53 protein-coding genes, 1 rRNA gene and 1 pseudogene (1 of these 55 only partly in view) are annotated in these 56,775 nt (G+C 62.2%); 32 read left to right on the top strand and 23 right to left on the bottom strand.

Going from position 1 to position 56,775, the window contains the following annotated elements; genetic code table 11:
• From uvrY to ACIQUF_RS00265, 3 genes are all read right to left on the bottom strand, one after another.
• On the bottom strand, positions 1-65 hold the beginning of the coding sequence (gene uvrY, locus ACIQUF_RS00275; protein ID WP_403126667.1) for a UvrY/SirA/GacA family response regulator transcription factor. Its footprint begins 574 nt before the window's first position; only the first 65 of its 639 coding nucleotides appear in the window; its start codon is at positions 63-65; its stop codon lies off the left edge, out of view.
• Positions 66-128: 63 nt separating this feature from the next.
• On the bottom strand, positions 129-518 hold the full coding sequence (locus ACIQUF_RS00270; protein ID WP_403126664.1) for a helix-turn-helix domain-containing protein: 390 nt from the start codon (positions 516-518) through the stop codon (positions 129-131).
• A 122-nt stretch (positions 519-640) separates the two neighbouring features.
• A complete protein-coding gene (locus tag ACIQUF_RS00265; protein ID WP_403126661.1) occupies positions 641-1,075 on the bottom strand; it encodes a GNAT family N-acetyltransferase in 435 nt (144 codons plus the stop codon).
• Between the two features lie 155 nt (positions 1,076-1,230).
• On the opposite strand from ACIQUF_RS00265, the gene ACIQUF_RS00260 reads away from it, so the two are divergent.
• On the top strand, positions 1,231-2,847 hold the full coding sequence (locus ACIQUF_RS00260) for an inorganic phosphate transporter (protein ID WP_403126660.1): 1,617 nt from the start codon (positions 1,231-1,233) through the stop codon (positions 2,845-2,847).
• A 116-nt stretch (positions 2,848-2,963) separates the two neighbouring features.
• Here the strand turns inward: ACIQUF_RS00260 and ACIQUF_RS00255 are convergent, their stop codons facing one another.
• From ACIQUF_RS00255 to ACIQUF_RS00235, 5 genes are all read right to left on the bottom strand, one after another.
• Positions 2,964-3,659 carry a glutathione S-transferase N-terminal domain-containing protein gene (locus ACIQUF_RS00255; RefSeq protein WP_403126657.1) on the bottom strand — a complete coding sequence of 232 codons (696 nt, stop codon included), beginning with the start codon at positions 3,657-3,659 and terminating at the stop codon, positions 2,964-2,966.
• A 94-nt stretch (positions 3,660-3,753) separates the two neighbouring features.
• Positions 3,754-4,533 (bottom strand): OmpA family protein, encoded by a 780-nt coding sequence (locus tag ACIQUF_RS00250; protein WP_403126654.1) that lies wholly within the window; start codon positions 4,531-4,533, stop codon positions 3,754-3,756.
• 11 nt (positions 4,534-4,544) lie between these two features.
• Positions 4,545-4,940, bottom strand: a complete 396-nt coding sequence (locus ACIQUF_RS00245) for a DUF4398 domain-containing protein (protein WP_403126651.1) — start codon at positions 4,938-4,940, stop codon at positions 4,545-4,547.
• A gap of 283 nt (positions 4,941-5,223) precedes the next feature.
• Positions 5,224-5,721: a PaaI family thioesterase gene (locus ACIQUF_RS00240; protein ID WP_403126648.1), complete on the bottom strand. Its 498-nt coding sequence runs from the start codon at positions 5,719-5,721 to the stop codon at positions 5,224-5,226.
• A gap of 46 nt (positions 5,722-5,767) precedes the next feature.
• Positions 5,768-7,150, bottom strand: a complete 1,383-nt coding sequence (locus tag ACIQUF_RS00235) for an amino acid permease (protein WP_403126645.1) — start codon at positions 7,148-7,150, stop codon at positions 5,768-5,770.
• A 385-nt stretch (positions 7,151-7,535) separates the two neighbouring features.
• Between ACIQUF_RS00235 and ACIQUF_RS00230 the strand changes: the two genes are divergently transcribed.
• Positions 7,536-8,780: an aspartate aminotransferase family protein gene (locus tag ACIQUF_RS00230; RefSeq protein WP_403126642.1), complete on the top strand. Its 1,245-nt coding sequence runs from the start codon at positions 7,536-7,538 to the stop codon at positions 8,778-8,780.
• Between the two features lie 3 nt (positions 8,781-8,783).
• Here the strand turns inward: ACIQUF_RS00230 and ACIQUF_RS00225 are convergent, their stop codons facing one another.
• The gene (locus ACIQUF_RS00225) at positions 8,784-9,086 is read right to left on the bottom strand and encodes a hypothetical protein (RefSeq protein ID WP_403126640.1); all 303 of its coding nucleotides are present in this window, start codon (positions 9,084-9,086) and stop codon (positions 8,784-8,786) included.
• A 159-nt stretch (positions 9,087-9,245) separates the two neighbouring features.
• Between ACIQUF_RS00225 and ACIQUF_RS00220 the strand changes: the two genes are divergently transcribed.
• Together ACIQUF_RS00220 and fusA are read left to right on the top strand one after the other, a co-directional pair.
• A complete protein-coding gene (locus ACIQUF_RS00220) occupies positions 9,246-9,671 on the top strand; it encodes a hypothetical protein (RefSeq protein WP_403126635.1) in 426 nt (141 codons plus the stop codon).
• Positions 9,672-9,744: 73 nt separating this feature from the next.
• A complete protein-coding gene (gene fusA, locus ACIQUF_RS00215) occupies positions 9,745-11,856 on the top strand; it encodes an elongation factor G (RefSeq protein ID WP_403126630.1) in 2,112 nt (703 codons plus the stop codon).
• Positions 11,857-11,968: 112 nt separating this feature from the next.
• On the opposite strand, the gene ACIQUF_RS00210 is transcribed toward fusA, so the two are convergent.
• On the bottom strand, positions 11,969-13,411 hold the full coding sequence (locus tag ACIQUF_RS00210; RefSeq protein WP_403126627.1) for a SulP family inorganic anion transporter: 1,443 nt from the start codon (positions 13,409-13,411) through the stop codon (positions 11,969-11,971).
• 243 nt (positions 13,412-13,654) lie between these two features.
• Between ACIQUF_RS00210 and ACIQUF_RS00205 the strand changes: the two genes are divergently transcribed.
• The 19 genes from ACIQUF_RS00205 (at position 13,655) to ACIQUF_RS00115 (ending at position 36,459) form a co-directional block, all read left to right on the top strand.
• Positions 13,655-14,419, top strand: a complete 765-nt coding sequence (locus ACIQUF_RS00205; RefSeq protein ID WP_403126624.1) for a secretin N-terminal domain-containing protein — start codon at positions 13,655-13,657, stop codon at positions 14,417-14,419.
• A gap of 493 nt (positions 14,420-14,912) precedes the next feature.
• Positions 14,913-16,238 carry an isocitrate lyase gene (aceA, locus tag ACIQUF_RS00200; RefSeq protein ID WP_012315229.1) on the top strand — a complete coding sequence of 442 codons (1,326 nt, stop codon included), beginning with the start codon at positions 14,913-14,915 and terminating at the stop codon, positions 16,236-16,238.
• Positions 16,239-16,881: 643 nt separating this feature from the next.
• The gene (locus tag ACIQUF_RS00195) at positions 16,882-17,295 is read left to right on the top strand and encodes an NADH-quinone oxidoreductase subunit A (protein WP_003251427.1); all 414 of its coding nucleotides are present in this window, start codon (positions 16,882-16,884) and stop codon (positions 17,293-17,295) included.
• 10 nt (positions 17,296-17,305) lie between these two features.
• Complete coding sequence (locus tag ACIQUF_RS00190) at positions 17,306-17,983, top strand: NADH-quinone oxidoreductase subunit B family protein (protein ID WP_029614113.1); 678 nt, start codon at positions 17,306-17,308, stop codon at positions 17,981-17,983.
• A 79-nt stretch (positions 17,984-18,062) separates the two neighbouring features.
• Positions 18,063-19,844, top strand: coding sequence for an NADH-quinone oxidoreductase subunit C/D (nuoC, locus tag ACIQUF_RS00185; protein ID WP_403126619.1), 1,782 nt, complete (start codon positions 18,063-18,065; stop codon positions 19,842-19,844).
• Between the two features lie 2 nt (positions 19,845-19,846).
• Complete coding sequence (nuoE, locus tag ACIQUF_RS00180) at positions 19,847-20,344, top strand: NADH-quinone oxidoreductase subunit NuoE (protein ID WP_003251433.1); 498 nt, start codon at positions 19,847-19,849, stop codon at positions 20,342-20,344.
• Positions 20,341-21,705 (top strand): NADH-quinone oxidoreductase subunit NuoF, encoded by a 1,365-nt coding sequence (gene nuoF / locus ACIQUF_RS00175; protein WP_125464789.1) that lies wholly within the window; start codon positions 20,341-20,343, stop codon positions 21,703-21,705. Before nuoE ends, nuoF begins: the two co-directional genes overlap by 4 nt.
• A 133-nt stretch (positions 21,706-21,838) precedes the next feature.
• Positions 21,839-24,553 carry an NADH-quinone oxidoreductase subunit NuoG gene (gene nuoG, locus ACIQUF_RS00170; RefSeq protein ID WP_403126616.1) on the top strand — a complete coding sequence of 905 codons (2,715 nt, stop codon included), beginning with the start codon at positions 21,839-21,841 and terminating at the stop codon, positions 24,551-24,553.
• A complete protein-coding gene (gene nuoH, locus ACIQUF_RS00165; RefSeq protein ID WP_403126614.1) occupies positions 24,550-25,557 on the top strand; it encodes an NADH-quinone oxidoreductase subunit NuoH in 1,008 nt (335 codons plus the stop codon). Before nuoG ends, nuoH begins: the two co-directional genes overlap by 4 nt.
• A gap of 11 nt (positions 25,558-25,568) precedes the next feature.
• Positions 25,569-26,117, top strand: coding sequence for an NADH-quinone oxidoreductase subunit NuoI (nuoI, locus tag ACIQUF_RS00160; RefSeq protein ID WP_003251442.1), 549 nt, complete (start codon positions 25,569-25,571; stop codon positions 26,115-26,117).
• A 10-nt stretch (positions 26,118-26,127) separates the two neighbouring features.
• Positions 26,128-26,628 carry an NADH-quinone oxidoreductase subunit J gene (nuoJ, locus tag ACIQUF_RS00155; RefSeq protein ID WP_403126610.1) on the top strand — a complete coding sequence of 167 codons (501 nt, stop codon included), beginning with the start codon at positions 26,128-26,130 and terminating at the stop codon, positions 26,626-26,628.
• Positions 26,629-26,631: 3 nt separating this feature from the next.
• Positions 26,632-26,940 carry an NADH-quinone oxidoreductase subunit NuoK gene (nuoK, locus tag ACIQUF_RS00150; RefSeq protein WP_003251446.1) on the top strand — a complete coding sequence of 103 codons (309 nt, stop codon included), beginning with the start codon at positions 26,632-26,634 and terminating at the stop codon, positions 26,938-26,940.
• Positions 26,937-28,790, top strand: a complete 1,854-nt coding sequence (nuoL, locus tag ACIQUF_RS00145) for an NADH-quinone oxidoreductase subunit L (RefSeq protein WP_403126606.1) — start codon at positions 26,937-26,939, stop codon at positions 28,788-28,790. Before nuoK ends, nuoL begins: the two co-directional genes overlap by 4 nt.
• Positions 28,791-28,830: 40 nt before the next feature.
• Positions 28,831-30,363: an NADH-quinone oxidoreductase subunit M gene (gene nuoM / locus ACIQUF_RS00140; protein ID WP_403126602.1), complete on the top strand. Its 1,533-nt coding sequence runs from the start codon at positions 28,831-28,833 to the stop codon at positions 30,361-30,363.
• Between the two features lie 7 nt (positions 30,364-30,370).
• A complete protein-coding gene (gene nuoN, locus ACIQUF_RS00135) occupies positions 30,371-31,840 on the top strand; it encodes an NADH-quinone oxidoreductase subunit NuoN (protein ID WP_403126598.1) in 1,470 nt (489 codons plus the stop codon).
• A gap of 126 nt (positions 31,841-31,966) precedes the next feature.
• Complete coding sequence (locus ACIQUF_RS00130; protein ID WP_403126595.1) at positions 31,967-34,018, top strand: TonB-dependent receptor family protein; 2,052 nt, start codon at positions 31,967-31,969, stop codon at positions 34,016-34,018.
• A 96-nt stretch (positions 34,019-34,114) separates the two neighbouring features.
• Positions 34,115-34,258: a hypothetical protein gene (locus tag ACIQUF_RS00125; protein ID WP_403126591.1), complete on the top strand. Its 144-nt coding sequence runs from the start codon at positions 34,115-34,117 to the stop codon at positions 34,256-34,258.
• Between the two features lie 102 nt (positions 34,259-34,360).
• Complete coding sequence (locus ACIQUF_RS00120; RefSeq protein WP_403126588.1) at positions 34,361-35,215, top strand: class I SAM-dependent methyltransferase; 855 nt, start codon at positions 34,361-34,363, stop codon at positions 35,213-35,215.
• A gap of 14 nt (positions 35,216-35,229) precedes the next feature.
• The gene (locus ACIQUF_RS00115; protein WP_403126585.1) at positions 35,230-36,459 is read left to right on the top strand and encodes a YcaO-like family protein; all 1,230 of its coding nucleotides are present in this window, start codon (positions 35,230-35,232) and stop codon (positions 36,457-36,459) included.
• 3 nt (positions 36,460-36,462) lie between these two features.
• Here the strand turns inward: ACIQUF_RS00115 and ACIQUF_RS00110 are convergent, their stop codons facing one another.
• Positions 36,463-37,524, bottom strand: a complete 1,062-nt coding sequence (locus ACIQUF_RS00110) for an AI-2E family transporter (RefSeq protein WP_403126583.1) — start codon at positions 37,522-37,524, stop codon at positions 36,463-36,465.
• 130 nt (positions 37,525-37,654) lie between these two features.
• On the opposite strand from ACIQUF_RS00110, the gene yegQ reads away from it, so the two are divergent.
• The 5 genes from yegQ to ACIQUF_RS00085 all read left to right on the top strand — a co-directional run bounded on the left by yegQ (position 37,655) and on the right by ACIQUF_RS00085 (position 43,077).
• The gene (gene yegQ, locus ACIQUF_RS00105) at positions 37,655-38,983 is read left to right on the top strand and encodes a tRNA 5-hydroxyuridine modification protein YegQ (RefSeq protein WP_403126579.1); all 1,329 of its coding nucleotides are present in this window, start codon (positions 37,655-37,657) and stop codon (positions 38,981-38,983) included.
• An 81-nt stretch (positions 38,984-39,064) separates the two neighbouring features.
• The gene (locus ACIQUF_RS00100; RefSeq protein WP_403128848.1) at positions 39,065-40,777 is read left to right on the top strand and encodes a copper resistance system multicopper oxidase; all 1,713 of its coding nucleotides are present in this window, start codon (positions 39,065-39,067) and stop codon (positions 40,775-40,777) included.
• Positions 40,770-41,510, top strand: a complete 741-nt coding sequence (locus tag ACIQUF_RS00095) for a copper resistance protein B (RefSeq protein WP_403126577.1) — start codon at positions 40,770-40,772, stop codon at positions 41,508-41,510. The genes ACIQUF_RS00100 and ACIQUF_RS00095 overlap by 8 nt, the downstream gene beginning before the upstream one ends.
• Positions 41,511-41,525: 15 nt before the next feature.
• Positions 41,526-41,954, top strand: a complete 429-nt coding sequence (locus ACIQUF_RS00090) for a DUF411 domain-containing protein (RefSeq protein WP_403126574.1) — start codon at positions 41,526-41,528, stop codon at positions 41,952-41,954.
• Between the two features lie 124 nt (positions 41,955-42,078).
• On the top strand, positions 42,079-43,077 hold the full coding sequence (locus ACIQUF_RS00085; protein ID WP_403126570.1) for an alpha/beta fold hydrolase: 999 nt from the start codon (positions 42,079-42,081) through the stop codon (positions 43,075-43,077).
• Positions 43,078-43,186: 109 nt separating this feature from the next.
• Here ACIQUF_RS00085 and ACIQUF_RS00080 read toward each other — a convergent pair whose 3' ends face one another.
• The 6 genes from ACIQUF_RS00080 to ACIQUF_RS00055 all read right to left on the bottom strand — a co-directional run bounded on the left by ACIQUF_RS00080 (position 43,187) and on the right by ACIQUF_RS00055 (position 48,621).
• Positions 43,187-43,768, bottom strand: coding sequence for a DinB family protein (locus tag ACIQUF_RS00080; RefSeq protein WP_403126567.1), 582 nt, complete (start codon positions 43,766-43,768; stop codon positions 43,187-43,189).
• Positions 43,769-43,780: 12 nt separating this feature from the next.
• Positions 43,781-44,887: a cell division protein ZapE gene (gene zapE, locus ACIQUF_RS00075; protein ID WP_403126563.1), complete on the bottom strand. Its 1,107-nt coding sequence runs from the start codon at positions 44,885-44,887 to the stop codon at positions 43,781-43,783.
• A gap of 40 nt (positions 44,888-44,927) precedes the next feature.
• Positions 44,928-46,076, bottom strand: coding sequence for a PQQ-dependent sugar dehydrogenase (locus ACIQUF_RS00070; protein WP_403126560.1), 1,149 nt, complete (start codon positions 46,074-46,076; stop codon positions 44,928-44,930).
• A 22-nt stretch (positions 46,077-46,098) separates the two neighbouring features.
• Positions 46,099-46,416 (bottom strand): hypothetical protein, encoded by a 318-nt coding sequence (locus ACIQUF_RS00065; RefSeq protein WP_403126557.1) that lies wholly within the window; start codon positions 46,414-46,416, stop codon positions 46,099-46,101.
• Positions 46,417-46,550: 134 nt separating this feature from the next.
• On the bottom strand, positions 46,551-47,516 hold the full coding sequence (gene speB / locus ACIQUF_RS00060) for an agmatinase (RefSeq protein ID WP_403126554.1): 966 nt from the start codon (positions 47,514-47,516) through the stop codon (positions 46,551-46,553).
• A gap of 25 nt (positions 47,517-47,541) precedes the next feature.
• Positions 47,542-48,621 (bottom strand): polyamine ABC transporter substrate-binding protein, encoded by a 1,080-nt coding sequence (locus tag ACIQUF_RS00055; RefSeq protein ID WP_403126551.1) that lies wholly within the window; start codon positions 48,619-48,621, stop codon positions 47,542-47,544.
• A 102-nt stretch (positions 48,622-48,723) separates the two neighbouring features.
• Here ACIQUF_RS00055 and ACIQUF_RS00050 point away from each other — a divergent pair, with 102 nt between their 5' ends.
• Entirely contained in the window at positions 48,724-49,614 is an 891-nt protein-coding gene (locus ACIQUF_RS00050) for a LysR family transcriptional regulator (protein WP_403126547.1), read from the top strand.
• Between the two features lie 47 nt (positions 49,615-49,661).
• Here the strand turns inward: ACIQUF_RS00050 and ACIQUF_RS00045 are convergent, their stop codons facing one another.
• The 3 genes and pseudogenes from ACIQUF_RS00045 to ACIQUF_RS00035 form a co-directional block, all read right to left on the bottom strand.
• Positions 49,662-52,088, bottom strand: a complete 2,427-nt coding sequence (locus tag ACIQUF_RS00045; RefSeq protein WP_403126544.1) for a TonB-dependent siderophore receptor — start codon at positions 52,086-52,088, stop codon at positions 49,662-49,664.
• Between the two features lie 128 nt (positions 52,089-52,216).
• Positions 52,217-53,089, bottom strand: coding sequence for a FecR family protein (locus ACIQUF_RS00040; RefSeq protein ID WP_403128846.1), 873 nt, complete (start codon positions 53,087-53,089; stop codon positions 52,217-52,219).
• A gap of 3 nt (positions 53,090-53,092) precedes the next feature.
• Positions 53,093-53,600 (bottom strand): annotated as a pseudogene (locus ACIQUF_RS00035) (RNA polymerase sigma factor); the annotation flags it as partial.
• 136 nt (positions 53,601-53,736) lie between these two features.
• Between ACIQUF_RS00035 and ACIQUF_RS00030 the strand changes: the two are divergent.
• Complete coding sequence (locus ACIQUF_RS00030) at positions 53,737-54,225, top strand: LEA type 2 family protein (RefSeq protein ID WP_403126540.1); 489 nt, start codon at positions 53,737-53,739, stop codon at positions 54,223-54,225.
• Positions 54,226-54,240: 15 nt separating this feature from the next.
• Here ACIQUF_RS00030 and ACIQUF_RS00025 read toward each other — a convergent pair whose 3' ends face one another.
• Positions 54,241-54,504, bottom strand: a complete 264-nt coding sequence (locus ACIQUF_RS00025) for a hypothetical protein (RefSeq protein WP_403126536.1) — start codon at positions 54,502-54,504, stop codon at positions 54,241-54,243.
• Positions 54,505-54,632: 128 nt separating this feature from the next.
• Here ACIQUF_RS00025 and ACIQUF_RS00020 point away from each other — a divergent pair, with 128 nt between their 5' ends.
• Positions 54,633-54,953, top strand: a complete 321-nt coding sequence (locus ACIQUF_RS00020; RefSeq protein WP_403126533.1) for a YqjD family protein — start codon at positions 54,633-54,635, stop codon at positions 54,951-54,953.
• A 33-nt stretch (positions 54,954-54,986) separates the two neighbouring features.
• Here the strand turns inward: ACIQUF_RS00020 and ACIQUF_RS00015 are convergent, their stop codons facing one another.
• Positions 54,987-55,604 carry a tRNA-(ms[2]io[6]A)-hydroxylase gene (locus ACIQUF_RS00015; RefSeq protein ID WP_403126529.1) on the bottom strand — a complete coding sequence of 206 codons (618 nt, stop codon included), beginning with the start codon at positions 55,602-55,604 and terminating at the stop codon, positions 54,987-54,989.
• A gap of 154 nt (positions 55,605-55,758) precedes the next feature.
• Here ACIQUF_RS00015 and ACIQUF_RS00010 point away from each other — a divergent pair, with 154 nt between their 5' ends.
• A complete protein-coding gene (locus tag ACIQUF_RS00010) occupies positions 55,759-56,631 on the top strand; it encodes a universal stress protein (RefSeq protein WP_403126525.1) in 873 nt (290 codons plus the stop codon).
• A gap of 56 nt (positions 56,632-56,687) precedes the next feature.
• On the opposite strand, the gene rrf is transcribed toward ACIQUF_RS00010, so the two are convergent.
• Positions 56,688-56,775, bottom strand: a 5S ribosomal RNA gene (gene rrf / locus ACIQUF_RS00005); the annotation flags it as partial.

Raw genomic sequence — 56,775 nt, 5'->3', positions numbered from 1 at the left:
GCGAGCATGCGTGTAATACCGGTTCGTACCAGATCGTGGTCATCGACCACTAGGACCCTAATCAAGCAGACACCTCGTCAACAGGGCGATTGGATCCCGCCACCTTAACAAAATTTTTCACGGTGGACCTAGCGTAAAACTTCCGTCAGAAACGTCTGACACTCGCGGCGCTGCGACCACGACGTTTCACGCTTGCCCCCCTCGCCCACCAGGCGCACCAACAAATGCGAAAAGGCCGCCTGGTCGGCTGCAGACAACCGCCGAAAAGCGCCAAGCACGCTGGTTTCATCGGGGGTAAGACTTGACAGCAATGCAGGCGTGCGCACCCCACTCAGTACATACAGCGCGTCCACACCTCGTGCCGCCAGCGCCGCCAGGTAATCCACCCGTGGTGTTCGCTCGCCACTTTCGTATTTACCCTGAGCATTGGGTTCGACACCGCCGATATCACCAAATACCCGCTGGGTCATGCCCAAGCGTTCTCGCTCTTCCCTGAGACGTGGACCGAGTCCATTCATGCGGCGCTGCTCCTTATTTCCTTACCGGCATCAGGCACTGCCCACGACCTTGTGGGCGATTGAAAAAAATCCACAGCCACTATGCCCCTCACCGCCCTGTGTCGCAAGCCAGCATTAAGCCATCACCGGCAGCCGCCAGTAACCCGCTGCATGCGCACAAAGCACTCATCCTCCCCCATCTCGACAAAGCCATTGCGCCGGTAAAGCTGCCGCGCCGGGTTGCTCTTGAACACCATCAGCCGCAACAACGGCAATCGCCGCTGCCCTGCCCAATCGGCCAGTTGCCCCAGCACCCAACTACCAACGCCGCGCCCACGATACTCTGGCAACAGATGCAGCTCACGGATGAACAACGCCTGGCGATCCTGGCTGAGGCTGCAAAAACCCAGCACACTTTCGCCTTCAACAATCAGCCATTGCTCCCGCCAACCCCAGGCTTGGTCGAATGCCTCTTCGATCCACAACAGGTCGAACTCGCGGTAATAGGGCAGCATTGCTCGCCGAGTGAGGTCGCGGGCGAAGGTGCGATGGTCATCAGTAGCGGGTATGAGCTTCATGTCAGCATTGTGCACCTATCAGCCAGCTCGCACTGACTGGATTTACCACTCGTCTTGAGCCTGGATAGTTCATTGACCGAGGTCACGCCCAAGTCAGGAATTGTTTCTATGCTGACAGCCTTCGGCACCTTCGCCCGACGCCCATCGGAGCCCCCATGGCAACCCCGTCACTGGCCAGCCAGCTGCCACTGGCCCAACGCGATTCCGGCCCGCAGCTGGACCACAAACCTGGACGTGCCACCCTCCTTCTGTTCTTCGGCCTGCTCATGGCCGGCATCGCCTACACCGCCTGGAGCCTGAAGCAAGACGTCAGCGCCAGCGGAACCGTGATCACCACGGTCACACCTTTCCTGCTGCTGGGCCTGGCACTGCTGATTGCCCTGGGCTTCGAGTTCGTCAATGGTTTTCACGATACCGCCAACGCCGTGGCCACAGTGATTTACACCCACGCGTTGCCGGCACCGGTGGCGGTAGTCTGGTCCGGGCTGTGCAATTTCCTCGGTGTGTTGTTTTCCAGCGGCGCGGTGGCGTTCGGCATCATCGCCTTGCTGCCGGTTGAGCTGATCCTCCAGGTGGGTTCGACAGCGGGCTTCGCCATGGTCTTCGCCCTGCTGCTGGCCGCGATCATCTGGAACCTCGGCACCTGGTGGCTGGGCCTGCCAGCATCGTCATCGCACACCTTGATCGGCTCGATCATCGGCGTCGGCGTGGCCAACGCGTTGATGCACGGGCGTGACGGCACCAGTGGAGTGGATTGGGGCCAGGCCAGCAAAGTCGGCTATGCGTTGCTGTTTTCGCCGCTGATCGGTTTCGCCTGCGCGGCCTTGTTGCTGCTTGCGCTGCGCGCGCTGGTCAAGCGCAAGGAGCTCTACCAGGCGCCAGAAGGCCAGACGCCGCCACCGTGGTGGATCCGTGGCGTGCTGATATTGACCTGCACCGGCGTTTCCTTCGCCCACGGCTCCAACGATGGGCAAAAAGGCATGGGGCTGATCATGCTTATCCTGGTCGGCACCTTGCCGATGGCCTATGCGTTGAACAAGACCATGCCCAGCGAGCAGGCGCTGCAATTTTCCGCCGTCGCCGAGGTGACCCGCCAGGCACTGGTGCGCAGTGACCCACATTCACTACCCGCTGACCCACGCCAGGTATTGACCCTGTTCATCACCGAACCCAAGGCTGATCCTCAATTGGTGCCAGCGCTTGCCGCGCTCACCGGCATGATCGGCGAAGAGGTCAAAGGCTATGGCTCGCTCAAGCGCGTACCGGCCGAAGCCATGGCCAATGTGCGCAATGACATGTACCTGACCAGCGAAGCGATCCGCCTGATCGAAAAGCACCAGCTGGTGGCCTTCGACGCCGACACCCTTAGGCATGTACAGCTGTTCAAGACCCAACTGGACGACGCCACGCGCTACATACCGCTTTGGGTAAAGGTGGCGGTGGCAATTGCCCTGGGCCTAGGGACCATGGTCGGCTGGCGACGCATCGTGGTGACGGTGGGCGAGAAAATCGGCAAGACTCACCTGAGCTACGCCCAGGGCGCATCGGCTGAAGTGGTCGCGATGTGCACCATTGGCGCGGCGGACATGTTCGGGGTACCGGTGTCGACCACCCATGTACTGAGTTCGGGCGTGGCCGGAACCATGGTCGCCAGCGGTTCGGGGATCCAGAAGCGCACGCTGATCAACCTGCTGATGGCGTGGGTGCTGACCTTGCCAGCGGCAATGCTGCTGGCGGGTAGCCTGTACTGGGTTCTGAATCAGATTTTCTAGCCTGAAATAAAGAACCCGTGGGAGCGGCTTCAGCCGCGAACCAAACGACGCGGTGGATGGCACCGGCATTGCCGGTGTTCGGGGCTGAAGCCGCTCCTACAGGTTTAATGCTGGCCTTACCCAGGAATTTTCAGCCCACGTTGAACGGCTGGCCGTTCGAGGAACTTCGCCAGCACGCGCTGCACTTCCTTGAATTCATCGAACCCAACCAGCTCGCGCGCGTTATAGCGCTCCACCAGGTTACGCACCCAGGGGAAGATAGCGATATCAGCGATGCTGTACTCATCGACCATCCACTCCCGCCCATGCAGATGCCGGTCCAGCACACCCAGCAGGCGCTTGGACTCGTTGACGTAGCGATCGCGCGGGCGCTTGTCTTCGTATTCCTTGCCCGCGAAAAAGTGGAAAAAACCGACCTGGCCGAACATTGGGCCGATGCCGCCCATCTGGAACATCAGCCACTGGAGGGTCTGGTAACGGATAGCCGGATCCTGGCTAAGCAGTTGCCCGCTCTTTTCCGCCAGGTACTGAAGAATCGCGCCCGACTCGAACAGCGGCAGCGGCTGGCCAGCGGGGCCATCGGGGTCGAGAATCGCCGGAATCTTGTTGTTGGCACTAAGCGAAATGAATTCGGGACTCAACTGGTCGTCGCTGTCGAAGCTGACCTTGTGCGGCTCGTACGCCAGGCCGATCTCTTCCAGCATGATCGACACCTTGACGCCATTGGGCGTGGGCAGCGAGTAAAGCTGCAGGCGCTCGGGGTATTGCGCCGGCCACTTGCGGGTGATGGGGAATGCGCTCAGATCGGTCATGCTCAGGCCCTGGAAGAGTGAAAGTGACCACTCTAGGGACAATGCCGCGATTTGACCATCACGACCGAAGGCACGGCTTGGCGCCGCGCCCTGGTTAAGATAAGAAGCGCGGTGTCACGGCCTCGGCGCCTTGCGAAATGATCACTTCGACTCGGCGGTTGAGCTGGCGCGACTGCGCGTCGCTGTTGCTGGCCACCGGATACTCTTTGCCGTAACCCGCGCTGGCAATGCGCTCGGCTGCTACACCCTGGCGGCGCAGGGCATTGGCCACCGAAGCGGCTCGGCGCTCGGACAGTTGCTGATTGAAGGCATCGCTGCCGGTCGAATCGGTAAAGCCTTCGACCAGTACCTTGCGCTCTGGATTGGCCCGCAGGTAGTCCGCCAGTTGCTGGATGTTACGGTGGTTTCCACCGCGCAATTCAGCGCGCCCAGTGTCGAACAGCACGTCACCGAAGGTCACCACCATGCCACGGTCTGTCTGCTTGGCCTTGAGCGATTGCAGCGCCTTGAGCTGGGCAGTACGTACGTCCAGGCGGGCCTGGGTGCGCTGCGCCTCGATGCCTTGCAGGCCCTTTTCTGCCTGGCGCAGCAGGATAGTCTGCTCGGCTGTCTCGATCTTGCGCTGGGCCAGGTAGGCCAAGTGTTCGACCTCGGCCGATTTGCGATCCTTCAGCGAGGCGCCTTCTGCCTTGCCCAGGGCGGTGTAGGCCTCCTGGGTTTCCAGGGCGGCGATGCGGGCGGATTCCGGTTTTCTTTGCAACAGCGAGTAAGACTCACGGGCTTCGAGCAGTTTGGCGTTTTCCGGCGTCGTGCTGCAGCCGGCCAACAGCAAGCCAAGCACAGATACGGTGGGCAGCAAGTAGAGTTTCGACATGTTCGGCGCCTTTATTGAGTGACGTTGGCAGGGTTGCTTTCAGGTGCTTCGAGCAGTTCCTGCCTGAGCACTTCAATGCCCTTGCGGGCGATTTCCAACTGCTCGTGATTCTTGCGCGCCAGCGCCTTGCGCTCGGCCAGGCGGGCATCGGCTTCGGCCAGTTCGGCCAGGCTGCGGGCCTGCTTCAGGTCCTTCTGGCCGAGAGCGCGGTCCATGGCGCTGAGCTTGTCCTGGGCCGCGCGCATTTCGACCGGCGCGTACTGAGTGGCATCGGCCGACACGGCACGATTGATTGCGCTGCGGGTCAGTTCGATCTGCTCGCTGGGCACGACAGCGCTTGCGCAGCCGCCGAGCAGCAACAGCAAGCCTGCGGTGGACAGGGCTTTGGTAGTGAATCTGGCACGCATGAAGGATCTCCTTGAATGCGCCTGCTACAGGCCGGGCACACCGCTACCGCCGTGTCCGGAAAGCCTTTGCAGAGGGGGTGGGATTGAACCAGGATGTTCGCGAGAATCCCGGCCGCGTCAGGGGGCCGGGAGAGGGTCAGGTTTGCTGGGAAAGATGAACATCCTGGAGCGTCTCGTAGTGAAAGCGCTGCCAGACTAGTGCGAGGGAGGTTGTGCACCTATAGGACGTTTCCCATGAGGCGCATGGGAATTATCTACAATCTTCAGCGATCAGGGCACGCAATCAGCCTTGACCATGGGCCTTGAGTTTGAGCTTCTCGGTGTCCACCCGGACGAATACCGAATCGGCGCTGACAGTGAGTACATCCCCCGCCCAGACCTCGCACAGCACGCGGGTCTTACGCCCCACCTCGCCCTCCACACGCGCCTTGAGCAACAGCTCGACGCCCATGGGGGTGGGCTTGAGATAGTTCAGGCCAAGGCTGCCGGTCACACAATCGATGCGCGGCAGACTGCCTGCTTCACGGCCTTCGGCCCGGTAGTGGTAGGCCATGGCAGTCCAGTTGGAATGGCAGTCGACCAGCATGGCCAACAGGCCGCCGTAGACCAGGCCGGGCCAGCCGGTGAAGGTGCTGTCTGGCGAATGGCGACACAGCAGGTGAATACCGTCGGCATCCCAGTGGCTTTGCACATGCAGGCCGCTGGGGTGGGCGCAGCCGCAGCCATAGCAGATGCCGTCGGCGGCGGCCAGGGCCTGCAGCGAGAGAGCTTGTTCGTTCATACGCTTCCTGTGCTTGTTGGAATGGGGCGCAATGCGCCCCCAAGGATCACGCAGTCTGCACAACCACTTTAGCGCGTCGCTGGGTCAGCGAGACCAGCAGGATGAACAGGGTCACACCGGCAGTCATCAGCGTCTCGTAGCGGTAGGCGTCGCTGAACAGCATATACCCCAGGACCATCACGATGGTGCCGATCACCAGCCAGGTCAGCCACGGGAACAGCCACATCTTCAGTTCCAGCGTCCGCCCTTCACGGTCGGCACGCGCCCGCATGCGCAGTTGCGACACGGCGATCACCAGATATACCAGCAAGGCAATGGCGCCGGTGGTCGACAACAGAAAGCCAAACACCTTGCCGGGGAACACATAGTTGACCAAGCAACCGGCAAAGCCTGCCAGGGTCGAGAAGATGACCGCCACGGTTGGCACGCCAGCACCGGAAATGCGCTTGGTCATGCTCAGCGCCTGGCCCCGTGCACCGAGGGAATACAGCATCCGCGAGGCGGTATACAAACCGGAGTTCATGCAGCTGGTGACCGCCACCAGTACCACCAGGTCGACCAGCAGCTTGGCGCCTGGCACGTTGAGCACTTCCAGCACGCGCTGGAACGAGCCCACGGCCTTGAGGCCCGGATCGTTCCAGGCCACCAGCGACACCACCAGGAAAATCGACGCCAGGTAGAAGATCGCGATGCGGTACACCACCAAGTTGGTGGCGCGGCGGATCTTGTCCTTCGGGTTGGCGGTTTCGTCGGCAGCAATGGTGACAATCTCGGCGCCGAAGAACGAGAAGATGGTGATCAACACGCCGCCCAGCACTGTGCCGAACCCATTGGGCATGAAGCCGCCGTTGTCCCACAGCCGGCTCACGCCGGACACTTCGGCGAGCGGCCAGAAGCCGAACACCGCCAGGCTGCACACCCCGATGAAGGCGATGATCGCAATCACTTTGACCAGCGCGAACCAGTACTCGAACGCACCGAAATTCTTCACGCTGACCAGGTTGGTACCCGAGAGCACGAGCATGATCAGGAAGGCGAACAACCAGGACGGCACACTTGGGAAGTATGCGTGCAGGATGTCCGCCCCGGCGATGGCCTCGACCGGAATGATGAGCACCCAAAACCACCAGTACAACCAGCCGATAGTGAAGCCTGCCCAAGGGCCGATGGCCTCGGAGGCATAAGTGGAGAACGACCCGCTGTTGGGGTTGGCGATGGCCATCTCGCCAAGCATGCGCATCACCAGCAGCACCAACAGCCCGGTCATGGCATAGGAAATCAGAATGGCCGGGCCAGCCGTGGCAATGGCGTTGGAGGAACCAATGAACAGGCCGGCGCCGATGATGCCGGCGATGGAGATCATGGACACCTGACGGGAGGTCAGGCCGTGCTGCAGGGAACGCTGTTTGTTGTTTTCTAGCGAAGCCATGGAGAACCCTCGAATGGGTCGGCCGCCGCGTGGGCGGCTGAAAAGTTGGAGCAGAATTCTTGTAGTTCGTGTCGCTCGTTTTTCTTGTTGTGACGTTGCCGGCGGTGCATTTGCCTCCTCTTCGCAGTACCGGTTGTGATCGTTGATCCGGGTCAGTATTGATCTATAGGGCGAGGCCAACAAACGACCTTTTCGAAGTACATGATTCCGATATGGAATGAACTCAGAGGAATCAGCGTGGGGATTGCACCACCGTCAACACATCGCTGATTTTGGCGCCCTGAAGATCGAGAATTTATGGAATTACAGCAATCGAATAATTCGTTTGCGCATAACCCTGGGGCGAGCTTCGATAAACACAAAATCGAACAAGGTCCGCATGCCCATGAATCTGGAAAGTGTCAGCCAATCCATTGCCATCGTTCATCCGATCACGCTTTCCCATGGCCGCAATGCCGAAGTCTGGGATACCGAGGGCAAACGTTACATCGACTTCGTCGGCGGTATCGGTGTACTCAATTTGGGCCACTGCAACCCCGCCGTGGTCGAGGCCATTCAGGCCCAGGCCACACGCCTGACCCACTACGCCTTCAACGCCGCACCGCATGGGCCATACCTGGAGTTGATGGAGCGCCTGAGCGCATTCGTCCCGGTCAGCTATGCGCTGGCCGGCATGCTCACCAACAGCGGCGCGGAAGCGGCGGAAAACGCCCTGAAAGTCGCCCGCGCCGCCACTGGCAAACGCGCCATCATCGCCTTCGATGGCGGCTTCCACGGCCGTACCCTGGCGACCCTGAACCTCAACGGCAAGGTCGCCCCCTACAAGCAACGGGTCGGTGATCTGCCGGGGCCGGTGTACCACCTGCCCTACCCCAGTGCCGACACCGGCGTCAGCTGCGAGGAGGCGTTAAAAGCCATGGACCGCCTGTTCAGCGTCGAGCTGGCAGTGGAAGACGTGGCGGCGTTCATCTTCGAGCCGGTGCAGGGCGAAGGCGGCTTCCTCGCCCTCGACCCGGCATTCGCCCAGGCCCTGCGCCGCTTCTGCGACGAGCGCGGGATCTTGATCATCATCGACGAAATCCAGTCCGGCTTCGGCCGTACCGGCCAACGCTTCGCCTTCACGCGCCTGGGGATCGAGCCGGACCTGCTGCTGCTGGGGAAAAGCATTGCGGGCGGCATGCCGCTCGGCGCCGTTGTCGGACGCAAGGAACTGATGGCGGCGCTACCCAAGGGCGGCCTGGGGGGCACGTATTCCGGCAACCCGATCGCCTGTGCCGCAGCGCTGTCGAGCCTGGCGCAGATGACCGACGAGCACCTCGCCACGTGGGGCGAACGCCAGGAGCAGGCAATCGTCAGCCGCGTTCAACGCTGGCAAGGCCAGTACCCATTCATCGGGCGCCTGACCGGGGTGGGCGCGATGCGCGGCATCGAGTTCGTCAATGCCGATGGCAATCCAGCACCGGCGCAACTGGCCAAGGTGATGGACGCGGCGCGAGCCAAAGGCCTGTTGCTGATGCCCAGCGGCAAATCGCGGCACATCATTCGCCTGCTGGCACCGCTGACCATCGAAGCCGAGGTGCTCGAGGAAGGATTGGATATCCTCGCACAGTGCCTGGCGGAGTTGAACTGAGGCTTAAAGGCCCAGCTCTTCAGGGGTGAGCATGTCGGACTCGAAAGCAATCCAGCCGCCTTCGAGTTCGGCGTGGCCGTTGACGATCGGCCCGTAGTAGGTCAGGCCGTTCTCCAGGGTCACGCAGATGTGCGTGGCAGTTTTTTCTGGCGCCGCGAGCGTACCGACGAAATGCACCTTCTTCAGGGTTTCAGTCACCGCTTCGAGGCCGACGCGCATGTTGGGGTTTTCCGAGGCTTCGGTATCGCCGCCACGGTCTTCGGCGCTGACGGTCACAGTAGCGGTGTACGGGTACTTGGTGCTCAAGCGGAGTTTCCTCGGTATAAAATGCGGGCTTGCGGGCGCGTAAGAGTACGGGAGCAAGGCGCGGATGTCTCTAGCGGCCTGACCGAATCCACATGGCCTCCCCCGCCCCGATCTGTTAGGGTGCCCGCCGATGCACGCCACACCACACGAGGACACCGAGTGAGCGCCGAAGAACCCCTGATCGCCGACCTGTTCGAGGTCGACAAACGCCTGACCCTCAAGCCCGTCGTGGACTTCAACAGCTACTTGCGCAATGCCTTCGGCGAAGGTCCATGCCGCTGCCACCGCTGCAGCGAAGGCGGCGACGAAAGTACCTACAGCCACGCGCACAGCTTCACTTTCGAAGGGCGCCAATGGCACCGCCGCTTTGCCAGCACTTCCGGTAGCGATGTGGCGCAGGTGCTGAAAAAGGCCTGGCTGTCGTACACCAAGGCCGACCTCAACCTGATCGGCGCGCTGGACCTGACTACTCTCAAGACGTTCACCGACGCTGCCCTGCACGAGCGCCTGCTGGCCCTGCTGCCGGCCAGCGGCCTGGCCCGCGAAGTCGATGGCCAATGGTTGCTGCAAGCCCTGGCCGACTGACGGCCCGGTGGTAAAGCAGGATTCCCCCGCTCTGCTACCGTGGGAGAATCCGCACAGCCACAGGTAGTCCGTCATGGCCCGCACAACACCCATCGAGCTGTACCGCAATATCGGTATCGTCGCCCACGTGGACGCCGGCAAGACCACGACCACCGAGCGCATCCTGTTCTACACCGGGGTCAACCACAAGATGGGCGAGGTGCACGATGGCGCCGCGACCATGGACTGGATGGCCCAGGAGCAGGAACGCGGCATCACCATCACTTCGGCGGCGACCACGGCGTTCTGGCAAGGCTCGACCAAGCAGTTCGCCGACAAGTACCGCTTCAATATCATCGACACCCCCGGCCACGTCGACTTCACCATTGAGGTGGAGCGCTCATTGCGCGTGCTCGATGGCGCGGTGGTGGTATTCAGCGGTGCCGATGGCGTCGAGCCGCAGTCCGAAACGGTGTGGCGCCAGGCCAACAAGTACCATGTACCGCGCCTGGCCTACATCAACAAGATGGACCGCCAGGGCGCCGACTTCCTGCGCGTGGTCAAGCAGATCGACAAGCGCCTGGGGCACCACCCGGTACCGATCCAGCTAGCCATCGGCAGCGAAGAAAACTTCATCGGCCAGATCGACCTGGTGAAGATGAAGGCCATCTACTGGAACGATGCCGACAACGGCACCAGCTACCGCGAGGAAGAGATCCCCGCCGAGCTCAAGGCGCTGGCCGACGAATGGCGCGCGCACATGATCGAGGCCGCCGCCGAGGCCAATGATGAACTGACCATGAAGTTTCTCGACGGCGAGGAACTGAGCATCGACGAAATCAAGGCAGCCCTGCGCCAGCGCACCATCGCCAACGAGATCGTGCCGACCATCCTTGGCTCATCGTTCAAGAACAAGGGCGTGCCCCTGATGCTCGATGCGGTCATCGACTACCTGCCCGCGCCGTCGGAAATCCCGGCAATCAAAGGCACCGACCCGGACGATGAAGAAAAGCACCTGGAGCGCCACGCCGACGACAAGGAACCGTTCTCGGCCCTGGCCTTCAAGATCGCCACTGACCCGTTCGTCGGCACCCTGACCTTTGCCCGCGTTTACTCCGGCGTGCTCAGCTCCGGCAATGCCGTGCTCAACTCGGTCAAGGGCAAGAAGGAACGCATCGGCCGCATGGTGCAGATGCACGCCAACCAGCGCGCCGAGATCAAAGACGTGTGTGCCGGCGACATCGCTGCACTGATCGGCATGAAGGATGTGACCACCGGCGACACCCTGTGCGATATCGACAAACCGATCATCCTGGAGCGCATGGACTTCCCCGACCCGGTGATTTCCGTGGCCGTTGAGCCGAAGACCAAGGCCGACCAGGAGAAAATGGGCATCGCACTCAGCAAGCTGGCCCAGGAAGATCCCTCGTTCCGCGTGCGAACCGACGAGGAAACCGCCCAGACCATCATCTCCGGCATGGGCGAGCTGCACCTGGACATCATCGTCGACCGCATGCGCCGCGAATTTAATGTCGAGGCCAATATCGGCAAGCCACAAGTGGCCTACCGCGAGAAGATCCGCAACACCTGCGAGATCGAGGGCCGCTTTGTTCGCCAGTCCGGCGGGCGGGGCCAATACGGCCACTGCTGGATCCGCTTTGCGCCCGGCGATGAGGGCAAGGAAGGCTTGGAATTCATCAACGAAATCGTCGGTGGCGTGGTGCCGCGCGAGTACATCCCGGCGATTCAGAAGGGCATTGAGGAACAGATGAAGAACGGCGTGCTCGCCGGCTATCCGCTGATCAACCTGAAGGCGGCCGTGTTCGACGGTTCGTACCACGACGTCGACTCCAACGAAATGGCCTACAAGATTGCCGCCTCGATGGCCACCAAGCAGTTGTCGCAGAAAGGCGGCGCGGTGTTGCTGGAACCGGTGATGAAGGTCGAGGTGGTCACGCCCGAGGAGTACCAGGGCGACATCATGGGCGACCTGAGCCGGCGCCGCGGGATGATTCAGGATGGCGACGAAACGCCCGCCGGCAAGGTAATCCGCGCTGAAGTGCCGCTGGGTGAGATGTTCGGCTATGCCACCTCGATGCGCTCGATGACCCAGGGGCGGGCCAGCTACACCATGGAGTTCACCCGCTATGCCGAGGCGCCGGCGAGCATTGCCGATGGCATTGTGAAGAAGAATCGCGGGGAGTGAATCTTTCGCCTGTCCCGGCCTCATCGCGGCTAAAGCCGCTCCTACAAGGGTTATGCGATCCCTGTAGGAGCGGCTTTAGCCGCGAAGAGGCCGGCACATTCAGCACCTCATTTCAGTGCTGCTCACCCGCCCGCTTCAACAGCTTCTTGCACCGCTCCGACAAATGCACCACGCGCAAATGCTTGCCCGCCTTGGCATACCGCTCACGCAAAGTCGTCAGCGCCGCAATCGCCGAATAATCGACAAAGCTCACATGCTGGCAATCCAGCGTAACCTTGGCCGGATCATTGGCTGGGTCGAACTGGTTGAGAAACGGCGTGACCGAAGCAAAGAACAACGTGCCATGCACCTGGTAATGCTTCACACCCTCCCCGTCCTCATGGCTATCGGCATACAGCTCTCGCGCATGCTGCCAGGCAAAGTTCACCGCCGCGATGACGATGCCGAACAGCACCGCCGTGGCCAGGTCGGTAAACACCGTGACCACGGTTACCGCGATGATCGCCAGCACATCGCTCACCGGCACTTTGTTCAGCACCCGCAGGGACGCCCAGGCGAAGGTCTGCTGGGCAACCACGAACATCACCCCGACCAGCGCCGCCAGCGGAATACGCTCGATCAGCGGCGACAGGAACAGCACGAACAGCAGGATCATCACCCCCGCCACCACGCCAGAGAGCCGCCCCCGGCCGTTGGAGCTCAGGTTGATCACGGTCTGGCCGATCATCGCGCAACCGCCCATGCCGCCACACAGGCCCGAGACCATGTTGGCAGCGCCCAAGGCCACGCATTCGCGGTCCGGATAGCCGCGGCTTTCGGTGATTTCGTCGGTGAGATTGAGGGTCAGCAGGGTTTCCAGCAGCCCGACCATGGCCATCAGCAGCGCATAGGGGGCGATGATTTTCAGGGTTTCCAGGTTCCAGGGTACATCGGGCCAGGCCAGCGTCGGCAGGCCACCGGCGATGTGCGCCATGTCGCCAAGGGTACGGGTCGGCAGATCGAGGAGATAAACCAGCAGGCCGACACCGAGAATCGCCACCAGCGCTGGCGGCACCGCACGGGTCAGCTTCGGCAACACGTAGACCACCAGCATGGTCAGCGCCACCAAGCCGATCATCAGGTACAGCGGGATGCCGCTGAGCCAGTGCTCGCCCTGCTTGAAGTGCTCCAGTTGTGCCAACGCAATGACGATCGCCAGGCCGTTGACGAAGCCAAGCATCACCGGGTACGGCACCAGCCGCACCAATTTGCCAAGGCGCAGCAGGCCGAACAGGATCATCACCACACCGCCGAGCAGCACCGTCGCCAATAGATATTGCGCGCCGTGCTGCACCACCAGGGCGACGATCACCACCGCCATCGAGCCGGCAGCACCGGAGATCATGCCCGGGCGGCCACCGAACAGCGCGGTCAGGGTACAGATGATGAAAGCGCCGTACAGGCCCATCAACGGATTGAGGTGGGCCACCAGGGCAAACGCGATGCACTCAGGCACCAGGGCGAAGGAAGTGGTCAGGCCGGCGAGCAGATCGGCGCGAATTCGGGCGGGTTTCATCGAAATCCTACAGGGACGGCAAAAATCGTGGAGCGCGATGTTACGGAATTTGTCTGACAGCGGCCACCGCCCACGCGTTTGCGATCCTGCCCTGAACACGATCTTGAGTGCACGGCACAACGGAGCGGACATGAAAATATCCCTAATTATCTCGCTGACTATAATTTGTAGCTAGCCAGATAATGCTTGGGTTAATGGCAGCCGTTGATGCGGGTCCAGCACAATCTGGACAAGTTTGTCATCATGGCAATTTCACCTGCGGAGATCATGGACATGCCGCTACGCCCCCTTTTCGCCTCGCTGCTGCTGGCCGCGAGCCTGACTGCCCAAGCTGCCACCGAAGTGTTGCCCTTGCAGTACCGCAGCAGCGCCGAACTGCTGCCCGCCGCACAGTCCTTCATCGGCAAGGACGGCAGCGTTAATGCTTTCGAGAACAAGCTGATCGTCAACGCCCCTCCCGAACGCATCGACGACCTTCGCGCACTGCTTCAACAACTGGACACCGCACCCAAGCGCCTGTTGATCAGCGTCGACAACAACGACAGCAACTATCAGGACAACCGCGGCAACGCGCACATCATCCATTACGGCACCAGCAACCGTGACGGCGGCCTGCAGCAGGTTCAGGCCAGTGAAGGCCAGCCGGCACTGATCCAGGTCGGCCAGAGCATCCCGATTACCAGTACCAGCACCGACGGCTACGGGCGCATCCAAAGCGACACCGAGTACCGCAATGTGACCCAAGGCTTCTACGTCACCCCAAGCCTGAGCGGCGAAACGGTTCGTCTGCAAATAAGCACGAATAATGACCGAATGAGCCAGGAACGTGCTGATGTAGTAAAAGTGCAAAGTACCGACACGACTGTCACCGGCAGGCTCGGTGAGTGGATCACCCTGGCAGGTTTCAATCAACAAAGTCAGGCCGAGCGCAGCCCGTCAAGTCGCACATACAGCACCCAACGGGGTGAAAACATGACTTTACGTGTCAAAGTCGACCTTCTCGACTGATCCCTGGCAATTCAAGGCCTCGACCAAAGGCCTTGAATATGACCGCCAAGTCGCATTAGACCAAAGATGTAGTAAGCAGAAAAAAGCACTACAAAACATTTGACAGGCCGTTTTTGGCAAGGGCATGATGGCCTCGCTCCCGCTAATCAGGGGCCCTGGCAAGGGCCTTCGAGGCGCACTCCTACCACCCTTGGAGGCACCTCGTGTCTATACGGCCCACAAGGCGGTTCGATGGGATTGCGACTGCAACGAAGAAGTTGTCCCGAGGGACGGAAGCGCATCACCGCAGCAATGGCAATCGCGTAGCACTGCAGCAAGGCATCCACGAGCCAACCTGCCGGAGCACCGCCTCGCCTGCCCTGCACCTCCTTCCCCTTCGAGCCTTCGCGTTCGCCGCCGCACTCCCTCGGACAGGACAGCCGCCAGGCCCCCTGATTCGCTTCGTGAGCATCAGCACAATTACCCCAAGATCGATGCGACGAGGTTTATTTCCATGGCACTGACACGCGAACAGCAAATTGCAGCCCTCGAGAAAGACTGGGCCGAAAACCCGCGCTGGAAAGGCGTGACCCGTACCTACACCGCCGCCGATGTCGTTCGCCTGCGTGGCTCCCTGCAGCCAGAGCACACCCTTGCCCGCCTGGGCGCAGAAAAACTGTGGAAGCTGGTCACCGAAGGTGCACACCCGTCCTTCCGCCCTGAAAAAGATTTCGTCAACTGCATGGGCGCCCTGACCGGTGGCCAGGCAGTGCAGCAGGTAAAGGCCGGCATCCAGGCCATCTACCTGTCTGGCTGGCAGGTGGCCGCCGACAACAACTCGGCCGAGTCCATGTACCCAGACCAGTCGCTGTACCCGGTCGACTCGGTACCGACCGTGGTCAAGCGCATCAATAACTCGTTCCGCCGCGCCGACCAGATTCAATGGAAAGCGGGCAAGAACCCAGGCGATGAAGGCTACATCGACTACTTCGCGCCGATCGTGGCTGACGCTGAAGCCGGCTTCGGCGGCGTCCTGAACGCCTACGAACTGATGAAGAACATGATCGAAGCAGGCGCCGCCGGCGTGCACTTCGAAGATCAGCTGGCCTCGGTGAAAAAATGCGGCCACATGGGCGGCAAGGTGTTGGTACCGACTCAGGAAGCCGTACAGAAGCTGGTGGCAGCGCGCCTGGCTGCCGACGTTTCGGGCGTACCAACCATCATTCTGGCCCGTACCGACGCCAACGCCGCCGACCTGCTGACCAGCGACTGCGACCCGTACGATCAGCCGTTCGTGATCGGTGAGCGTACCCGTGAAGGCTTCTACAAAGTGCGCGCTGGCCTCGACCAGGCCATCGCCCGCGGCCTGGCCTACGCACCGTACGCCGACCTGATCTGGTGCGAAACCGCCAAGCCGGACCTGGACGAAGCCCGCCGCTTCGCCGAAGCGATCAAGAAGGAATACCCGGACCAACTGCTGTCGTACAACTGCTCGCCTTCCTTCAACTGGAAGAAGAACCTGGATGACGCGACCATCGCCAAATTCCAGCGCGAGCTGTCGGCAATGGGCTACAAGCACCAGTTCATCACCCTGGCCGGCATCCACAACATGTGGCACGGCATGTTCAACCTGGCGCACGACTACGCCCGCAACGACATGACCGCCTATGTGAAGCTGCAGGAGCAGGAATTCGCTGATGCGAGCAAGGGTTACACCTTCGTAGCGCACCAGCAGGAAGTGGGCACTGGGTACTTCGATGACATGACCACTGTGATTCAGGGTGGGGCTTCGTCGGTGACCGCGCTGACTGGGTCGACCGAGGAAGAGCAGTTCCACTGATTGGGTAGGTGGTGAATGAGGCCCGGGGCTTGCGAGAGCCCCGGGCTTTTTTGTGCCTGTCACAAAAGCTTCAGCGCCCATGAGACCGAGCGCCGCGCGGGCGGCGCTCGATCTCCAGAGCGCTGAAAATATCATGACGATCACCTCTGAGGCTCACCTCAATCCACCCCCTCCCAGCCAACCCCCCATATCCCGTCTATGCTTCAACCCAACCGCCAAACCATTGACCCAGAGCGGTACCCCAACCTCAAAAATCTGATAGAACACGAGTCTTTCGCATTTGCAAGTGGGGCCATTAGCCAGATGAACTTTACAAGCCTCAGAACAGCCCAATTACAAGGCATCAGGTCAAATGATATTAATTATCATTACGCAACTTGTAATTCGTTACCACTCGCAAGAAACATAATTAACAAAACCAGTCGCAATGCCCGAATCTCAAGGCTTTCAGCCAGTTACGAGCAGGTTTTGTTCTAAATGCTACGAATAAATTTGCAACGGAAATTTTACTTGCACCGGGTTTACCCATAAAATCAGCGCGATTGACTCAGCTGCGACATTTGGTCACTGCACCTGCGACACCACGTCGCCGCTTTACTTATTTCAGACTGCAGAGCTGGGTCTCTGTATAAGGATCTTTAGCATGTCCGATTCGGCAGGACTCATCGCCCACAACTGGGGCTTTGCCATCTTCCTCCTGGGTGTCGTCGGCCTGTGTGCCTTCATGCTCGGCCTGTCCAGCCTGCTCGGTAGCAAGGCCTGGGGCCGCGCCAAGAACGAACCCTTCGAATCCGGCATGCTGCCCGTCGGTAGCGCCCGCTTGCGCCTGTCCGCCAAATTCTATCTGGTCGCGATGCTGTTCGTGATCTTCGATATCGAAGCTCTCTTTCTCTTTGCATGGTCTGTGTCCGTCCGCGAAAGCGGCTGGACCGGATTCGTCGAAGCTCTCGTTTTCATAGCAATTCTGTTGGCAGGTCTTGTCTACCTATGGCGCGTCGGTGCTCTTGATTGGGCTCCCGAAGGTCGCCGCAAGCGGCAAGCGAAGCTGAAACAATGAGGCTTTGGCAATGCAATACAATCTCACCAGAATCGACCCGGATGCGCCCAACGAGCAGTACCCGGTAGGTGATCGGGAAACCGTCACCGACCAGCTGCTGGAAGACCAGGTCCACAAGAACATCTACATGGGGAAACTCGAAGATGTGCTGCGTGGCGCGGTCAACTGGGGTCGCAAGAACTCCCTCTGGCCGTACAACTTCGGCCTGTCCTGCTGCTACGTGGAAATGACCACGGCCTTCACGGCGCCCCACGACATCGCCCGCTTCGGCGCCGAAGTCATCCGGGCCTCGCCGCGCCAGGCCGACTTCATGGTCATCGCCGGTACCTGCTTCGTGAAAATGGCGCCGATCATCCAGCGTCTGTACGAGCAGATGCTCGAACCGAAGTGGGTCATCTCCATGGGTTCGTGCGCCAACTCCGGCGGCATGTACGACATCTACTCGGTCGTTCAGGGGGTCGACAAGTTCCTCCCCGTGGACGTCTATGTGCCTGGCTGCCCGCCACGCCCTGAGGCTTTCCTGCAAGGCTTGATGCTGCTGCAGGAGTCGATCGGCCAAGAACGACGCCCGCTTTCCTGGGTTGTTGGTGATCAAGGTATTTACCGTGCCGAGATGCCAGCCCAGAAAGACCTGCGTCGTGAGCAGCGCATTGCCGTGACCAACCTGCGCAGCCCCGACGAAGTCTGATCCAGCGACCTGCCGCCCGCTCCCTGAAGAGCCGGCGGCCTGGCTTCATTCTTAACGTTGACCCAAAGCGACCGAGACCATGACAGCGGACAACGCTATTTATATTCCGCCCTACAAGGCTGACGACCAGGATGTGGTCGTTGAACTGAACAACCGTTTTGGCGCCGACGCATTCGTCGCCCAGGAAACCCGCACCGGCATGCCCGTGCTGTGGGTCAAGCGCGCCCAGCTCAAAGAGGTGCTCAGCTTCCTGCGCGGCGTGGCCAAGCCATACAGCATGCTGTACGACCTGCACGGCGTCGACGAGCGCCTGCGCACCCAGCGTCGTGGCCTGCCGGCTGCCGACTTCAGCGTGTTCTACCACCTGATGTCGATCGAGCGTAACAGCGACGTGATGATCAAGGTGTCGCTCAGCGAAGGCGACCTGAACCTGCCGACCGTGACCGGCATCTGGCCAAACGCCAACTGGTACGAGCGCGAAGTCTGGGACATGTTTGGCATCGACTTTGCCGGCCACCCGCACCTGAGCCGCATCATGATGCCGCCGACCTGGGAAGGTCACCCGCTGCGTAAGGACTACCCAGCCCGTGCCACCGAGTTCGACCCCTACAGCCTGACCCTGGCCAAGCAGCAGCTTGAAGAGGAATCGGCACGCTTCAACCCGGAAGCCTGGGGCATGAAGCGTCAGGGCGCCAACGAGGACTACATGTTCCTCAACCTCGGCCCCAACCACCCGTCCGCCCACGGTGCATTCCGTATCGTCCTGCAGCTGGACGGTGAAGAGATCGTCGACTGCGTCCCGGACATCGGCTACCACCACCGTGGTGCCGAGAAAATGGCCGAGCGCCAGTCCTGGCACAGTTTCATCCCTTACACCGACCGTATCGACTACCTCGGCGGGGTGATGAACAACCTGCCGTACGTATTGGCGGTCGAGAAGCTGGCGGGCATCCAGGTACCGCAGAAGGTCGACGTGATTCGCATCATGCTCGCCGAATTCTTCCGCATCACCAGCCACCTGCTGTTCCTGGGTACCTACATCCAGGACGTCGGCGCCATGACCCCGGTGTTCTTCACCTTCACCGACCGCCAGCGCGCCTACACCGTGATCGAAGCGATCACCGGTTTCCGCCTGCACCCGGCCTGGTACCGCATTGGTGGCGTCGCACACGACCTGCCGCGCGGCTGGGACAAGCTGGTCAAGGACTTCGTCGACTGGCTGCCCAAGCGCCTCGACGAGTACACCAAGGCCGCCCTGCAGAACAGCATCCTCAAGGGCCGTACCATCGGCGTTGCCGCGTACAACACCAAGGAAGCGCTGGAATGGGGCACCACCGGTGCCGGCCTGCGCTCCACCGGTTGCGACTTCGACCTGCGTAAAGCGCGCCCCTACTCCGGCTACGAGAACTTCGAGTTCGAAGTACCGCTGGCCCACAACGGCGATGCCTACGATCGCTGCATGGTCCGCGTCGAGGAGATGCGCCAGAGTATCCGCATCATCGACCAGTGCCTGCGCAACATGCCGGAAGGCCCGTACAAGGCGGACCACCCGCTGACCACGCCGCCACCGAAAGAGCGCACCCTGCAGCACATCGAAACCTTGATCACGCACTTCCTGCAAGTCTCGTGGGGCCCGGTCATGCCGGCCAACGAGTCGTTCCAGATGATCGAAGCGACCAAGGGCATCAACAGTTACTACCTGACGAGCGATGGCGGCACCATGAGCTACCGCACCCGGATCCGTACCCCGAGCTACCCGCACCTGCAGCAGATCCCTTCGGTGATCAAAGGCAGCATGGTCGCCGACCTCATTGCGTACCTGGGCAGTATCGACTTCGTTATGGCTGACGTGGACCGCTAAGCATGAACAGCACGCTTATCCAGACAGACCGTTTCGCCCTGAGCGAAACCGAGCGCTCGGCCATCGAGCACGAGATGCATCACTACGAGGACCCGCGCGCGGCGTCCATCGAAGCCCTGAAGATCGTTCAGAAGGAACGTGGCTGGGTGCCGGACGGCGCCATTCACGCGATCGGCGAGGTGCTGGGCATCCCGGCCAGCGACGTCGAGGGTGTGGCCACCTTCTACAGCCAGATCTTCCGCCAGCCGGTCGGCCGCCACATCATCCGCGTGTGCGACAGCATGGTCTGCTACATCGGCGGCCATGAGTCGGTGGTCAGCCAGATCCAGAGCGAGTTGGGCATTGGCCTCGGCCAGACCACCGCCGACGGGCGCTTCACCCTGCTGCCGGTGTGCTGCCTGGGCAACTGCGACAAGGCCCCGGCGCTGATGATCGACGACGACACCTTTGGCGACGTGCAGCCAGCTGGCGTTTCCAAACTGCTGGAGGGTTACGTATGACCATTACTTCCTTCGGCCCGGCCAACCGCATCGCGCGCTCGGCCGAAACCCACCCGCTGACCTGGCGTCTGCGTGACGACGGCGAGCCTGTATGGCTGGCCGAGTACGAGTCGAAGAACGGCTATGCCGCCGCGCGCAAGGCGCTGGCCGACATGTCCGCCGACGACATCGTGCAGTCGGTCAAGGATTCCGGCCTCAAGGGCCGCGGCGGCGCAGGCTTCCCCACTGGCGTGAAGTGGGGCCTGATGCCCAAAGACGAATCCATGAACATCCGCTACCTGCTGTGCAACGCGGACGAAATGGAGCCGAACACCTGGAAGGACCGCATGCTGATGGAGCAACAGCCCCATCTGCTGGTCGAGGGCATGCTGATCAGCGCCCGCGCCCTCAAGGCCTACCGTGGCTACATCTTCCTGCGTGGCGAATACACCACCGCAGCGAAGAACCTCAACCGCGCCATCGACGAAGCCAAGGCCGCAGGCCTCTTGGGCAAGAACATCCTCGGCTCGGGCTTCGACTTCGAGCTGTTCGTGCACACCGGTGCCGGGCGCTACATCTGCGGTGAAGAAACCGCGCTGATCAACTCGCTGGAAGGCCGCCGCGCCAACCCGCGCTCCAAGCCGCCCTTCCCTGCCGCCGTGGGCGTGTGGGGCAAGCCGACCTGCGTGAACAACGTCGAGACTCTGTGCAACGTGCCGGCCATCGTCGCCAACGGCAACGACTGGTACAAATCGCTGGCCCGCGAAGGCAGCGAAGACCACGGCACCAAGCTGATGGGCTTCTCCGGCAAGGTGAAGAACCCAGGCCTGTGGGAGTTGCCGTTCGGCGTCACCGCCCGCGAACTGTTCGAAGACTACGCCGGTGGCATGCGCGATGGCTTCAAGCTCAAGTGCTGGCAGCCAGGCGGCGCCGGTACCGGCTTCCTGCTGCCCGAGCACCTCGACGCGCAGATGTACGCCGGTGGCATCGCCAAGGTCGGCACCCGTATGGGTACGGGCCTGGCCATGGCGGTCGACGACAGCGTCAACATGGTCTCGCTGCTGCGCAACATGGAAGAGTTCTTCGCTCGCGAATCGTGCGGCTGGTGCACCCCATGCCGTGACGGCCTGCCGTGGAGCGTGAAGATGCTGCGCGCGCTGGAGAACGGCCAGGGCCGCGCCGAAGACATCGAGACCCTGCTGGGTCTGGTCAACTTCCTCGGCCCAGGCCGCACCTTCTGTGCTCACGCACCGGGTGCCGTCGAGCCCTTGGGCAGTGCCATCAAATACTTCCGGTCCGAGTTCGAGGCCGGTGTCGCGCCAGCAAGCGCTGCCGACACCCTGCGCCCCAACCTGGCCAAGCCGATTGTAGTCGGCGCATAAAAAGATAGACGGCGAGTGGTCCGTGCCACCCGCCAGCCCGCAGGCCGGCCCGCATGAAGCGAGGCGTGCCTGCAGGCTTACAGATTTCCATTAGCCACGCCCGCTCACGCGGGCCAACGAAGAACTTTGAACAATGGCCACTATCCACGTAGACGGCAAAGCGCTCGAAGTCAACGGTGCAGACAACCTGTTACAGGCGTGTCTGTCGCTCGGCCTCGATATCCCTTATTTCTGCTGGCACCCGGCGCTCGGTAGCGTCGGCGCCTGCCGGCAATGTGCGGTCAAGCAGTACACCGACGAGAACGACACCCGTGGTCGTATCGTCATGTCCTGCATGACCCCTGCCTCCGACGGCACCTGGATCTCCATCGAAGATGAAGAGTCCAAGGCGTTTCGCGCCAGCGTCGTCGAGTGGCTGATGACCAACCACCCGCACGACTGCCCGGTGTGCGAGGAAGGCGGTCACTGCCACCTGCAGGACATGACGGTAATGACCGGCCACAACGAGCGCCGCTACCGTTTCACCAAGCGTACCCACCAGAACCAGGACCTCGGCCCGTTCATCGCCCACGAGATGAACCGCTGCATCGCCTGTTACCGCTGCGTGCGTTACTACAAGGACTACGCAGGTGGCACCGACCTGGGTGTCTACGGCGCCCACGACAACGTGTACTTCGGCCGCGTTGAAGACGGCGTGCTGGAGAGCGAGTTCTCCGGCAACCTGACCGAGGTCTGCCCGACCGGCGTGTTCACTGACAAGACCCACTCCGAGCGCTACAACCGCAAGTGGGACATGCAGTTCGCCCCGAGCATCTGCCACGGCTGCTCCAGCGGCTGCAACATCAGCCCGGGCGAGCGCTACGGCGAGCTGCGCCGGGTCGAAAACCGCTTCAACGGTTCGGTCAACCAGTACTTCCTGTGCGACCGTGGCCGTTTCGGCTACGGCTACGTCAACCGCACCGACCGCCCACGCCAGCCACGCCTGGCCGATGGCACCAAGCTGAGCCTGGACGCCGCCCTGGATAAGGCCGCCGACCTGCTGCGCGGCCGCACCATCGTCGGCATCGGCTCTCCACGCGCCAGCCTCGAAAGCAACTACGGCCTGCGTGAGCTGGTCGGCGCCGACTACTTCTATTCGGGTATGGAAGCTGGCGAACTGGCCCGCGTACGCCTGGCCCTGAACGTGCTGAACAACAGCCCGCTGCCTGTGCCGACCCTGCGCGATATCGAAGACCACGACGCGGTCTTCGTGCTCGGCGAAGACCTGACCCAGACCGCCGCCCGCGTTGCCCTGGCCGTGCGCCAGGCCACCAAAGGCAAGGCCGAAGCCATGGCCGAGGCGATGAAAGTGCAGCCTTGGCTGGACGCAGCGGTTAAGAACATCGGCCAGCATGCGCTGTACCCGCTGTTCATCGCGTCCTTGGCTGAAACCAAGCTGGACGACGTCGCCGAAGAATGCGTGCACGCCGCCCCCGCCGACCTGGCCCGCATCGGTTTCGCCGTGGCCCACGCCATCGACCCGAGCGCACCCGCAGTAGCAGGCCTGGACGATGAAGCCATCGCCCTCGCCCAGCGCATCGCCGACGCCCTGGTTGCGGCCAAGCGCCCACTGGTGGTTGCCGGTACTTCCCTGGCCGACCCGGCACTGATCGAAGCTGCCGCCAACATCGCCAAAGCCCTGAAGCTGCGCGAGAAGAACGGTTCGCTGAGCCTGGTCGTGCCTGAGGCCAACAGCCTCGGCATGGCGATGATGGGCGGTGAGTCCGTCGATGCCGCGCTGGATGCGATCATCAGCGGCAAGGCCGACGCCATCGTGGTGCTGGAAAACGACCTGTACACCCGCGTGCCGGCCGCCAAGGTCGACGCTGCCCTGGCAGCCGCCAAGGTGGTGATCGTCGCCGACCATTCCCACACCGCTACCCTCGAACGCGCCCACCTGGTGCTGCCGGCGGCCTCGTTCGCCGAAGGCGACGGTACCCTGGTCAGCCAGGAAGGCCGTGCCCAGCGCTTCTTCCAGGTGTTCGACCCGCAATACCTGGACAGCAGCATCCTGGTCCACGAAGGCTGGCGCTGGATGCACGCCCTGCGTGCCACCCTGCTCAACAAGCCGGTCGACTGGACCCAACTGGACCACGTCACCAGCGCCTGCGCCGAAGCCGCCCCGCAACTGGCCGGCATCGTCAACGCCGCGCCAAGCGCCGCGTTCCGCATCAAGGGCATGAAGCTGGCCCGTGAGCCGCTGCGCTACTCCGGCCGGACCGCCATGCGCGCCAACATCAGCGTGCACGAGCCACGTACCCCACAGGACAAGGACACCGCGTTCGCCTTCTCGATGGAAGGCTACTCGGGCTCCGCCGAACCGCGCCAGCAGGTGCCGTTCGCCTGGTCGCCGGGCTGGAACTCGCCGCAAGCCTGGAACAAGTTCCAGGACGAGGTCGGTGGCCACCTGCGTGCCGGTGACCCGGGCGTGCGCCTGATCGAATCGCAAGGCGATCGCCTGAACTGGTTCAACGCCATCCCAGGCGCATTCAACCCGGCCCGTGGCACTTGGACTGCGGTACCCTTCTTCCACCTGTTCGGCAGCGAAGAAAGCTCCTCGCGCGCCGCTCCGGTACAAGAGCGTATCCAGCCAGCCTACGTGGCCCTGGCCAAGTCGGAAGCCGACCGCCTGGGCGTCAACGAAGGCGCGCTGCTGAGCCTGAACGTCGCCGGTGTCGCCCTGCGCCTGCCACTGCGTATCAATGAAGAGCTGGGCGCTGGCCTGGTCGCGCTGCCGAAAGGCCTGGCCGGCATTCCGCCTGCCATCTTCGGTGCATCCGTCGAAGGCCTGCAGGAGGCAGCACAATGAGCTGGTTCACCCCCGAAGTGATCGATGTGATCATTCAGGTCGTCAAGGCCGTCGTGGTGCTGCTGGCCGTGGTGGTCTGCGGCGCCCTTCTCAGCTTCGTCGAACGACGCCTGCTGGGCTGGTGGCAGGACCGCTATGGTCCGAACCGTGTCGGCCCGTTCGGCATGTTCCAGATCGCCGCCGACATGCTGAAGATGTTCTTCAAGGAAGACTGGAACCCGCCCTTCGTCGACAAGATGATCTTCACCCTGGCGCCGGTCGTGGCCATGAGTGCCCTGCTGATCGGCTTCTCGATCATCCCGATCACCCCGGGCTGGGGCGTCGCCGACCTGAACATCGGCCTGCTGTTCTTCTTCGCCATGGCCGGCCTGTCGGTCTACGCCGTGTTGTTCGCCGGCTGGTCGTCGAACAACAAGTACGCCCTGCTGGGCAGCTTGCGGGCTTCGGCGCAGACCGTGTCGTACGAAGTGTTCCTGGGCCTGGCGCTGATGGGCGTGGTGGTGCAGGTGGGTTCGTTCAACATGCGCGACATCGTTGAATACCAGGCACAGAACCTGTGGTTCATCATTCCGCAGTTCTTCGGCTTCTGCACCTTCTTCATCGCTGGCGTCGCCGTGACTCACCGTCACCCGTTCGACCAGCCGGAAGCGGAACAGGAACTGGCCGACGGCTACCACATCGAATATGCCGGCATGAAATGGGGCATGTTCTTCGTCGGTGAGTACATCGGCATCATCCTGATCTCGGCGCTGCTGGTAACTCTGTTCTTCGGTGGCTGGCACGGTCCGTTCGACCTGCTGCCGCAGCTGCCGTTCCTGTGGTTCGCCCTGAAGACCGGCTTCTTCATCATGCTGTTCATCCTGCTGCGCGCCTCGATCCCGCGCCCACGCTATGACCAGGTGATGGACTTCAGCTGGAAGTTCTGCCTGCCGCTGACCCTGATCAATTTGCTGGTGACCGCTGCGATCGTGCTTTACAACACGCCAGCCGTCGCGGCCCAGTGAGGATTTGACCCATGTTCAAGTATATCGGCGACATCGTTAAGGGCACCGGCACACAGCTGCGCAGCCTGGCCATGGTGTTCTCCCACGGGTTCCGCAAGCGCGACACCCTGCAGTACCCCGAAGAACCCGTGTACCTGCCGCCGCGCTACCGCGGCCGCATCGTCCTCACCCGCGACCCCGACGGCGAAGAGCGCTGCGTGGCCTGCAACCTCTGCGCGGTGGCCTGCCCGGTTGGCTGCATCTCGCTGCAGAAGGCTGAAACCGAAGACGGCCGCTGGTACCCGGAGTTCTTCCGCATCAACTTCTCGCGCTGCATCTTCTGCGGCCTGTGCGAGGAAGCGTGCCCGACCACCGCGATCCAGCTGACTCCGGATTTCGAAATGGCCGAGTTCAAGCGTCAGGACCTGGTGTACGAGAAAGAAGATCTGCTGATCTCCGGCCCCGGCAAGAACCCTGACTACAACTTCTACCGTGTTGCGGGTATGGCGATCGCTGGCAAGCCGAAAGGCTCTGCACAGAACGAAGCCGAGCCGATCAACGTGAAGAGCTTGCTCCCATAAGGACAGAAAGATGGAATTCGCTTTCTACTTCGCATCCGGGATCGCCGTGGTCTCCACCCTGCGTGTGGTGACCGGCACCAACCCCGTGCACGCCTTGCTTTACCTGATCATTTCGCTGATTTCCGTGGCCATGATCTTCTTCGCCCTGGGTGCGCCGTTCGCCGGCGCCCTGGAAGTGATCGCCTACGCCGGCGCCATCATGGTGCTGTTCGTCTTCGTGGTGATGATGCTCAACCTCGGGCCGGCTTCGGTCGCCCAGGAGCGCGGCTGGCTCAAACCCGGTATCTGGGCGGGGCCGGTGATCCTCGGCACCCTGTTGCTGCTCGAACTGCTGTACGTGCTGTTCGTCGCGCCAAGCGGCGCCGGCATCAGCGGCACCACCGTGGGCCCGAAAGCAGTGGGCATCAGCCTGTTCGGCCCGTACCTGCTGGTGGTCGAACTGGCGTCGATGCTGCTGCTCGCGGCAGCGGTCACCGCCTTCCACCTGGGCCGCAACGAGGCGAAGGAGTAAATCATGGGTGCTATCCCTCTCGAACATGGTCTGGCGGTCGCCGGCATCCTGTTCTGCTTAGGTCTGGTTGGCCTGATGGTCCGCCGCAACATCCTCTTCGTGCTCATGAGCCTGGAAGTCATGATGAACGCCTCTGCCCTGGCGTTCGTCGTCGCCGGTGCCCGTTGGGTCCAGCCCGACGGCCAGGTGATGTTCATTCTGGTGATCAGCCTGGCAGCCGCCGAGGCCAGTATTGGCCTGGCGATCCTGCTGCAGCTGTATCGCCGCTTCCACACTCTCGACATCGATGCTGCCAGTGAGATGCGCGGATGAACCTTATCTTCCTGACTTTCGTCTTCCCCCTGATCGGCTTCCTGCTGCTGTCGTTCTCGCGCGGGCGGTTCTCGGAGAACCTGTCCGCGCTGATCGGCGTCGGCTCGGTCGGCCTTTCGGCGGCCACCGCTGCCTACGTGATCTGGCAGTTCAATGTCGCCCCGCCTGAAGGCGGCGCGTACAGCCAGCTGCTGTGGCAGTGGATGTCGGTGGACGGCTTCGCGCCGAACTTCACCCTGTACGTCGATGGCCTGTCGGTCACCATGCTCGGTGTGGTCACTGGCGTGGGCTTCCTGATCCACCTGTTCGCCTCCTGGTACATGCGTGGCGAAGCCGGCTACTCGCGCTTCTTCTCGTACACCAACCTGTTCATCGCCAGCATGCTGTTCCTGGTGCTGGGCGACAACCTGCTGTTCATCTACTTCGGCTGGGAAGGCGTGGGCCTGTGCTCGTACCTGTTGATCGGTTTCTACTACAGCAACCGCAACAACGGTAACGCCGCACTCAAGGCCTTCATCGTCACCCGTATCGGCGACGTGTTCATGGCCATCGGCCTGTTCATCCTGTTCGCCCAGCTGGGGACCCTGAACGTGCAGGAACTGCTGGTGCTGGCACCGCAGAAGTTCCAGGCGGGTGATACCTGGATGGTCCTGGCGACCTTGATGCTGCTCGGTGGCGCGGTCGGTAAATCGGCCCAGCTGCCGCTGCAGACCTGGCTGGCCGACGCGATGGCGGGCCCGACCCCGGTTTCGGCACTGATCCACGCGGCAACCATGGTGACCGCGGGCGTCTACCTGATCGCCCGTACCAACGGCCTGTTCCTGCTGGCGCCGGACATCCTGCACCTGGTAGGCGTGGTCGGCGGCGTGACCCTGGTACTGGCCGGCTTCGCCGCACTGGTACAGACCGACATCAAGCGGATCCTCGCCTACTCGACCATGAGCCAGATCGGCTACATGTTCCTGGCCCTGGGCGTTGGCGCCTGGGACGCGGCGATCTTCCACCTGATGACCCACGCCTTCTTCAAGGCCCTGCTGTTCCTGGCCTCCGGTGCGGTGATCGTTGCCTGCCACCACGAGCAGAACATCTTCAAGATGGGCGGCCTGTGGAAGAAGCTGCCACTGGCCTACGCCAGCTTCGTGGTCGGCGGTGCCGCCCTGGCCGCATTGCCGATCGTGACCGTGGGCTTCTACTCCAAGGACGAGATCCTCTGGGAAGCCTTCGCCAGCGGCAACACCGGCCTGCTGTATGCCGGCCTGGTTGGCGCGTTCATGACCTCGCTGTACACCTTCCGCCTGATCTTCATCGCCTTCCACGGCGAAGCCAAGACCGAAGCCCACGCCGGCCACGGCATCAGCCACTGGCTGCCACTGGGCGTGCTGATCGTGCTCTCGACCTTCGTCGGCGCCTGGATCACTCCACCGCTGGCCGGTGTGCTGCCGGAAAGCGCCGGCCACGCCGGTGGTGATGCCAAGCACTCGCTGGAGATCGCCTCGGGCGCCATCGCCATCGCCGGTATCCTGCTGTCGGCCCTGCTGTTCCTGGGCAAGCGCCGCTTCGTCAGCGCCATCGCCAACAGCGGCATCGGCCGCGTCCTGTCGGCCTGGTGGTTCGCCGCCTGGGGCTTCGACTGGATCTACGACAAGCTCTTCGTCAAACCTTACCTGCTGATCAGCCATGTCCTGCGCAAGGACCCGGTTGACCGCAGCATCGGCCTGATCCCTCGGATGGCGCGTGGCGGCCACGTCGCCATGAGCAAGACCGAGACCGGCCAGCTGCGCTGGTACACCGCCTCGATCGCCGTCGGCGCCGTGCTGGTACTCGGTGCTGTGGTAGTGGCTGCGGTATGACTATGAATCTTGCGACTTTGCCAAAGGAAACCAACCCGTCATGATTTTGCCTTGGCTGATCCTGATCCCCTTCATCGGCGGCTTCCTGTGCTGGCTGGGTGAGCGCTTCGGCGCCACCCTGCCGCGCTGGATCGCGCTGCTGACCATGTCCCTGCTGCTTGGCATCGGCCTCTACCTGTGGGGCACCGGCGACTACACCCTGGCGCCTGCGCCAGGCGCCGAACCTGCTTGGGCCATCGAATATAAAGTCGAGTGGATCAAGCGCTTCGGCATCAGCATCCACCTGGCCCTCGACGGCCTGTCGTTGCTGATGATCCTGCTCACCGGCCTGCTCGGTGTGCTGTCGGTACTGTGCTCCTGGAAAGAAATCCAGCGCCACGTCGGCTTCTTCCACCTCAACCTGATGTGGATCCTGGGCGGTGTGGTCGGTGTGTTCCTGGCCCTGGACCTGTTCCTGTTCTTCTTCTTCTGGGAAATGATGCTGGTGCCGATGTATTTCCTCATCGCGCTCTGGGGTCACAGCTCCGCAGACGGCAAGAAGACCCGGATCTACGCCGCAACCAAGTTCTTCATCTTCACCCAGGCCAGCGGCCTGATCATGCTGGTGGCGATCCTGGGCCTGGTGCTGTTCAACTACAACACCACCGGCGTGCTGACCTTCAACTACAGCGACCTGCTCAAGGCCGAGCTGCCGGCCGGCGTCGAGTACATCCTGATGCTGGGCTTCTTCATCGCCTTCGCGGTCAAGCTGCCGGTCGTGCCGTTCCACTCCTGGCTGCCTGATGCCCACGCCCAGGCCCCGACCGCAGGTTCCGTGGACCTGGCGGGTATCTTGCTGAAGACCGCGGCCTATGGCCTGCTGCGCTTCGCCCTGCCGCTGTTCCCGAACGCTTCGGCGGAGTTTGCGCCGATCGCCATGACCCTGGGCCTGATCGGTATCTTCTACGGTGCCTTCCTGGCCTTCGCGCAAAGCGACATCAAGCGCCTGATCGCCTTCTCCAGCGTCTCGCACATGGGCTTCGTGCTGATCGGTATCTACTCCGGCAGCCAGCAGGCCCTGCAGGGCGCGGTGATCCAGATGCTGGCCCACGGCCTGTCGGCTGCCGCGCTGTTCATCCTGTCCGGCCAGCTGTATGAGCGCCTGCACACCCGTGACATGCGCCAGATGGGTGGCCTGTGGCACCGCATCGCCTACCTGCCTGCGATCAGCCTGTTCTTCGCCGCCGCCTCCCTGGGCCTGCCAGGTACCGGCAACTTCGTCGGCGAGTTCCTGATCCTGATCGGCAGCTTCGCCAGCGTGCCGTGGATCACCGTGATCGCCACCACTGGCCTGGTGTTCGGCTCCGTCTACTCGCTGATCATGATCCACCGCGCCTACTTCGGCCCAAGCAAGAGCGACACCGTGCTGGCTGGCATGGACGGCCGCGAGCTGATCATGGTGCTGGGCCTGGCGGTGCTGCTGATCGTTCTGGGCGTGTATCCGCAGCCGTTCCTCGACACCTCTGCCGCCACTATGAGTGGTGTGCAGCAGTGGCTCGGTTCCGCTTTCACTCAACTCGCTTCGGCCCGGTAAGAGCGCTATGGAATTCACCACTCAACACTTCATCGCATTGGCGCCGATGCTGATCACCACCATCACCACGGTGGTGGTGATGCTGGCGATCGCCTGGAAGCGCAACCACTCGCAGACCTTCCTGCTGTCCACCGTGGGCCTCAACCTGGCCCTGCTATCGATCCTGCCGGTCTTGAAGGTCGCGCCCCTGGCGGTCACACCGCTGATCACCATCGACAAGTTCGCCTGCCTGTACATGGCGATCATCCTGGTGGCCACGCTGGCCTGCGTCACCCTCGCCCACGCCTACCTTGGCGAGGGCTCCAAGGGCTTCCCGGGCAACCGTGAAGAACTCTACCTGCTGCTGCTGATGTCGGCCCTCGGTGGCCTGGTGCTGGTCAGCGCCAACCACCTCGCCGGCCTGTTCATCGGCCTGGAATTGCTGTCGGTGCCGGTGTATGGCCTGGTGGCGTATGCGTTCTTCAACAAGCGGTCGCTGGAAGCGGGCATCAAATACATGGTGCTGTCGGCTGCAGGCTCGGCGTTCCTGCTGTTCGGCATGGCGCTGCTGTATGCCGATGCAGGCAGCCTGAGCTTCGACCAGATCGGTAAAGCCCTGGCTGCCACCAGCATGCCAAGCCTGGTGGCCCAGCTGGGCCTGGGCATGATGCTGGTCGGCCTGGCCTTCAAGCTGTCGCTGGTACCCTTCCACCTGTGGACCCCGGACGTGTACGAGGGTGCCCCGGCGCCGGTCGCCGCGTTCCTGGCCACCGCCAGCAAGGTCGCGGTATTTGCCGTGGTCGTGCGCCTGTTCATGCTCTCCCCTGCTGCCAGCAGTGGCGTGCTGAGCACCGTACTGGCCGTGATCGCGGTCGCCTCGATCCTGGTCGGCAACCTGCTGGCGCTGACCCAGAGCAACCTCAAGCGTCTGCTCGGTTACTCGTCCATCGCCCACTTCGGCTACCTGCTGATCGCCTTGATCGCCAGCAAGGGCTTGGCCCTGGAGGCCATGGGCGTGTACCTGGTCACCTACGTGATCACCAGCCTCGGCGCCTTCGGCGTGATCACCCTGATGTCCTCGCCTTATGGCGGCCGTGACGCCGATGCGCTGTACGAGTACCGCGGCCTGTTCTGGCGCCGCCCGTACCTGACCGCGGTACTGACCGTGATGATGCTGTCGCTGGCCGGTATTCCACTGACTGCTGGCTTCATCGGCAAGTTCTACATCATCGCCACCGGCGTCGAGTCGCACCTGTGGTGGCTGGTCGGTGCGCTGGTGATCGGTAGCGCCATCGGCGTGTACTACTACCTGCGCGTCATGGTCACCCTGTACCTGGTTGAGCCGAACCTGCGTCGCCACGACGCCCCGCTGAAGTGGGAACAGCGCACCGGCGGCGTTATGCTGCTGGCCATCGCTATTCTCGCCTTCGTCCTGGGTGTGTACCCGCAGCCACTGCTGGAAATGGTCCAGCAGGCTGGCCTGCAACTGATCGGCTGATTGTTCAGCGATTCGGAGAACCCCGCCTCGGCGGGGTTTTTCTTTTTCAGAGCTACAGAACGAAAGCTGTGCTTCGTCTGACAGTTGCAGCGTCAGATTCCCGCTTATCGTTCTGGAACCCATGAAATGCGCCCCTCCCTTCCCCTCTCCTTGCTGGCCCTGTTGGTTGCCAACGCAGCCCAAGCCACTGGCCGCGTCGAACTTGATCAGGTGTTGATCGAAGACCAGCAACAGACCGAACTGGAAAGCGCCGCCGAACGCCTGCGGGAAATCCCCGGCGCCAGCAACCTGGTGGACATGAACAAGGTAGGCCAGGGCCGGGTCGCCAGCAACCAGGATGTGCTGGCTTACCAGCCTGGCGTATTCGCCCAATCAGCGGGCAACGACGGCATCAAGCTGTCGATCCGAGGCTCAGGCATCAACCGCGCACCCGGCGCGCACGGTTCAGGCGTGTACACGATGTTCGACGGGCTGCCGCTGACCGGCCCTGGCGGTACGCCCTACGAGCTGTTCGAGCCACTGTGGCTGAGCCGCGCCGAAGTGTTGCGCGGGGCCAACGGCTTCGATGTGGGCTCCCTGGCCCTGGGCGGCGCGATCAACTACGTCACCCACACCGGCTACGATGCCGCGCCGCTTGAAGTGCGTTACGAAGCCGGCAGCCGTGGCTACCAGCACCGGCACATCAGTTCTGGGCAGGTGCTGGGCAACCTCGACTACTACGTGGCCCTGACCGACTCAGAGTATGACGGCTACCAGGACCACAGCAGCGGCAGCGCCAAGGGCATCGCCGCCAACGTCGGCTATCGCTTCAACCCGAACCTGGAAACACGCTTCTACCTGCGCTACCGGGAAACCGAAAACGACCTCGCCGGGCGCCTGACCAAAGACCAGATCAAGCATGACCCGCGCGCCGCCAACGCCGCGTACCTGGCCCGCGACGACAGCCGCCCGCAACCCGGCAGCACCTGGGTCGCGAACAAGACCACCTTTTACCTCGAAGACGATGCCCGCATCGAAGCCGGGCTGGTCTATCACGACTTCCCGATGGACCTGCGCGAAGGCCCGATGCGCCTGAAGGTCGCCTACACCGATGTCAGCGGCACGCTCAACTACATGCGCCGCGACACCCTGTTCGGTCACGAAAGCAAGACCACCATCGGTTGGCGCACCACCAAGCACCTGCCCAACAGTGGTGCCTCGCAGTTCGCCCGCAGCAGCGGCGACAACTTCGGCGCGCGCAGCCGCGACTTCAGCTACCAGGGTTCGGATACCGTGCTGCATGTCGGCAACGACCTGGAACTGATCCCGGACCTTTGGCTGACCACGGGCCTGGCGATGATCTACACCCGACGTGAAAGCGACGTCACCTACCCCGCCACCGGCGGCAAGGTCAGCCAGCACGACTGGGACTACGCCCCGCGCCTGGGCCTGCGTTACGACATCAACCCGCAACTGCAGGTGTATGGCAACCTGAGCCGCTCGGTCGAACCGCCGCATCCATGGTCGCTGATCTGGAGCTCGACGGTCGCCACGCAACCGATCGAGATGCAGAACCAGACCGCCACTACGCTTGAACTGGGTGCACGCGGCGATTCGGCGCTGGGGCGTTGGGATCTGGCCTGGTATTACTCGCAAGTACGCCACGAACTGTTGGCGGTGGAGATCGTGCAAGGCCAGCCGGCCAAGGAGTTCAATGCCAGCCCCACCGTGCACCAAGGTGTTGAGGCCGGCCTGGACAGCACCCTCTGGGAGCGCACGGGCACTGGCAAGCTGAGCCTGCGCCAGGCCTATACCTTCAGCGATTTCCACTACCGCGACGATGACACGTTCGGTGACAACCGCCTGCCTGGCATCCCGATGCACTACTACCAGGCCGAACTGCGCTACGACTGGCCGAGCGGGTTCTACACCGGGGTGAACACGCAAATGGCCTCCAAGGTGCAAGTCGACTACGCCAACAGCTACCACGCCGATGCCTACGCGCTGCTGGGCGCGCGGCTGGGCTGGGACTCGCCGAAGCAGGACTGGCAGACCTGGCTGGACTTGCGCAACCTGACCAACAAGCGCTACGCGGCAACGGTAACACCGGGCTACAACGATGCTGGGCAGGACATCGCCCGGTCGACGCCTGGGGAAGGCTTTGGGGTTTATGCCGGAATTGCCTATCGGTTCAACTGACCCAGGCTCACGAAACATTTCCCTCTCGGAAGAGGTTTTAGCCAAGACGATAGTAGCTCCTGTGGCAATAAAGCCACGTACTGAAAGGAGTTCACCATGGGTGGTTACACCAAAGGCTGGGCCAATTCCTTCAAAGACCGCGATGCTCAAACTGCTTCGCAAGACGCCGAGAAGAAAAACCAGCCGCTCACTACCGAGCAGCTGGCTCGACATGAAAAGAAAGTGCTGAACGACAAGTAATGCACTGCGCCAGGTAACCGCCAAGGCTGCCTGGCCACCCACCGCGTCCTGCATGCCGCCTGATCTGAAACATCTGCAGAGGTGACGAACATGGGTACTGTCGTGAAGCAGCTGTTCGAGCCCATCGGCCCTGCGCTGAATGCACTGTTCGTACTCACTGTCGAGGGTGTCGAATACCTGGGTCGCAAACAGCGTGACGAGCACCAGGAACTGGGCAGTCGACTGACTCCCGACATGCTCTATGGCCGATTGCTCAAGTCCACATGGAGCGATCAGGGCTTGAACTGCAGTTACCAACCCATCGCCAGTGCGAATAAACACGCCCTGTTTCGCCAGGCATTGCTTGCCCCGCACAACCGCGTGCATTTTCCTTTTCCGGTTCTCGGGCAACAGTGCGAGGAGCTGTTCGCTTCAGCGGACTACTGGAACAATCCAGAGCCACTGGCTACCAACCTGGACCGCCAGGAGCAGCATTTTCGCGATGCATGCCACGCGCTTCTCGAAAAGCGCTTGCCTGAAGGGGCCTTGGTCCATGACCCCGCGTGCTCGACAGGCACGTTCATCGCCTCGATCGCCCGCACCTTACCCTGGGTGCGCTGTATTGGCGCAGATGCGTCGCTCAACATGATCGAACATGCCAGGCGCCATCATCGCTCCCACAACCTGGCATTCCGACGCGCTGATGCCCATACGCCGGCAGTCCCGCCCGCATCCTGCGATGCACTGATCCTGCGTTTCTTGAATGCTGAAGTCATGCCACGACAAACCGCCGTAAACCTCTTTCATTCGCTGGCCAGACTGCTGCGGGCCGATGGCGTGATGATCCTGTTCGGGCATACGCCACTGCTGTTCGAGGTCGGTGTCGAAGCCCGCCGCGCGGGCCTTATGGTGCACCGCAGCCTGGCCGGCACTGTAACCGGGGACAGCCTGTTTCAGTTCTACCACCTTGAGCCCTGACACTGAGGAAACCCATGGAAAGCAAACTTCCCCCTGAGCGTGAAATCAGCTTGAGCCAGGCTCTGGCGAGAATTGATGCACAGCTAGCGGCATTGTCCTTGAAGGTGGAGGAACGCCAGTTGGGCGCCGCTATTGGCTCCGTTCTGGTGAAGCTCGAAGCATCGACCGGTTGCACTGCCCGAGGCAGTGGCAAAGGGACCCTTGCCGAAGCAACGGTAGGTGCTCGGTTCGAGGCGCTAGAACATTACCTGGATGAACATCAGCACCGTCACTGGGTAATCCGTGACAGTACGGAGCTTGCCGCCGACCTGCATCTCAAGGACGATTTTCTGCAGCCCTGGCTGTTGGAGCAACCCGATACGAGACTGGCCTGCCAGCGCTACCTGACTGCAGATGGCCGGCCACTGTTTGACTATCCGCTTGGAGTAACACGGCCCGACTATGCGAAAGCTTCGCTGCCAGGGGATACATTCAACTACGACGGTCTGCGCCGATACAGCGGCAATGACGGCTCGGCGATCGGTGCAAGCCGTGATGAAGCGGTTCTGCATGCACTGAACCAGCTCATCGAACGTGATGCGCTTTCCCTGTTCATGCTTCGCCACTTCTACTTCCAGCGCCCCGACACACTGCATCGCGTGAGCAAGCCTGCCGACGAAACGGACTTGTCGATGCTCTGGGAGCAGGCTGAACGCCAACTCGGCGCGTCGATCGCGGTACTGGACATCAGCAGTGAGTTTGCCAGCCGGACCTACCTGGCTTGGTGCCCGCACTCACCCCATGGGCTGCATGAAGGCCTCACCGGTAGCGGGGCTGCTCTGGATCCTCGACATGGTGTTAGGCGGGCAATCAGTGAACTGGTGCAGATGTGCCTGAACGCCAAGGTGCCTGCAGCCGCCCTGGAGCTTCGCGAAGCGGAACTGCAGCTTCGCAGCTGGCCCGGCTTGCACCGCTGTTTGCAGCTACAGCTGACGCCACTGCTTGAAACGACAGTAACGGAGGTCGTTTTGCCCACGCCGATGGCACGCGAGCCCGTCGCTGAACAGGTGCAGGCAGTGCTGCAGGACCTGCACCAGCATGGACGCGTGGCCGGTATCTGCGAAGTTTTCCGTGGCGATCAGGGCATCAGCTTCGTCAATGTCGTGGTGCCAGGCCTGGAGCGTTTTCATCTGGTATCCAGCGGCAACGTCGTGTTGCCCCATGCTCGTGGCATGCAACTGGCTCCCGTAAAGGGATCAGCATGAGTGTCACGGCAACTGCACCTGCGGCTTGGTCGCCGCGAATATCCCCCAACTGGACATGAACAGCGCGGCAATCAGCGGCCCGATCACGAACCCGTTGAGCCCGAATACCGCCAGCCCACCCAAGGTGGACACCAGGATCAGGTAATCGGGCATGCGCGTGTCCTTGCCCACCAGGATCGGCCGCAACACGTTGTCTACCAGGCCAATCACCAGCACGCCAAAGGCCGTCAGGATCAAGCCCTGCAGGATCGCCCCGGTCAATAGAAAGTACGCCGCCACCGGCGCCCAGATGATCCCCGCGCCCACTGCCGGCAGCAGCGACAGAAAGGCCATCAGCACCGCCCAGACCAGCGCGCTGGGAATGTCCAGCACCCAGAAGATGAACCCACCCAGCGCCCCTTGGGTAATGGCCACCAGCACATTGCCTTTGACCGTGGCCCGCACCACCCGGTTGAACTTCAGCTGCAGGCGGCGTTTCTGGTGTTCCGGCAGCGGCACAGCGAGGCGTACACGGCGCGCCACGTCGGCGCCCTCGCGCAGGAAGAAGAACAGCAGGTACAGCATGATGCCGAAGCTCACCAGAAATTCGAAGGTGCCCTGGCCAAAACTGAATGCCTGGCTGGCCAGCACCTGACTGCCTTGCGTTGCCCATTTGGTTATCTTGTCGCGCAACCCATCCAGATTACCCATGCCCATGCTGTCCAGGCTGTGCTGGATGAACGGCGGCAGCATGTCCATGCCGCGCTCGACGTAGCCGGCGATGTCCAGCTGCCCGCTCTCGATGCGCTGATAGAGCACAGCACCTTCCTGCACCAGCAGGGCGCTGGTGATAATCACCGGCATGATGGCCACCAACAGGCACACCAGCAACGTCGTACCGGCAGCCAGATTGCGCCGCCGGCCAAAGCGTATGAGCAAGTTGCGTTGCAGCGGCGCGAACAGGATGCCAAGAATCACCGCCCAGAAGATGGCGCCATAGTACGGCAGCAGGATCCAGCCGAAGGCTATGGTCACCAGCGCCAGCAATACTGCCAGGGCTTTGTTCTGTAGAGCGGTCTGGTTCATGGAGCGTCCTCAAGTGTCCTGAACATTAGTGCACGGCGTAATCGCAAAAGTGCCGTCGCACCCTTGATTCAAATCAACATGGCTCCAGCGGGCAGGCCTTAGCATCCGCGCTTTTTGCCCCGGTGCGCACATGAACCTCCCCGCCAAGCCCGAACTGCTGGCTCCTGCCGGCTCCCTCAAAACCCTGCGCTATGCATTCGCCTACGGCGCCGATGCGGTCTATGCCGGGCAGCCGCGCTACAGCTTGCGGGTGCGCAATAACGAATTCGATCACGCCAACCTGGCCTTGGGTATCCAAGAGGCACACCAGTTGGGCAAGCGGTTCTATGTGGTGGTCAATATCGCCCCGCACAACGCCAAACTGAAAACCTTCCTCAAGGACCTGGCGCCCGTCATCGAGATGGGCCCCGATGCACTGATCATGTCGGACCCCGGCCTGATCATGCTGGTGCGCGAGCATTTCCCGCAGATGCCGGTGCACCTGTCGGTACAGGCCAACACGGTCAACTGGGCCAGCGTGCGGTTCTGGCAACAGATGGGCCTGAGCCGGGTGATCCTGTCGCGGGAGCTTTCCCTGGAAGAGATCGAGGAAATCCGCCTGCAAGTACCGGACATGGAACTGGAGGTGTTTGTCCATGGCGCGCTGTGCATGGCCTACTCCGGCCGTTGCCTGTTGTCGGGCTACCTCAACAAACGTGATGCCAACCAGGGCTCGTGCACCAACGCCTGCCGCTGGAAGTACGACGCCACAGCGGCCACCGAGAATGCCACGGGCGACATCGTGCGCGAGGTCGAACCGACCCTGGGCCACGGCGCGCCGACCGAACAGGTATTCCTGCTGCAGGAGAGCAACCGCCCAGGCAGCGAGATGCCCGCGTTCGAGGATGAACATGGCACCTACATCATGAATGCCAAGGACCTGCGCGCCATCCAGCACGTCGAGCGGCTTGCGGCCATGGGCGTGCACTCGCTGAAGATCGAGGGCCGTACCAAGTCGCACTTCTACTGCGCCCGCGCGGTGCAGTCGTACCGCAAGGCGATCGACGACGCCGCTGCCGGGCGGCCGTTCGACATGGCCTTGATGGACAACCTGGAATCGCTGGCACAACGCGGCTACACCGAAGGTTTCCTGCGCCGCCATGTGCATGACGAATACCAGAATTACCTGCGGGGCAATTCGTTGTCCGAGCGCCAGCAGTTCGTCGGCGAGCTGACGGGTGTGCGGGTCGACGGCCTGGCCGAGGTCAAGGTCAAGAACCGCTTCGCCGTCGGTGACCACCTGGAACTGATGACCCCACGCGGCAACTACCACTTCGACCTGCACCGCCTGTGCGACGGTCAGCAGCGGACCATCGAAGTGGCACCCGGGGATGGTCATGTGGTGTATCTGCCAATCCCTGAACAGGTAGCGCTGGAGTATGGCCTGCTGATGCGCGACCTGGGCGAACAGGCTGGCTGACAACGCTGTAATGTCCGCCTCAGCTAGCTGACAGGCGCCCCAGGTGAAGATCGTGGCTCTTCCGCAAGAGGCCACGCCATGTTGCGCAACCCCACCCGCCGTACCTTCGTCAAAGGCCTGGGCGCCGCCACCACATTTATAGGCCTCGGTCTGTGGCGCCCGCTTGCCCAGGCTGCCGATGGCCGAGAACTGGCCGGCCAGCACTTCGAGCTGTTCATCGGCCAGACCCCGGTCAACATCACCGGCAGCCCACGCACTGCGTTGACCATCAACGACAGCCTGCCCGGGCCACTGCTGCGCTGGCGCGAAGGCGATACGGTGACGCTGCGCGTGCGCAACCGACTTGACCAGGACACCTCGATTCACTGGCACGGCATCATCCTGCCCGCCAACATGGATGGCGTACCCGGCCTGAGTTTCGCCGGCATCGCCCCGGGAGGCGATTACCTTTACCAGTTCACCCTGCGCCAGAGCGGCACCTACTGGTACCACAGCCATTCCGGCCTGCAAGAGCAGGCTGGGGTGTACGGCGCCATCGTCATCGAGCCGCGCGAACCTGAAGCGCACCGCTATCAGCGCGACCACGTGCTGTTGTTCAGCGACTGGTCGGACCAGGCGCCCGAAGCCCTGCTGGCGACACTGAAAAAGCAATCGGATGCCTTCAACTACCACAAACGCACGGTCGGCGATTTCATCGAGGACGTCGCGCACAAGGGCTGGAGCAATACCGTCGACGAGCGCATGGCCTGGGCACGCATGCGCATGAGCCCCACCGACCTCGCCGACATCAGCGCCGCCACCTACACCTACCTGCTCAACGGCCAGCCCCCGGACGGCAACTTCACCTGCCTGTTCCAGCCAGGCGAAACCGTGCGCTTGCGGTTGATCAACGCCTCGGCCATGACGTACTTCGATTTCCGCATTCCCGGCTTGCAGCTCACGGTCATCGCGGCCGATGGCCTGCCGGTGACGCCCGTAACCGTGGACGAACTGCGCATCGCCGTGGCCGAAACCTACGACGTGCTGGTAACTGTCGGTGACCTGCCCGCCTACACCTTGTATGCCCAGAGCATGGACCGCAGCGGCTTTGCCCGCGGCACACTGGCCCGAGCCAGCGGCCTGCAAGCCCCCGTGCCACAACCGGACCCGCGGCCCGTGCTGAGCATGGACGACATGGGCCACGGCGCCATGACGAGCATGAATCACAGCAATATGGCAGGCATGGATCACAGCAACATGGCTGGCATGGACCATTCGGCGATGTCGGCCATGCAGCAGCATCCGGCCAGCGAAACCGACAACCCGTTGGTCGACATGCAGACCATGACCCCTCGGGCCAACCTGGCCGACCCCGGCATCGGCCTGCGCGACAACGGTCGCCGGGTACTGACCTATGCCGACCTACGCAGCCCCTACCCCGACCCGGACGGTCGCGAACCCTCGCGGGAGATCGAACTGCACCTGACCGGCCACATGGAACGCTTCGCCTGGTCGTTCGATGGGGTCAAGTTCAGTGACGCCGAACCGCTGCGCCTGACCTATGGCGAGCGCGTGCGCATCACCCTGGTCAACGACACCATGATGACCCACCCCATTCACCTGCACGGCATGTGGAGCGACCTGGAAGACGAACACGGGCGCTTCATGGTGCGCAAGCACACCGTCGACATCCCACCCGGCAGCCGCCGTAGCTACCGGGTAAGCGCCGACGTCCTGGGCCGCTGGGCTTACCACTGCCACCTGCTTTACCACATGGAGACCGGCATGTTCCGCGAGGTACGGGTCGATGAATGAGTTCAAGAACCGCCGCATCGTGGCCGGCGTCGCCTTGCTGACGTTGCTCAGCAGTGAGCGGGCGGTGGCCGCGTCTGCGCCCCTGACCGGTCACCAGGTGCATGATCGCGCCGTCAACTGGGCAGTCATTGTCGACCAGCTGGAATACCAGCATTTCGACAGCAGCGCACTGAACTGGAACGCCACCGCCTGGATAGGTGGCGATATCGACCGACTCTGGCTGCGCAGCGAGGGGGAGCGCGAGCAGGGCAAAACGCACAAGGCCGAACTGCAGGCGCTTTGGGGGCATGCGATAAGCCCGTGGTGGGAGCTGGTCGGCGGTGTTCGCCAGGACTTCAAACCCGCCAGCGGCCAGACCTGGGCCGCGTTCGGCATCCAGGGCACGCCACTGTATGGACTGGAGATAGAGGCCACGGCCTACGCGGGCGAGCGGCAACAGGCCGCGCTGCGCCTTGAAGCTGCCTACGCTATGCTGCTGACCAATTGCTGGATCCTTGAGCCAACCGTGGAAGCCAATTTCTTCGGCCGCAACGACGCCGGACGCGAGCAAGGCGCGGGGCTGGCCGACAGCGAGGTCGGCTTGCGCCTGCGCTACGAAATCACCCGAGGCTTCGCGCCGTATATCGGAGTAAGCTTCAACCGCCTGCACGGCAACCGTGCCGACCAGGCCCGCGAGGACGATGAAGACCTCGGCCAGACCCGCCTGGTGGCAGGCGTGCGTCTGCGATTCTAAAGGAGTGGCTTGACCATGATGCACAAACACCTGATCGCTTTCGGCCTGCTGGCCATCTCCGGCCTGGCCCAGGCCGCCGAGGTCATCGATGTCTACCGCGACCCTAACTGTGGCTGCTGCAAGGCCTGGATCAGCCACCTGCGCGACAACGGCTTCACCGTCAACGACCACGTCGAGCCGAACATGAGCGCCGTCAAGCAGCGCCTGGGCGTGGCGCCCCGCCTGGCGTCGTGCCACACCGGGGTGATCGACGGCAAGTTCGTCGAAGGCCATGTGCCGGCCGAGCAGGTGCGTCTGCTGGCCAAACGCAGCGACCTCAAGGGCCTGGCCGTACCGGGCATGCCGATGGGCTCGCCGGGCATGGAAATGGGTGACCACAAAGACGCCTATCAGGTTATCGGTGTGACCCAGGATGGCCAGGACACCGTGGTTGCCAACTACTGATACTCGGCCTTCGGGGGCCACGCTGCGCCGCTGGTTTCATGCCTGGTAACACCTTTAACGTTTAAGGTGCTTCTGCGGCTGCTAAAGTCGCCAATTCCTACATGGTCCCACACGGAGTGCCCCCATGCTGCGCGCAACCGCCCTGGCCTTGGCCTGCCTCATCGGCGCCCCGGCCATCGCTGCCGAGTCGCCCACCTACGGTAAACAACTCGAAGGCTTCAGCTACCCTCACCCCCTCAAGCATTTCGACTTCCAGTCCCAGGGCCAGCGCCTGCAGATGGGCTACATGGACGTGCCCGCCAAAGGCCAGGCCAATGGCCGCAGCGTGGTGCTGATGCATGGCAAGAACTTCTGCGCCGCCACCTGGGAAACCACGATCGATGCGCTGAGCCAGGCGGGCTACCGGGTCATCGCTCCTGACCAGGTCGGCTTCTGCACGTCGAGCAAGCCGGACTATTACCAGTACAGCTTCCAGCAGTTGGCCGCCAACACCCATGCACTGCTCGAACAATTGGGTATCAAGCAGGCGATCATCCTCGGTCACTCCACCGGTGGCATGCTCGCCACCCGCTATGCGCTGATGTACCCGCAGCAGGTCGAGCGCCTGGCGATGGTCAACCCGATCGGCCTGGAAGACTGGAAAGCCCTGGGCGTGCCCTATCGCACGGTGGACCAGTGGTATGCCCGCGAACTCAAGCTCGATGCCGAGGGCGTGCGCGAGTATGAGCGCAAGACCTATTACGCGGGGCGCTGGAAACCCGAGTACGAGCGCTGGGTACAGATGCTGGTGGGGTTGAACAAGGGCCCGGGGCATGAAGTGGTGGCATGGAACTCGGCGCTGATCTACGACATGATCTTCACCCAGCCGGTGAACCACGAGTTCAAGGACCTGAAAATGCCGACCCTGCTGCTGATCGGTGACCAGGACAGCACGGCCATCGGCAGTGATATTGCCCCGCCGGAAGTCAAGGCGCGGTTAGGGCACTACAAGGAACTCGGCCCGCAGGTGGCCAAGCTGATTCCGCAGGGTGAACTGGTGACCTTCGAAGGCATGGGGCATGCGCCGCAGATCGAAGAGCCGCGGCGTTTCAACAAGACATTGATCGAGTGGCTTGGGAAGTAGAACCCTGCCCGTGACCGGTGGGAGCGGCTTTAGCCGCGAAGCGGACAACGCGGTGGATGGCACCGGCTTTGCCGGTGTTCGCGGCTGAAGCCGCTCCCACAGGGGGCTGTTAACCCCTCCATACCTGGCTTTCTGTCCAGCCCAACTCGGCAAAGTCCGCCTCGCGCAACCCGGCCTCTTCCTCGCAGAAAAACTCATCGAGCTGCGGTGGCCGCACCGCCGTGTCGCTGAGCATCGCATGGACCTGCCCACGGTGATGGATCTGATGCTCGAACAAATGCGCCAACAGGCGCAGGCGCGGCTCGCGTTGCACCCGGTCTGGCCGCACGATGCTGACATAGCGCGCCAGTTGATCGTCGTGCAGCCTACTGCAGTAGGTGATCAGCCTTTGGTCTGCCTGGGCCTGCTGGGCATGCAGGTCGGTACAGGTGGCAAAGGGTTGTTCCGGTTCGAAGAAGCGCTCGCCATCAGGTTCAGGCGCCTCGCCACGCTGCTCGCACTCGAGCATGTGCAGGTAGAACCAGTCCACCGTCAGCAGATGGTTGAGGGTGGCCTTTATCGAGGGGAAAAAGCTGCAACGGGGGGCGACGAACTCGTCCTGGGTCAGTTGCAGGCAGGCCTTGTACAGGCGGTGATTGGCCCAGCCATTGTTGTAGGCCTGGGTCAGCAGATGGTGCGACAGCGGCTGCATGGGTCGGCTCCTTCAGGCGAAGCGTTGCAGTTGCATCTCCCGTAGCCGGCTCAGGGTCCGTTGATACGGGAACGCCAGATACCCTTGAGTGTAGAGCGCTTCCAGCGGTACCCGCGCCTCCAGGTACAAGGCCACCCTGCGGTCGTAGCATTCGTCGACCAGGGCAATGAAGCGGCGTACGGCGTCATCCTTGGGTGACAAGGCCGGCAGCTGACGGTCGCCCGCCTCCACCCGCGCAGCGCCGTCCTCGGTACCTCGGGCAATTCGCCCGGCACGTTGCTGGCCGCTCAGGGCGGGGATGCCTTCCACCAGGATCGCCGGAAAACGGTCACACAGAGCCATGAAGTCGATGGCCGCCAGCGGCTGCTCACACAAGTCGGTGAAGCGGCACCAGAGCGCTTGTGGGCTGTGCCGGACCACTTGGATCTGCCGTGACCCGATCGACAGCGGCGTCGTGCTACCCGGGTCATCCACGCTGAGCTGCTGGAACACCGCCGCCAATGCCCCGCCGCTGCCCTGTTCAGCTACCCAATAGCGCTGGCGTGCTACGCCAGGATGAAGACGATGGTCTTGCTCGCCAGCCACCGGCATCACCTGCATGTGCCGCTCAATGGCACTGATGGCCGGCAAGAAACGCTCGCGATTGAAACCGTCACGGTACAGCTGTTGCGGCGGCTGGTTGGAGGTGGCCACCACCACCACGCCATGATCGAACAGCACCTGGAACAGGCGGCCGAGGATGATTGCATCGCCGATATCGCTGACGAACAGTTCGTCGAAACACAGCACACGGATTTGGCCCGCAAGCTCACGGGCGAGCGCTTGCAGCGGGTCGGCGGTGCCATTGAGCTGGAACAGGCGCTGATGCACCCAGGCCATGAAGTGGTGAAAATGCTGGCGCCGGGCCGGGATGCTCAGGCAGCGGTGGAACAGGTCCATGAGCCAGGTCTTGCCGCGCCCGACCGGGCCCCAGAGATAGATACCCTGGGCGACCCTCCCTTGTTCGATGGCCTCGAAACAGGCTTGCAGGGCGCTGACGGCCAGGGCTTGCGCCGGGTCGGGAACGTAGCCTTGATCAGCAAGGGCCTGCTGGTAGAGAGAACTGGGATCGAGCGCCATGCAGCATTATGTGCATGGGCCCGATCGTCGGCAACCCGCTTCAGCCTTCGCTCAGGCCCACTTTCAGCAAGGCCCCGTCCTTGTCATCGGTCAGCACATACAGATAACCATCCGGCCCGACCCGCACATCGCGGATGCGCGCCTTCAGGTCGCCCAGCAAACGTTCCTCGTGGACGATCTTGTCGCCTTCGAGTTGCAGGCGGATCAATTCCTGGGTCGCCAGCGCGCCTATGAATAGGTTGTGATCCCAGGCCTTGAAGGTCGGGCTGTCATAGAACGCCATGCCGCTGATCCCAGGCGATTTTTCCCAGACATGGTGCGGGTCGACCATGCCATCGACGTGCTCGCCCTTGGCTTCGGGAATCGCCAACATGGAATAGTTGATTCCATGCGTGGCAATCGGCCAACCGTAATTCTTGCCCGCTTGCGGGATGTTGATCTCGTCACCGCCGCGCGGGCCGTGCTCATGGGTCCAGAGCTTGCCGGTCCAAGGGTTGAGCGCCGCGCCCTGCTGGTTGCGGTGGCCGAACGACCAGATCTCGGGGCGCACGTTGTTCTTGCCGACGAAGGGGTTGTCCTTGGGTACTTCGCCATCAGGCAGAATGCGCACGATCTTGCCCTGGAGTTTGTCCAGGTCCTGTGCGGTCGGGCGCTGGTTGTTCTCGCCCAGGGCGATGAACAGGTAGCCGTTACGGTCGAACACCAGCCGCGAACCGAAGTGGTTGCCAACCGACAGCTTGGGCTGTTGGCGGAAGATCACATTGAAGTTCTCCAGCCGAGCGCGGTCTTCGGACAATTGCCCGCGGCCCACTGCAGTACCGGCCTTGCCATCGCTGCCCTCTTCGGCATACGACAGGTACACGGTGCGATCCTTGGAGAACTCTGGCGACAGCACCACATCGAGCAGCCCGCCTTGGCCCTCGGCCCAGACCTTGGGTACGCCGCTGATGGGCGGGCCGACCTTGCCTTCGGCACTGACTACGCGCAGGTTACCGGGACGTTCGGTGACCAGCATGTCCTTGCCGCCCGGAAGAAACGCCAATGCCCACGGGTTGCGCAGGCCATCAGCCACAGTGCTGACGGTGATCTGCCCTTCTTCGCTTGAGAACTGCTGCTCGGCCGCAGCGTGCGCGAACAGCGGCAACAATGCGGCGGCGGTTAGTGTGGTCAGCCAGGTAGCTCGGATCATGCAGAAGTCCTTTCAAAGGGGCTCAAGGCGCGCGCTGGGTATCACGCGGTGGGCGGGTGGGTTCCAGATTGGGCGTCTGTTGCTGGCGGCGCAGGTTGTCGCCATTGCCTATGCCACGGTTGTCCAGGGAAGGTGTGCGCTGAATTGGCGCGGTCGAAGGGCCGCGCACCGGCGGCGCTGCTTGCACGCTGCCTTGGCGGCTATTGGGGTTGGCGCGCTGGATAGGGCTGTTGTAGGGATTGTTGTTGCTGGCGGCGAGCTGCAATGGCTGCTCAGGCGCCGCCTGTGCCGACAAACTCAGCAACAGGCCGATGGCCAGGGTTGGCAATATCAGGTTCATGCTTCACCTCCTGTACGAAAAGGCGCGCCTCATGCGTTGGATAGCCTAAGGCGCGAGGGGTTCGCGGCAAAAGTGTGAATGCGATTCGTGATGTTTCAGTATGAACCTGTTGGGGGCCTGCGCGGCCCCACTGATCAGCGGGTGATATCGACCTTGTGCCGTGCCGCATACAGGCAAAGCATCTCCATGGCCAGCGTTGCGCCCGCCAAGGCGGTGATGTCGGCATGATCGTAGGCGGGCGCCACCTCCACCAAGTCCATGCCCACCAGGTTGATGCCGCGCAGGCCACCGAGGATCTCCAGCGCCTGCACCGTGGTCAGGCCGCCGCACACTGGCGTGCCGGTGCCGGGTGCATAGGCCGGGTCAAGGCAGTCGATGTCAAAGGTCAGGTACACCGGCCGCTCGCCAACCCGCTGGCGGATCGCCGCGATCACCGCTTCCGTGCCCTGGCGATGCACTTGCCGGGCATCGAGGATGGCGAAACCCTGGCTGTCGTCATTGGTGGTGCGCAAGCCGATCTGTACCGAGCACGACGGGTCTACCAGGCCTTCGCGCGCGGCGTGCCAGAACATCGTGCCGTGGTCGATACGTTTTCCCTCCTCGTCCTGCCAGGTGTCGCTGTGCGCATCGAAATGAATCAATGCCAGCGGGCCATGACGCCGGGCGTGGGCCTTGAGCAGCGGATAACTGATGAAATGGTCGCCGCCCAGGGTAAGCATGGCGCAGCCCGCTTCGAGAATGTGTTCGGCGTGGGCTTCGATGCTGTCCGGGACCGACTGCGGCGTACCGCTGTCGAACGCGCAGTCGCCGTAATCGATTACCGCCAGGTGGTCGAACGGGTCGAATGCCCACGGCCAGTGGCGCGCCCAGGCCTGCTGCACCGAGGCGGCGCGGATGGCCCGCGGCCCGAAGCGCGCGCCTGGGCGGTTGCTGGTGGCGGTGTCGAACGGCACGCCGCTGACCACTACGTCCACCCCGCGCAGGTCTCGGCTGTAGCGGCGGCGGGAGAAACTGGTAATACCGGCGTAGGTACTTTCCGCTGCGGTGCCATACAGGCTGTCGCGGGTCATGGCCTGGTCGTTGTTCTGGGCTTGCTCCACGGTCGAGCTCCTTTGTTGTTGTGCATTACTGGCGGGTGCGGAATGCCGTCCACAAGCGGTTGCGCTGGCGCAGGTCGGACAACGCCATGCTGCGGTCGGCAAACAGGCGCTCACGCACGTCAGCGGGCGGGTAGATATCCGGGTCATTGCGCACGGCCTCGTCGACCAGGGGTGTCGCGGCCTGGTTGGCGTTGGCGAAGAACAGCGTGTTGGTCAGCGCGGCGACCGATTCGGGCTTCAGCATGAAGGCGATGAAAGCCCGTGCCGCCTCTGGATGCGGGGCATCCTTGGGGATGACCAGGTTGTCCTGCCAGATCAGCGTCCCCTCACGGGGGATGCGGTAGATCAGCTCGAAAGGTATGCCGGCGCGGCGTGCCTGATCGGCAGCCATGGCGGCGTCACCGTTGTAAGTCAATGCCAGGCACACGCTGCCGTTGGCCAGGTCGCTGATCTGCCGGCCATTGGCGACGTAGCTGATCGACGGTTGCAACTGCTTCAACAGGTTCTGCGCCGCAGCCAGGTCAGCTTTGTCTTGGCTGTAAGGATCCTTGCCCAGATAATTCAGCGCGACGCCGATAACCTCCTGGGGTGAGTCGGGCATGGCGATGCCACATTCTTTCAGTCGGCTGGCGTATTCGGGCTTGAACAGCAGGTCGAGGCTGTCCAGAGGCACATCTCCCAGGCGTTGGCGCACGGCCTCGACATTGACGCCCAGGCCCAGCGTGCCCCAGGTGTAAGGCACCGCGTAGCGATTGCCGGGGTCGGCCTCGGCCAGCTTGGCCAGCAGGTCCTTGTCGAGGTTGGCGTAACCGGGCATGCCCTGCGCGTCCAGAGGCTGCAGGGCATTGGCCTTGAGCGCCCGCGCCAGCACGGTGGACGACGGCACCACCACGTCATAGCCGCTGCCACCGGTCAGCAGCTTGGTTTCCAGCACCTCTGTGGTATCGAAGGTGTCGTAACGCACCTTATAGCCGGTTTCCTTTTCGAAGCGTTGTAAGGTTTCCGGGGCAACGTAGTCCGCCCAACTGTAGAGGTTGACCACCTTTTCTTCAGCGTGCAGGGGCAAGGCCAGGAACAGGGACAGCAGACACAACGATCGACGCATGACGGACACCTCGGCTAATGGGTGGATGCCGCCAGCATGCCAGCCGGGTTACATTGCAAGAATGGCAAGTTTGCAAAGCTGACATTCATCAGGAGCAATGTGATGCTTGGACAACTGCACGACCCTGACCTGCATCTGTTGCGGCTGTTCGTCACTGTAGTCGAGGCCGGTGGCTTCAGCGCCGCCCAGGGGGTTTCCGGCCTGAGCCAGCCCACCATCAGCCAGCGCATGGCACAGCTGGAAGCGCGCCTGGGTTATCGCCTGTGCAGCCGGGGCAAGCGTGGGTTTCGCCTGACCGAAAAGGGTGAGCTTCTGCTGGACGCCGCGCGGGCATTGCTGGTGAGCATCGAGCAGTTTCGTCAGCAGGCCAACGGCGTGGGTGGGCGTTTGCTGGGAACAGTACGGGTGGGCATGGCGGAGAATCAGGACCCGGCCGTCAGCCTACGCCTGGCGTCGGCCATTTCACGCTTTCGCGAACGGGACGAGTCGGTGCAGTTGGAACTGATCAGCGCGCCGCCAGCGGAGTTGGAGCGATTGCTGCTGGAGCAGCGCCTCGATTACGCCATCAGCTACTTCTCCGGCAACCAGGCGGCGTTCGATTACGAGCCCTTGTTCGAAGAGCGCCAACGTTTGTACTGTGCCAAGGGGCACCCATTGTTTGGCATGACGCAAATAACGCGCGAGCAATTGCTCGACGCTGATCAAGTGCGGCACCCCTACCGCTTTCTCAAAGCCGGCGAGCCGTTCCAGAGCCGGCGCAGCATGGCCGTGGCTGAGCAGATCGAGAGTGTGCTGACCTTCATTCTGTCGGGGCGGCATATTGGTTATTTGCCGTGCCATTGTGCCGCCGGCTGGGAGCGCCAAGGCGTATTGCGGGCATTGGATACCGAACTGGACTTCGGTGTGCCGTTTACCCTGGCCAGGCATCGGGCGCAGGCCCCCGGGGAAGCACAACAAGCGTTAGCGGAGGATTTGCGGGCTGCGTTTGCTTAAGCGAATCCGCCTGCACCGGCCTTGCCGCCAGTGCAGGCAGACACAGGTCAGTAAGCCATGCTCCAAGTCAGGGTGTAGGTGCGCCCACGCCCCTGATAGTCATACAGGTACGCCGGCCCATAGGTGGGCGAGTAGAACAGCGTCGCCCGCTGCCCCCAGACCGTACTGTACTGCTTGTCCAACAGGTTCTGGATACCCGCGCTGAAGGTACCGAAGCCGGTGTCCTGGCTGCCCAGCAAATCGAAAGTGGTATACCCGTCGATCTCGTGGTCGGCATCGTCCTTCAGGCTGAACGCGTGGTTGGCCTGCAGCCGCGCACTGCGGCCATCGCCCTTCCAGCCGACGAAGGCAGTGGCTTTGGACAGCGAGGCATAGCGGGCATCGCGCTTGATCCAATCACCATCGGCGGCCTCCTCTTCGGAACGGGTCAAGTGCAAAGTGCCGCCGCTTTCCCAACCATTCTGGAAATGCCGGGTCAGCGCACCTTCGAAGCCGAAGTCGCGGCTCTTCTGTTCTTCGACGTTGATCGTCAGCGTTTGCGAATCGACGTTGATGATCTTGTCCGACCAGATGTAGTACAGCGCGGCCTGGGCGTCCCAGTCCAGGTCGGCATAGCGCCAACCAAGCTCTACCTGGCGGCTCTTGATACCTGCCAGCGGGTTGTCGGCCACGCTCAGGCCGGGTTTGCCGTAGTACTTGGCCGGGTCCGGCAAGTCGAAACCTTCGCCATAGTTGGTCCACACCTGATGGCCGTTCTTGAAATCATAGATGGCACCGACGTTGTACAGGTCGACCTGGTAGTCGTTGCTGCCACCGGGCACACCCTTGAAGTCGCTGACATCCACGTCCATCTGCTGGCGCCGGGCACCGCCGGACAGCGTCAGGTTGTCGGTGGCATGCCAATCCAGCTGGGCGTAGACCGAAATGCCATCGACCCGGTAGCTGGGGTAGCGTGGGGCCTTGCTCTGCTTGTCCATCTCCAGGCCGCCACTTTCGGACGAAGCAAGGGCATCGAAGGTGGTCTGCTCGGCGTTGAAGCGCTCGCGGTCGAGGTCGATGCCATAGGTCAGCTTGAGCGTGTCCCATTGCTTGGCGAACAGGCCTTTGAGGCTGCTGACCTCGAAGTTCTGCTGCGAGGCGGCGAAGTACACGCCGCGCGATCCGGTTGGCGTGGCGCGGTTGTAGTAGGGGAACGGGTAGAAGTTGTCATCCTCCTTGCGGTAGGACGCCTGCAGATAGAAGTCCTGGCCGAGCACGTCGGCATGGTGGTAGTTGGCGTTGAGCAGCAAGCGCCGGGTGCGAGGCTCCAGGTCCGAGGAATAGCCGCTGCGCAGCTCGGCATCCTCCAGGTCGGACGGGGCGTTGTAGTTGAGGTTGGGGAAGTAGATGCCTGTGCTGCCATGGTTGCCGGAGTCGTAATACTGGGCCAGCAAATCGAGGCTCTGCTCATCATTGATTTTCAGGCCAAGCGTGCCGAGTACGTCGATCATGCGGTTGTACTGCAGGTCGGTCTGGGTGTTGTCGATGAAGATCTGATCGCCCGCACCATCGTAAAAGGCTTCGTTCTGCTCGCCGGAAATACCCAGGCGGGCATTGACCCGGTCGTTGCCGCCGCTGATCGACTGGGCGAACCGGGTGGCCAGGTCATCGCTGTTGTTGAAGCCGCTGCTGGCGCCCAGTTGAGTCTCGAAGCGCGCAGGGCCAGGCTCGCCTTTCTTGGTCACGATATTGATGATGCCGCCGGTGGCACCGCCACCGTAGATGGCGCTGGCGCCGGACAACACCTCGACGCGCTCGACGTTGAACGGCGAGATGCTGTCGAACTGGCGCGACAGGCCGCGCGAACTGTTCTGGCTGACCCCGTCGATCATCACCAGCACATTGCGCCCACGCATGTTCTGGCCGTAGTTGGTACGCCCTTCCGGAGCAAGGTCCAGGCCTGGCACCAACTTGCCGATGGCCTCCTTCAGGCTCACCCCGCTGTCGAGCTGTTCACGCAGTTGCTGCTGGTCAACCACCCAGACCGTGCCGGGGATCTCGCTGATCGCTGTGCTGGTGCGCGACGCGACGGTAACTTCAGTGGGTTTCAAATTGATAGCCTGCGGCTCGGCTGCGGACTTGCGCAGGGTAACCGTGCGGGCATCACTGAATTGCCAAACCAGATCGCTGCCGGCCAGCAGCTGTTGCAGTGCCTGCTCGACGCTGTAGTTGCCCTGCAACGCCGGGCTGGTGAGGCCTGCGACATCGTCGGTGGTATACAGCAGGTGCAAGCCAGCCTGGTCGGCAAATGCCGTGAGTGCCTGATCAAGGGGTTGCGCTGGCACATTTAGCTGGACCTGGGCAGCGGCTATGAGAGCCTGACCGGCCTGGTTGGTAGCCCACACCTGCAGCGGGCCAGCGAACAGTGCCAGGGCACTGCAGGACAACATGACATGATGAAATCGACCGCCGCGGCGGTACGAGGGCTTGGGCATGAGAGGCACGAATGAGCTTCCAGACAAGTCGTGAATGAGAATGGGTTGCTGATCAGTCCCACTACGACGTTCTGGATTGCACCAACTTGCAGTGACCTTAGTAAAAAATCTGATTATTTTTCAGCGACTCAATGCACCACAGCCAGCCACGGCAGGTAGGTGACCTTTAAGCCATAGCGCTGCTCAAGTGTACGCAGCAGGGCCTGGGGCTCGTTCAGGTCGAATACGCCGCTGACCTCAAGCGCTGCCAGCTTGTGGTCGGAAAGCAGGATGCGGCCGTGCTGGTAACGTTCAAGTTCGGCCAACACCTGGCCCAAGGGTTTGCCGTTGAAAATCAACTTGCCTCGCTGCCAAGCGGTCTGCGCGTTGGCGTCGAAGGCCACGGTCAGATTGTGATCACCTACCTTGGCCGCGCCTTGGGCCAGGACCACCCGGCCATCGCGACGGACGCTGAAGGTTGCGGCGCTACCCTCTACGGTCTCGCCTGCGCTTTCGACGACAAAGGGTCGTGGATCGGCGGAGGTCTCGAACATCACCTCGCCGGCCTGTACCGACACCCTGCGTTCACTGGCGCTGAACGCCACCTTCAGCGCGCTTGCGCTGTTGAGCATCACCCGTGAGCCATCCGCCAGGGTGATGCTCTGCCGCTCTCCCATGCTGGTGTGATAGTCCGCCAGCCACAGCGGTGCTTGCTGCCAACCGCTGTAGCCGACCACCAGTATCGCCAGGGACGCGGCAATCCCTGCAAGCCAATGCCGCTTGCGGCGTATGGGCGGGGCCTGGAGAGCCTGCGCAGTGGAGGTGTGGCCAAGGTCCTGCCAGAGTGCCGAGGCCTCCATTGCGGCCTCGGCATGGGCCGGGCTCAACTGACGCCAGCGCTGGTAACGCGCCAGGTCCGCCGCGCTGGCGTTACCTGAGTGCAACAGGACCTGCCAGTCGAGGGCATCGTCGGACAAGTCGCTGATCGGCTGGGGAGCGTGCATGGTCGAGGTGTCAGTCATGGTTGGTCTTGAGCCAGTCACGGCAGTGACGCAGGGCCTGGCCGATGTATTTTGCCACCATGCTCTCTGAAACGCCCAGCCGTTGTGCGATCTGCGCATGGGTCAGGCCTTCGACACGGTTGAGCAGCAGTGCCTGGCGAGCGTTGTCGGGCAGTTGCAGCAAACCTTCATCAAGGATCTGCAGGCGCTCACGGGCCAAGAACGCCGCTTCCGGCGCTGGCGCCGGGCAGGCCACCTCCCCCGCACTGTCACTGTCGCCGTGGCTGGCGGCCATGCGTTGTTCACGGCGTAAAGCGTCGATTGCCAGGTTGCCGGCCACGCGGAAGATGAAACTGCGCGCGTGCAAGACCGGTACCGCCTGCTCGTCGACCTTGACCAGTTTCAGGTACGTCTCCTGCGCCACATCAGCGGCGCGCTGCCGGTCACTCATGCGCCGGGTCAAAAACTGCAGCAGGTCGTCGTAGTGCTCCTGGAAACTTGCCAGCAGAGCGGACACGGGAGACGTCAGCATGAGGTGGGAATACTGCCAGTAGGAGGAGTTATCGGGCGTTAATGAGAAACAGTATCTTTCAAATGGCCTGATACTTTCAACGCCGCTGTGCATTTGCCACACTGCAGGCCAGACTCTGTTGGTAAGGTCCATTCCCATGACTGCCCGTTTGTACCGCTGCGCCCCTTTGTTACTGGCTTTGCTGATCGCGGCCAGCCTCAATGCCTGCGCGCTGTTCCAGCCACGCGACCCACTGAACATCAGCGTGATCGGCATTGAACCGCTTGCCGGGCAGGAGCTGGAAATGCGCATGGCGGTCAAGATGCGAGTGCAGAACCCCAATGAGGCAGCGGTCGACTACAAGGGTATCGCGCTGAATCTGGAGGTCAATGGCCAGCCGCTGGCGTCTGGGGTCAGCGACCAGCAGGGGCATATTGGCCGCTACGGCGAAGCGGTGGTGGTGGTGCCGGTGAGCATCACGGCGTTCGGCTTCCTGCGCCAGGCCTACGGCCTGAGCAAGCTCGACTCACTGCAGGGCATGCCTTATGTGCTGCGCGGCAAACTGGCCGGCGGGCCGTTTGGAACCGTGCGCTTCACCGACGAGGGCAAGCTTGACCTGCCCAAAGGTGGCAGTCTGTATTGGTGACACTGCCTTTCAGGATCAACGGTTGGCGCTGGCGGCGGCCATCATCTTGTTGACCTCACTGCGTACCATTGCGGCATATTCGGGCGGCGACATCCCTTCCAGTTCGGCACGCACCCATTCGGCCCACTTGCCCTTGCGGCGGGATTTTTCCGAGATCAGGCGCGCGGCCTCGCCCTTCGCTTTGCCGAGATTGTTCTGCCACATCTCGAATAGCCGGGCCTTTTCTGCCTCGATCTGCGCCCGTTCCTCGAAGCTTCTGTTGGCCAGATTGAAACTCATGAAGGTACCTGCCTGTTGAAAATGGCCGCTATCTTACACCGAGGCGCTGCACTATCGGAACGCCAGCGCAACTTTCCCGGCGCGGCGGCATCCATTGCTTAACCACCCCCATCGACGAGGACGAGTTCATGGCCCGAAAAACCGCCATCGCAGCCAACAGCGAGCAGATCAAGGATCAGGTGTTCAGTGAGCTGCAGGCATTGATCGAAGAATCGGAAAAGCTGCTCAACGACAGCGCCTCCCTGGTAGGCGAGGAAGCCGATACTTTGCGCGCGCAGGTCAGCCAGAAATTGCGCCAGGCTGTGGAGGCTGCCGGACAGGTGCGCGCCAAGGCACAACCGGTGGTCGAGGCTACTCACGACTATATTGGCGGGCATCCATGGCAGACGGTTGCTGTCTCAGCGGGCTTTGGCCTGGTGATCGGCCTGCTGCTGGGGCGTCGCTACTAGACAGTTGTGTCGTGCGCAGCCGCCTAGCGCTGATCAGGCGGCCTGCGCCATTGGAATTCCGCTGTGGAAGCGAAGCTCCTGGTCTGGAGATTGAATCAACTCAGCTTCAGCTTCGCGCACCAGCAGCACACGCTTGGCAATGTCCGCCTCATCCCCATAGTGGTGAGCCAACTTCAGATAGCCTTGGTAGTGGCGCGCTTCGCTTTTCAGCAAGCCGTGGTAGAACGTGCCCAGTTCCTCATCCAGATGCGGTACCAAGGCCGCAAAGCGCTCGCAGCTACGGGCTTCAATGAATGCACCCACCACCAGCGTGTCCACCAGCTTTACCGGCTCATGGGCACGTACCAGACGTCGCAAACCAGACGCATAGCGCCCCGCCGACACCGGCCGCAACGGCACTCCTCGGCGTTTCATCAGGCGCAGTACCTGCTCGTGATGCACCAGTTCTTCGCGGGCCAGGCGCGACATCATGTTGATCAGGTCCAGATGGGTGTTGTACTTGGCAATCAGGCTCAATGCCGTACTGGCCGCTTTGAACTCGCAGTTCTTGTGATCGATCAGCAACGTTTCCTGGTCGGCGAGCGCCGCTTCGATCCAGGCGTCTGGCGTAGGACAGCCAAGAAAAGCATCGATTTCGGGGATCAGGGACATAAACGTGCAACCACACAGGACGGACAAGACCGGCGATTATACCGGCGGCGACAGCAAGCGCCAGTGGCTATGCTTGATGTACATCAAGCGGCGACACGAGGGGCGCCGACTATAGTCAGGCATTGGCCGCCACCTTTGAACGGAGTTCACGCCCATGCAAGCTGTCCGCAGCATTCTTGTCGTACTTGATCCTGAACATGCGCATAGCCGTGCGTTGACTCGCGCGAAGCTGATTGCTGGCGTGACCGGTGCCCGCCTCCACCTGCTGATGTGCGACAAGAAACACGACCATAGTGCGTTGCTCAGTCTCTTGAGCAGCCAGTTGCATGATGATGGTTATGACAACGTCACCCATGAGCAGGCATGGCATGACACGTTGCATGAATCGATCATTGCTGTACAGCAAGCCGAAGGCTGCGAATTGGTGATCAAGGAACATCGCCCGGATAATCCATTGAAGAAAGCCTTGCTTACGCCAACCGACTGGAAGCTGTTGCGCCAGTGCCCTTGTGCTGTGCTGATGGTGAAGAGTGAGCGGCCTTGGACAGGTGGGGTGATTCTTGCGGCTGTCGATGTGGGCAATCAGGATGAAGACCATCGCAGATTGCATGCGAACATCATTGATCATGGGTATGCAATCGCCGGTCTGGCCAAAGGTGATCTGCATGTGATCAGTGCTCATCCCTCACCCATGCTGGCAGCTTCGGACCCGGTTTATCAGCTCAGCGAAACTATCGAGAAACGTTACCGGGAGGCTTGTAGTGCGTTCCAGGCTGAATATGACATCAGCGAGGATCGTCTGCATGTCGCGGAAGGGCCAGCGGATGTGCTGATTCCCTTTACCGAGAAGAAGCTCGATGCAGTGGTAACGGTGATCGGCACTGTCGCCCGCACTGGTATTTCTGGAGCCTTGATCGGCAACACTTCGGAAGTCGTGCTTGATGAGCTGGAGAGCGATGTACTGGTGCTTAAAAGCGAAGAATCGATCGCACACTTGGCCGAAGTAGCCCGTGGCAAGGACACCTGAAGCTGAAAAGACAAAACCCCTACCTGCTCACGCAGATAGGGGTTTTGCGAAATGAATCTTGACGATGACCTACTCTCACATGGGGAAACCCCACACTACCATCGGCGATGCATCGTTTCACTACTGAGTTCGGGATGGGATCAG

The organism is Pseudomonas sp. NPDC090233, assembly GCF_044772285.1.
Taxonomy (GTDB): Bacteria; Pseudomonadota; Gammaproteobacteria; order Pseudomonadales; family Pseudomonadaceae; genus Aquipseudomonas.
Note: the sequence above shows the minus strand (reverse complement) of the source record. Positions and strands in the feature narration are given on the sequence as shown.

Bases quoted from the DNA above. Each gene is read 5' to 3' on its own strand.
- ACIQUF_RS00235 (WP_403126645.1), bottom strand. From the start codon at position 7,150: ATGGCTTCGCTAGAAAACAACAAACAGCGTTCCCTGCAGCACGGCCTG.
- nuoF (WP_125464789.1), top strand. From the start codon at position 20,341: ATGACCATTACTTCCTTCGGCCCGGCCAACCGCATCGCGCGCTCGGCC.
- ACIQUF_RS00260 (WP_403126660.1), top strand. From the start codon at position 1,231: ATGGCAACCCCGTCACTGGCCAGCCAGCTGCCACTGGCCCAACGCGAT.
- yegQ (WP_403126579.1), top strand. From the start codon at position 37,655: ATGAACCTCCCCGCCAAGCCCGAACTGCTGGCTCCTGCCGGCTCCCTC.
- nuoH (WP_403126614.1), top strand. From the start codon at position 24,550: ATGAGCTGGTTCACCCCCGAAGTGATCGATGTGATCATTCAGGTCGTC.
- ACIQUF_RS00010 (WP_403126525.1), top strand. From the start codon at position 55,759: ATGCAAGCTGTCCGCAGCATTCTTGTCGTACTTGATCCTGAACATGCG.
- ACIQUF_RS00240 (WP_403126648.1), bottom strand. From the start codon at position 5,721: ATGAACGAACAAGCTCTCTCGCTGCAGGCCCTGGCCGCCGCCGACGGC.
- ACIQUF_RS00110 (WP_403126583.1), bottom strand. From the start codon at position 37,524: ATGAACCAGACCGCTCTACAGAACAAAGCCCTGGCAGTATTGCTGGCG.
- ACIQUF_RS00270 (WP_403126664.1), bottom strand. From the start codon at position 518: ATGAATGGACTCGGTCCACGTCTCAGGGAAGAGCGAGAACGCTTGGGC.
- ACIQUF_RS00080 (WP_403126567.1), bottom strand. From the start codon at position 43,768: ATGCAGCCGCTGTCGCACCATCTGCTGACCCAGGCCTACAACAATGGC.
- ACIQUF_RS00085 (WP_403126570.1), top strand. From the start codon at position 42,079: ATGCTGCGCGCAACCGCCCTGGCCTTGGCCTGCCTCATCGGCGCCCCG.
- ACIQUF_RS00195 (WP_003251427.1), top strand. From the start codon at position 16,882: ATGTCCGATTCGGCAGGACTCATCGCCCACAACTGGGGCTTTGCCATC.
- ACIQUF_RS00070 (WP_403126560.1), bottom strand. From the start codon at position 46,076: ATGATCCGAGCTACCTGGCTGACCACACTAACCGCCGCCGCATTGTTG.
- ACIQUF_RS00230 (WP_403126642.1), top strand. From the start codon at position 7,536: ATGAATCTGGAAAGTGTCAGCCAATCCATTGCCATCGTTCATCCGATC.
- ACIQUF_RS00045 (WP_403126544.1), bottom strand. From the start codon at position 52,088: ATGCCCAAGCCCTCGTACCGCCGCGGCGGTCGATTTCATCATGTCATG.
- zapE (WP_403126563.1), bottom strand. From the start codon at position 44,887: ATGGCGCTCGATCCCAGTTCTCTCTACCAGCAGGCCCTTGCTGATCAA.
- ACIQUF_RS00245 (WP_403126651.1), bottom strand. From the start codon at position 4,940: ATGCGTGCCAGATTCACTACCAAAGCCCTGTCCACCGCAGGCTTGCTG.
- ACIQUF_RS00090 (WP_403126574.1), top strand. From the start codon at position 41,526: ATGATGCACAAACACCTGATCGCTTTCGGCCTGCTGGCCATCTCCGGC.
- nuoG (WP_403126616.1), top strand. From the start codon at position 21,839: ATGGCCACTATCCACGTAGACGGCAAAGCGCTCGAAGTCAACGGTGCA.
- ACIQUF_RS00040 (WP_403128846.1), bottom strand. From the start codon at position 53,089: ATGACTGACACCTCGACCATGCACGCTCCCCAGCCGATCAGCGACTTG.
- ACIQUF_RS00055 (WP_403126551.1), bottom strand. From the start codon at position 48,621: ATGCGTCGATCGTTGTGTCTGCTGTCCCTGTTCCTGGCCTTGCCCCTG.
- nuoC (WP_403126619.1), top strand. From the start codon at position 18,063: ATGACAGCGGACAACGCTATTTATATTCCGCCCTACAAGGCTGACGAC.
- fusA (WP_403126630.1), top strand. From the start codon at position 9,745: ATGGCCCGCACAACACCCATCGAGCTGTACCGCAATATCGGTATCGTC.
- ACIQUF_RS00125 (WP_403126591.1), top strand. From the start codon at position 34,115: ATGGGTGGTTACACCAAAGGCTGGGCCAATTCCTTCAAAGACCGCGAT.
- nuoM (WP_403126602.1), top strand. From the start codon at position 28,831: ATGATTTTGCCTTGGCTGATCCTGATCCCCTTCATCGGCGGCTTCCTG.
- ACIQUF_RS00095 (WP_403126577.1), top strand. From the start codon at position 40,770: ATGAATGAGTTCAAGAACCGCCGCATCGTGGCCGGCGTCGCCTTGCTG.
- nuoK (WP_003251446.1), top strand. From the start codon at position 26,632: ATGGGTGCTATCCCTCTCGAACATGGTCTGGCGGTCGCCGGCATCCTG.
- aceA (WP_012315229.1), top strand. From the start codon at position 14,913: ATGGCACTGACACGCGAACAGCAAATTGCAGCCCTCGAGAAAGACTGG.
- ACIQUF_RS00255 (WP_403126657.1), bottom strand. From the start codon at position 3,659: ATGACCGATCTGAGCGCATTCCCCATCACCCGCAAGTGGCCGGCGCAA.
- ACIQUF_RS00130 (WP_403126595.1), top strand. From the start codon at position 31,967: ATGCGCCCCTCCCTTCCCCTCTCCTTGCTGGCCCTGTTGGTTGCCAAC.
- ACIQUF_RS00190 (WP_029614113.1), top strand. From the start codon at position 17,306: ATGCAATACAATCTCACCAGAATCGACCCGGATGCGCCCAACGAGCAG.
- ACIQUF_RS00250 (WP_403126654.1), bottom strand. From the start codon at position 4,533: ATGTCGAAACTCTACTTGCTGCCCACCGTATCTGTGCTTGGCTTGCTG.
- nuoE (WP_003251433.1), top strand. From the start codon at position 19,847: ATGAACAGCACGCTTATCCAGACAGACCGTTTCGCCCTGAGCGAAACC.
- nuoL (WP_403126606.1), top strand. From the start codon at position 26,937: ATGAACCTTATCTTCCTGACTTTCGTCTTCCCCCTGATCGGCTTCCTG.
- ACIQUF_RS00025 (WP_403126536.1), bottom strand. From the start codon at position 54,504: ATGAGTTTCAATCTGGCCAACAGAAGCTTCGAGGAACGGGCGCAGATC.
- nuoJ (WP_403126610.1), top strand. From the start codon at position 26,128: ATGGAATTCGCTTTCTACTTCGCATCCGGGATCGCCGTGGTCTCCACC.
- nuoN (WP_403126598.1), top strand. From the start codon at position 30,371: ATGGAATTCACCACTCAACACTTCATCGCATTGGCGCCGATGCTGATC.
- ACIQUF_RS00050 (WP_403126547.1), top strand. From the start codon at position 48,724: ATGCTTGGACAACTGCACGACCCTGACCTGCATCTGTTGCGGCTGTTC.
- ACIQUF_RS00020 (WP_403126533.1), top strand. From the start codon at position 54,633: ATGGCCCGAAAAACCGCCATCGCAGCCAACAGCGAGCAGATCAAGGAT.
- ACIQUF_RS00205 (WP_403126624.1), top strand. From the start codon at position 13,655: ATGGCAATTTCACCTGCGGAGATCATGGACATGCCGCTACGCCCCCTT.
- nuoI (WP_003251442.1), top strand. From the start codon at position 25,569: ATGTTCAAGTATATCGGCGACATCGTTAAGGGCACCGGCACACAGCTG.
- ACIQUF_RS00265 (WP_403126661.1), bottom strand. From the start codon at position 1,075: ATGAAGCTCATACCCGCTACTGATGACCATCGCACCTTCGCCCGCGAC.
- ACIQUF_RS00015 (WP_403126529.1), bottom strand. From the start codon at position 55,604: ATGTCCCTGATCCCCGAAATCGATGCTTTTCTTGGCTGTCCTACGCCA.
- ACIQUF_RS00065 (WP_403126557.1), bottom strand. From the start codon at position 46,416: ATGAACCTGATATTGCCAACCCTGGCCATCGGCCTGTTGCTGAGTTTG.
- ACIQUF_RS00030 (WP_403126540.1), top strand. From the start codon at position 53,737: ATGACTGCCCGTTTGTACCGCTGCGCCCCTTTGTTACTGGCTTTGCTG.
- ACIQUF_RS00210 (WP_403126627.1), bottom strand. From the start codon at position 13,411: ATGAAACCCGCCCGAATTCGCGCCGATCTGCTCGCCGGCCTGACCACT.
- ACIQUF_RS00115 (WP_403126585.1), top strand. From the start codon at position 35,230: ATGGAAAGCAAACTTCCCCCTGAGCGTGAAATCAGCTTGAGCCAGGCT.